The organism is Rhodococcoides corynebacterioides NBRC 14404 (assembly GCF_001894765.1).
GTDB lineage: Bacteria > Actinomycetota > Actinomycetes > Mycobacteriales > Mycobacteriaceae > Rhodococcoides > Rhodococcoides corynebacterioides.
In genome coordinates, this window is the sequence record NZ_BCWV01000003.1 from 1 (window position 1) to 57,671 (window position 57,671).

Consider the following 57,671-nt stretch of genomic DNA (forward strand, 5'->3'; position numbering starts at 1 on the left):
ACGTCCCTGGGCCGCTGGGCCCGTGTTGATCTATAGGCCCACCGTCCTCGTCGCGGGTGCCCATCAGTCGCCGACGGCGGTGGCGCCGTCGGTGGTGGTCTCGATGAGCGCATTCTGTTCGATGTGGTACCACCTCTCGGCGGCGCGGGGCCACCGGCTTTCCAACCCCGCGATTGCTCGCCGCTCGTCCGCTTCGAACCGCGATTGCAAAGCCGGCGCTATCGATGACTGGGCTATGAGCCGAGTCTCGATCCTCCGAGTGCGCCGTGCAATTTCTCCGCCGAACCCAGTTGCGTAATGACGCATGTAACGCCGAAAGCTCGTGATTCCGTGCGGGTTCTTCTCGTACTCCAGGTGCGCGAATTCGTACATGGCAGCCTGCAGGTGCCTGAACATGAACTCAGCCTCGTGAGACTGTGCGTTCGCCCCGTATACATACAAAGAAATATCTCCACCCGCCGGGTCACGCGAGAAGGCGCCCACCATGTGGCGCGCGTGCGCGAGATGCAAGTAGAGCCGAGTCGACGCGAACGCCCGCGCTCCGCGAAGCGATACGACCCTTTCGGTCACGGGCGCCGGAAGTGGTTGGCGCGCAATTCTGCTTTCGAGCCGACGAATGCTGCGGCTCAACAGCACTGAGAGCGCGTCCTCCAACTTCGGTGCGCCGTCCGCGCGGCCCCGTGCGGCATAGGCGTCCAAAAGACGCCCTGCCTCCGTCATGTCAGCGTCCCGTGATCCGGTCGGCGTCAACGCTCGCCCCTCGGTGATCCGCCCCCCAAAAAATGTCACCTCTGCTCGGAAGGATCTTCGACGGGACGACCGGATGCGAAGCGCCACATCGCATGGTCCAGGTCTATGACGTCGACGCCCATCGACGACGCCGCCCCCGAGACAAGCGCGGCCGCCTCGGTCGCCGTCACGGTGCGGCCGAGTGCGTCGCTGACGAACTTCAAAACCATCCGATCCGCCTTGACGCCTGGAATCCCGATCAGCATCAGAGCGTAATTCCAGGTGATTCCGGACGACTGAGCCTCTACGGACGTCCATGCGTTCTTGACTCGCGCATATCGATCACCCCCGTCCCCTCTGTCCGCCACCGCGTCTCGGAGGTCTTCCGCGGTCCGCACACCCACCGCCGTGAGCGCGCGTGCGACCTGCTCGATGACAGTCGCCTTCAATGACGCACCCGCCCGTGTGGACGCCGGCTTCCGGTTTCCGATGGTCGTCGCCCACTGGTCAGCGCCTCCTGCAGGATCGAACGTCTCGAGGAGTTCTTCGGTGCCATCGGTAGCTGCAGCGTCGCCGCGCACGGCGCGATACCGGTCGAGCACGTTCCGCACGCTGGTGTAGTGCGCACCGGTCGACTGAATCGAGTCGATGATGGCCAACGCAAGACCATCTCGGTAACGCAAAGGCCGGAACCAGTGAGCAGGATCGCCCAGGTTCCGACATGCCGCGACCAGCCGACCCTCATCGGTCGATGGCGCGGGCTCGACGTCCTCGAATGTGCCCGACGACGTAGGTACGACGCACCGCACTCGATGCTCCGCGAGGAGCTCGACAAGGTCAGCGCTCGGTCGATCGGGAAGCAGTACAGCCAGTTCGGGATCCTCGATGACGAAACGTCGGTAATCCATCAGTTGACCGAGGGCCATTCTCACGGCCTCACGCGAGGAGGACGCCTTGGCTTCGTAAAGGACGTTGTTCGTTCTGTCGTACAAGTCCGCCAGAAGTGGGGCGTGGCCGGGTCCCGGCACCATTCGGTACCCATTCGGCTCCGCACCACTCTGTCTCAGGAACTCCGCGAGCCGTTCCACCGCTTCGGCTTCCGCACGCGCAGCAGAACCGCCGGCGAAGCCGGTCACATCGTAATGACGCACATGACTCCGTTGAAGCGGAATCGGCCCCGACGGTCGCTCGACGGTGGTCGGTCGGCCACCGAGCCACGGATTGCCGGTCTTGCGCGACAGGTCGGACAGGTGCTGTTCCCACAGCTCGGCGAGGTCGGAGGCCGATGGTTCTTTGACCCTCGTTCCGGAAGCCTGCACCGGGAAGTGCTGCTCGGGCAGTGCCGCGTCGAGGACGTCGGTGGGGATGCGGTCTTCGTCGTCGAGCATCACGTCCCAGAGCAGCTCGACGTAGTACGCCACGCCCTCCCCCGACCAGTGGTGGTCCTCGTAGACACCGTCTTCCATGATGGTGGCACTGCCGATGAGGCCACGATCGTTACCCGTCCGGAGAAGGTAGACACGATCGCCGCGCTCGGGGTCTCCGTAACCTCTGCCGAAACTCCAGCTACCGGGTTCCGCGAAGCCGTTCGCGGTGGCGTCGATGAGCGACTCCCGCTCGTCCCGTGGCATCGTGTCGTCGCTTCCGTTCCACAGAACGAAGAAGCTCTTGGCTTCTGATGTCAACGTAGCGATCCTCTCCTCGTCCTACCGGCCCGTCGGCTGCCGGCCACGGCAGCCGTCAGCCCCACAGGTGCTCGAATTTCGTAAAGGCCAGCTTCTGATCGAAGTTGGTGATGTTGTCGGCCACGTCGAGGATGAGGCAGGTGTCCTTGCCCCCGTTGCGTATACCTCGAAGCCCGCGCCCGACCATCTGCTGGTAGATGTTGGCGCTGTACACCGGTCGGGCCACGATGACGACTCGGGTGGCCGGCGCGTCGAAACCCTGCGACAGCACGCCGTAATTCGTGATCACGCGTACGTCGCCACGTCGGAACTTTTCGATGCTCTGACGTCGGTCGGCTGCGCTGGTACCGGAATCGATGGCAACAGACCGAATTCGGCGCTCGTTGAGACGGGCGGCAAGGACCTTGGCGTGATCGACCGACGTGGCGAACACGAGTACCGGCCAACTCGGGTCCAACGCCGCGATCTCGTTGAGCAGATCCGAGTTCCTCGCCTCGTCACGCGCCAGTCGCTGCTCTGCGCTTCGCGGCAACATCCCGTTCATCTGCTCCGCTTGGCGAAGTTCGTCGGGGTGCAACGACATGCGTGTCCCCTTCATCTGGCGATGTTCGACGCGCGACAGAACCCCCATGTCCTGCAACGCCTCGATCGGATCGTCGCCCAGGAGTCCCTTGTCGAGTCGTCGGTCACCGAAGCGCTGCACCAATCGGCGCGTCAGCTCGGTGTCGTTCCTGAAGGGCGTCGCCGTCAGTCCGATCAGCGGCCTACTCGTCGTTCGGTGGGTCAAGCCGAACAGATCCAGGATTCTCGTGTATTCCTTCGAGATCGCGACGTGCGCTTCATCGACGATGACCAGCGATGCGGCACGCAGCCATTCGTACTCCTCTGCATCCAGGCACGACGCGAGTTTTGCATCGGTCGCGACGACGAGCTGGTTCCGGCCCGCAGTCGGAGTCGCACTGTTGGACGACCAGAGTCGATCGATCACGAGGTCCTCGTCGGCCCCCACCTTCTCCCACACGAACTTCCAGGACTGCACCGCTTGCTCACAGAGTTCAGCGGTCTGCGCTATCCACACGATCGGTCCCCGTGGGGCCCCGTTCTGCCTGACCCAGCGGATGACGCCTTCGGCGGCCACGCGTGTCTTGCCGGCGCCGGTGGGCAGGCTCAGCATCGCTCGTCCCGCGGGGCGCTCCTGCAGCAGGTTGACGAAACGCTCCGCGATGGCTTCCTGGTAGGAGTGCAGAGCGGGGTAGTCGGTCGGGCCCGCGACCGCTATCCGTGCGGGCGGGGCCTTGACTCGAGTCCCACCGAAGGTGTCGGGGAACCCCATTCGGGTGACGAATCGGAGTGCGGCGTGGCTGCCGTCCAGCCGTTGGGGCGCATCGGGAATGACGGATCGAATGACAGCCAGGTATTCGCGCAGCACACGATCGTCGTACGAGTTGTACGCCATCTCTGCTGCGCGTTCTGCGGACACGTCATCCAGCGCCTCCACCCCCTGGTCGTTGAGTCCCGGGGGCAAGCCTCGTAACAGCTCGGTACGGCCGACGAGGCGCGCCAGCTTCGTGGTGATGGAGTCGGCCTGGCGCACGCTGTCGATGCGGCCTCGGACCTCGCGATCGGCCATTTGTCGGTGGTGCTCCGAGATGACGCGCTCACATCCGGAACGTCCGAGGTCGAGACCCAACTCGTAGTCCACGACCATCAATTCCGCGAGCGCATCCAGGCCCTCCGGAACCAGAATCGTCGACCCGTCGCAGGCACTGTGCAGGGCTTCGGCACTCGTGCCGTTCGGTGTGCGAAAGACTTCCTCGATCTGCTGGCATCGCTGGAGCTCGTATCCGCTCACGTGGCCGGCGAAGCGGGCTCGAAGCGACGGATGTGCGGACAGCACGTCCACCGACGGGCCTACCGGGACATGCCGCAGCTCACGTGCGATGACATCAGCTTTCTCGTACATCCCCCATTCGGCGACCATGTAGTCCGCTTGCGTTTGGTCCTCGGGCCGATCGACGAGCAGCGCGGGATGCTTCTCGCGTATCAATTCGTCGTAGTCGCCGCGACTACGCGCGACCGCGACCTCGCGGTCCGGACGCATCTCCCAGACCCCGCCGACACGGCATCGGACGCTGACCGCTGCGTTCACGATGTCGGGCGCCACGCGAATCAACAGCGCATAGGTGCGGCCGACGAACACGTCGTCCTCGCTCAGTTCCAGGGCACGCAGGAGATCGGCCCACATGGCAGCCGGCACATCGTCGACCGCACCCGGGATCTCGAGCCGTACAGCCAACGGGCTGGATATCTGCGCAACGGGCAGATAGTCGGCGAATTCGGCAAGCTGGGGACCCACAACCTCGGCAACCGCTTTGACGCCCTGCGACGTCCGCACCGTGCCGCGGTCTCGGATGAGCCAACAAATCGGCGAGGGAATGTGGACTCTGGTACTGGTCTGATTGCCGACCTGCCGTGTCCACGATCTCGGAACGTCATCCACACTCAACGTCTCGAGGAACCGAGCCCGCCCTTCGGCGCTGAGACGAACGAACAAGTCCAATTTCCCCGCCATCGGTGCTCCGTCGTACTTGAGCGTTCCGAAGTTCACTCTACGGTCCGTGCGAGAAAGCGCAGCGCAGTAGTCCTCGTACATGGCTGTCTGATATTCGATGAACCACTTGTCGTGGAGGGGCTTGCTGCTCTTGTCCGGTCTGTCGGACACGCCGAGCGCCCTGAGCACGGACAAGTCGTCGGAATGGAAAGTGGTGTCGACGGCTGTCCCGGAGTCGCGCGAACCATCGGCAGGAACAACGGGGCCAGGGAGGAGTGCGTTCTCCAACGTCACCCACAGTCCGCGAACTGTCCGCAACCGCAGTGTCGACGCGTATTGCGGCACCGTTCGTTGAATCAACGAGGTCTGCGCGGCCCCGCCGGACGAGCGCAACAGCTCCCAGAACCGTTGCCAGGATTCCGGCGTGTAGTCCTCGAAACCCTGATCGAGAACGCCCTTGAACCGTCCTTCGGCATCGGCCTCTCGAATACCCAGGCTTTCCAACAGTTGGGCGGTGGCCCTGTCGCTGGACAGCAAACCGTGGACGTAGACGAGGTCGTCGGCAAGCCCGTCGTTGGACGATCGCCGATATACCTGGCCGGGCGTCGCCGACACGAAAGCGCCGCCCTCCACCATGACTATCCGGGCTTGTAGTGCCGCGGCCTTCTGCTTGTCGTCCAACGCCCCGCTGGTGAGCAGGTGCGCGAGCAGGCCCAAGGCGGCACACGACGATTCTGCGGATCGGCTGGTCACCAGCGCTTCCAACCACGTCGTCACAGTCTCCGACTCACGGTTCGGACCGGCGTCGAGGACATGGGACAGCTTTCCTCGACGCAGCTTCGTCGAGTCCACGCTCGGGTGAAGCCAGTCGACCGGAGCGTCGTCGCAGTTGGACCACATCTCCAGTGCCGAGTAGGGCAGTCCCTCGGGCCGAATGCGCAACTCGGATGGGCGTCGTAATCGACCACTCTGATCGGGGAGCGACGGAGATTGCGCCATGAGCCTCCAAATGGAGGCGGTGAGTTCGCCGCACGCCCAGTTCGGCGACTCCTTCGCACGGCCGGGGAGGAGTTGTAGATACGCCGCGGGATCGTCGGCGGGAGACAGGTCGGCAAGTGACGCCACCACGAGTTCCGCTGCAACGGAGAGCAGCTCACGGTTCAGATCGCTGCTGTCCAGCAGGTTCTGGCGGTCCTCGTTGGTCTTCCACGCCGCATTCACAACCCCGCTGAGGGTGGTCGGGTACTTGGTCGGAAAATAGGACCAGAACGTGCCCCGTCCGACCGGAACGGTGTAGACGTCACGGCCGGTCGATCTGTCGATCGCGTAACACGGCACCGCCCACGAGACATCAATGGTGGCGCGGTCGTGAAGCTCACCGGCCTGCGCACGGACTCTGTCGGACACCTCGTGTGCACGGACGAACACGCGGTGGGCCTCTTCGAAGGCTCGGTCCCCGGTCCGCGTCTGATGAATGACGACCTCACCGTCGGCGCGCACCTCGCTGCGCATGGTGCGGCGCAGTACCGGCATGAGCCGGCGGTCCTCGAGGACCACGTGCCCGACGTGTGGGGAAAACAGGAGAAAGAGGTGCGGAAACTCTCGATTGGAACTGGACGGGGTAGCCGACCGGTCGATGTCTCCGGCGAGCGAATCCGCCGTATTCTCTCGGAGAGGTAGTCGGACCACGGTGGCTGCCCACTTCGACAGGTCGGACAACACGGCATCAGCGGCGCACTCGCGGGCCCAGTCCAGCGGCCGCGCCAGACGCAACACCGGTGTATCGCCGGCGATGCCCACGGTGGGCTCACCACGTTTCTGTTGTCCGTCCTTCACAGCGCGGTCGATCTCGACACGAGACCACTGCGCGTCGAAACCGAACGAGCCGCTGGTGCTGAAGAATTGGGGTGCGGTGCTGATGGACAGTACCGACTTGATTCCGACACCGAATCGGCCGATCTGCCCCGACCGCTTCTTGGACACGCCCATTCGCAAAATGGTGTCCGCGCCGTCCGCGGTGATCGGCGCCCCTTCGTTGGCGCAATACAAGGCAGTGTCCGTGAGCACTACCTGGATGCGACCACCGGAATGTTCGGGGCCACGTAGCTCATCGGCGGCGTTCTGCACCAACTCGAAGACTTGCCTGTCGCCGTAGCCCCCTTGGTGGATGCGGCGCTCCCCGTTGGCGTCCTCTTCGACGCGACCGGGGTTGTAGGCGTAGGTCCCCAACGCCAACTCCGACAATCGAGCCACGGTGGCGAGCACTTCGCTCGTCGGCGTGTCGGACACGAGGCAACCTCCCGAAATGAAGGAAAGACGACCCCGACACCGTCCACTCCTGGCTTACCTCCATGTCTACTAGTCGACGTGCACGCCGAGGCGCGATTCCGGCAATTCGTATCGAATCCTCATCCGACGAAAAGTATTGCGCCTGTGCCTCGACGTGCGGCACACCGTCACGACGTACTGTCCGGATCCGGCATCGGTACCAGGCTGCTCGGCTCACCCACCCACATGAGCGCAAGTCTGTCGCGCGCACGGGTAGCCGCGACGTAGACGAGTGACCGTTCTCGTTGCACTGCGTCTTCTCGGTCGCCCTCGGGCAATTGCGCGATGACGTAGTCGCGCGGCATCGAGGCGGCGCTGGCGCCGACCAGGATCACGTCCGCGAATTCCATGCCTTTGGCTCGGTACATCGTCATCGTCTGGACACCGGTCGACGCAGCTGTGCCCGCATTGTCGACGAACGTCGCCGTGATGCCGCGTTCTCCGAGAACTCGTGGCAGCGTCGATGCCTCTTTGTTCGCGGGCGTGAGCAATCCGATGGACGACGTCTTCCCGCCACCCCATTCGTCTATCTGTTCGGCGAGCTTGTCGTAGAGGTCCGTCACGCTACTTGCGCGAATCATCGACGGCGACGGGCCCGTTCGGGCGGATCGGTATCCGGTGGCGTTCTCGGGCTCGCCGTCGAGGTCGACGAAGTCGTCTCCGCTCAGGACGGCGAGCGCGTAGTGCAGGTTCTGTTGCGTGGTGCGGTAATTGAGCGTGAGACGGCGCGAGCGACCGACGATGGCGATTCCGACGTTCTTGAGCACGATCTTCTGCCCGTAGATTCGCTGATGCGCGTCCTCGGCGAGGAAGAGATCGTTGGGTCCGGGCTCGACCAGAGCACGCAACAATTGGAACCGCGTCGAGGTCAGATCCTGTGCCTCGTCCACGAGAACGTGATCGGCGACGCTGCGGCCCTCGCTGGTGAGGACTTCGGCGGCGATGGCGGCTTTCTCTTCGAAATCCGCGCTGCCGGCGGCTGCGGCAGCAGCCCGGTAGCTTTCGACGACATCCCACACGGCGTTGCGACGGGCACGATTCAGCGCGACTCCTCGGCCTCCCCGGCGTACTCGGAGGTACTCGTCACGCTCGCGAATGCGCTGGGGTAGCACCACCATGCTGTACTCGGTCTCGAAGAAGGACGGGACGGCCAGGTCCGGCGGGAGCGCGTCCCCGCCCACCGCGATGGCGTTCTTCCACGCGTCGTCGACTCGGCGGCCGAACACCTCCGAAGTCCGCGGACCCAGAACGCGGCCCACCGGTCCGACCTGGTCTGCGGTGCTGTCGAGACTGGACCGATGGCGGTGGAGCAAGCGGGCGGCGATGCTGTCGACGCTGGCCACGAAGACGCCGGGCTCCCCGACATCCGACGCCAGAGCGAGAGTCGGGTCGAGGAGGCGAAGCTGCTCCGTCAGGCTGTCGGCGAGCGTCCGGTTGAACGTCGTCAGCACCACGCGTGCTGTCGGGTTCTGCTTCATCAGATGACGCGCCCGGTGAACGAGAACGACGGTCTTGCCCGTTCCCGCACCCCCGGTCAATCGGAACGATCCTCCGGCTTGGTTCTTCTCCACCCACTTGCGCTGTTCCGGATGCAGGAAGACCCGCCAGGCCGCGAAGTCCGCAGCTTCGATCGCTGCTCGCAGTTCTTCGTTGTCGTCCACGAACGCGAATTGCATTCGGGCGGCCGGATGCTTCAGAGCCGCGATCAGCTGCTCGTCATCTGTTCCCTCGGTGGGCACCTCGTCGCGGAGTGCGTAACGCTCCCGGACGGTGGACAGACCGGTGCCGGTGGCCAGGTCCATGAACGCTTCGCCCTGCCAGGTGGCGGGCGCGGTCTGCGCGTACGCAATGACCTGGTCCTCGTCGCCCACATCCAGTGCGCCGCCGGCGAAGTCCGCATCCATTCCGATGTCGGTGAGATCGTCGAGGGTGAAACCCCGAGCTCGCAGGCTGCGCGGATCCTCACTGGCGGGAGCCTCGCGAACGGCCGCGGGCGGAACCTGATTCGCCACCGCGGCAGGGGCGTGGGAGAGCTCGGCGACGCCGTTGCGGGGATTGATCGTCAAACGACGCGTGCGCGCGATCTCGATCGCCTCGTCATGCGGGTACGCACCGACGAACACGAAAATGCGATCCCGGTCCGGATCGGTGATCTCGAACAGGACGGCTCGCCAGAAACTGTCGACGCGGCCGGTTCGGGCGCGGGAGTCGGCGGACCCGACCATGGGCTCGATGTGTAGGCCCGATCGCTCATGGGACTGCATCAACTTCTGCAGAAAAGCGAAAACCTTTCTCTGCACACTTCCGTCGATGTTGTTGATGTCGCCCAACACGATTTGCGGCACTAGCTTCCCCTGTTCTTGGACGAATCGAGATCGAGTGCAGCGATGGCGGATTCGCGATCGGGCGCACACACGGTCCAGCCGGCAGTCTGCAGACTCTCGCGGTCGGAGTCGGTCAATTCGACATCGCAGACGACCCGCACGGCCGGCCACGACAGCTCGACAGGAAGACCGTCCACCTCTTCGCCGACCACGGGAGCGGGCAGACCCGCATCCGCGAGTCGGACGACGACACCCTTGACTGCGTCGGTCACCTCGTCGAACACGGTCTGCCAGTCCGCGGAAAGACTCACCGCACCGTCCGTACTCCCCGTGGACGGGGCCGCGGCGGGAGTCGGGGCTGCCACGCTCATCGACGCGGACTCCAGATGGCGACGTGTGGTGAGCACGGCCGGTCGCTGCCGGAGCTGGAGGAGGTTCGACCACAGTAGCCATTCGCGCCACGCATCGGCGGCGTTGTCACCCAACGCCTCGTCGGCGTCGTCCAGCACGACCGCGATCTCGCAGTCGTGGAATTCCGACGATGGAACTCGCACGGCGACAGCAACGGTCGACGACCTCCAGACCACCGTGTCGGCGTTCTCCACGTGCGTCGTCGCCCCATCGAGCGCGGCGAGCGCCAGCGATTCCACTGGCGCTCCGCCTGTTCGCACACCGGACGCCGCCAGGACAGGCAGAGCCAGGACGGGGAGGAAGTGAGCGAGGGACTGCCGGGGAACAGCCGTGGGTGCCTGAACCCACGCGACGAGGAGGTCGAGAGCTGTGCCGAAGACGAGGTCGAGCGAACTTTTCGCGAGACCGTCGCCGGCGAAGCCGAGCACGCTCGGGACGTGCTCGCGTCCGAGCGCCGCGCTGTCGACCGGTGTTCCGAGCAGATCCTGGTGGGTCACCGCCACCACCTGGTAGCCGCCGTCGCGCAGGTTGCGGCGCTTCTCGGCATCGTCCGCGAGACGGTTGTGCGCCGGTGTGGCATGCCACCGGCGCCCGTCGGTAAAGATGGCCGTGGGCGGAACGCCCGGGTTGACCGAGGTCAGCAGGAAATCCGGTTTCGAGCCCAGGATGTTCTCCTGGGGCCGCATCGTCCATCGGTTCGTGGGACCGAGCGCGATGCCGAGGACGATGCCGCGATCCGACGGAGCTTGTGTGACGTGTGCCCCCAGCGCCTCGAGACGACGGGTGAACTCGGCCCGAAAGCGTCTCTCCAGTGCGGACTCCGGATCGTCGTCGACAGGCTCGTCGTCCACGATCGTCCAGGTCATCTCTGCCGGCAGATCACCGTCGTCGGTCGGCGTTTCCTGCCCGGTCAGAATCGTCCGCAGGTGCCGCTCGGCGGCACTCCGAGAGGTGTACCGCACCTCGGCCGGCGCGGCAAAGGGGAGAAGGCATTTGTCGCAGGCGAGTTTGCCATCACCTGCACAGGGGCACGTTGCCACCACCCGATAGGCACGAGCCAGTACGTCCCAGATGTTCTCCGGTCTCGCGAGATCGGCGAGGTATCCCGTGCCCCCCGGTACGACATCGTGGACGAGAAGGCTCGGCACCGTGGTCCCCGATGACGTCGGGTCGTGCACGACGACCACCTGAAGGTGGTCGGGGTCGCCGCCGATGCGCTCGCGGAGACCGACCAGAAGCGCGGACGAGAGTGAGGGAATGGCGAACGCGTCACCCCAGGTCACCGACGCGGGAAGACGCAACACCAGCCCCTCCGTGGTCAGCGAGCGTGCCAGGGCGATGGACACGGTCGACTCGGTGGGCGCCTTGCGCAGTGAGCACCATGGCCGATGCTCCTGGGGATGGTTGCGCCGCGTGTCGGTATCGAGCTTTCCGCACTCCGAGCACACTCTGAACATGGTGGCTTCGACGTCGTGACCCGCCAGCTGCCGCGTCGACCCACCCACGCGGCTACCTCCGGTGTTGATCCACCGGATGGTCATGTCGCGGCGGTGGGTGACGCCGAATCCGAGCGACTCGACGAACCACCGTGTGACGAAACGCGTCGGGTCGATGTCCGCGGCAGTCACGATCGTGAACGGAGTCCGTTGCCGCTCGTCTCGCGCGTCGTCGATGACCGCCTCATCCCGGCGAATGACAGCGGACACACTGGTCAATTCGACGACGGACAACGCTTGGCCTGTGTCGGCGAGTGCCGCTGTGCCGCACCGAGGGCACGAGCTCGGCGCGGTGGGACCGCCGGCGGGCTCCGCGACGTAACCGCATGCAGGGCAACACGTCCACGTTCGGACGGCGTCGTTGTCGATACCGAGGTCGACGGCGTCGATGTCGATCGCGTAACCCCCCGCGTAGAACGTCGAACCGGGGGCGAAGTCACGCAGCGCCTGAGCCGACGAGCGCGTCAACTCGAAGTCCGTCTGGCGCCAGTCCGCCGACGTCGGATCGATCCAATGGACGGCGACTGCAAGCGTGACCGAGTCGTCGAGCAAGGTGTAGTTCGGTAGAAGGCCAAACGTCTCGAGCGCGCTGATCCAGTACTGCGACCGCAGAGACGCGAGTTGCTTGGCGACCAATCCGACCGCGACCCGGGCAGTACGATCGGCGGCCTTGTCATCCTCGGTAGCTGCGCTGGACCGAGCCCGCGCCCCGAGTTCGGGGAGGCTCGCCTGAATGGCGGCGCTGCGGTGCACGAGCGTCTCGACGCGGTGCTTCCACTCGGCGGACGCCCGGTGGCACCGCATGGCCAGGTCGCTGGTCCCGGGGCCGTCGACGGGGCGGGGGAACGCCTCGAGGCGCTCCGTCACCTGCGCATCGAGGCCAGAGAAGCCGGCCAGGAACTCCGCCACGTACGCGTCACCGTTCTCCTCGGCATCCGCGATGAGCTGTCCGAGGTACGAGTCGGGGCCGGTCGCGGCGAGCGCCTCCGAAATGCTTCGAGGGTGGACGCGGTCTGAGCGACGCGCCGACCGGTCGGCCACCGACGCCACGAACTGTCGGCGGAGTATTTCCTCCGCGTCGAGGTAGGTCGCCGGCGGCCGGACTGCGCCGTTGATGGTGGTGGTCGGCCTGCTGAACCGAGGCAGCTGATCGCCCCGTCCCGTCACGAACGCCAGAGCCACGGCGTTACCGGTGAGACGCCCGGCACGCCCCACGCGCTGGACGTAGGACGCCACCGATCGCGGGAGTGACGACAACATGACGGCCGAAAGGTCACCGATGTCGATACCCATCTCGAGCGTGGGTGTCGCGACGAGCACATTCGGCGCGTCAGGCTCCGGGTCGCGCGACTTGAACTCCGATTCGTAGGTCAACCGGGTTTCGTCGTCGAGCAACGACGTGTGCTCGCGGGCGACGACACGTCGAACGTCGTTGTCGCGATACATGTCTCGGTAGAAATTGTCGGCGATCGCGTGCGGCTGCATCGTGCCGACACATCGGTCGAGGAAACACGGCCCGTGGGCGAGTTGCTCCGTTGCCGTTCGACCCAGGACGGTGACGTCCCCGCACAGCGAACACACCAACGAGGCCGAGGGCGTCGCAATCGCACTGTCCGACAGAGGAAACACGACGACGGCGCTGGGTGCGAGTGCAAAAGTCCTGTTGCCGCTTTCGGTCGCCGACTCCCCGATCCACCCGTCGCGCGCGAGGCGTTCCATCACCGTCCTGGCCGCCACCGCACCTTCGGCACGCGTCAGTCCGAGGTTCTTCGCGGCCCACTGCGCATGCCATCCTCGCTGAGACGCCACCGGTTCGAGGTCGGAATCCGACTTGCTCAGAGTCCCGATCAAGGGGAAACCGGGGGCGGAGTTTCCGCGGCCGAAGGCGGGCATGCCCTCACTGCGCGGGCGTCCGCCGGTCACCCGCCAACGCGAGCCGTCCTCGAAGCGGAATTTGTCGAACCAGACGTGGGCAATGGCCCCGCGCAGCCGCATGTGCTCGAGCACTCCACGAACCCACCTGACGACTTGCTCGTCCGAGGCGGCATCCCCGAACGCCAGCTGGATGCCGGCCGATTCGGTTGCCGCGCGGCCGACAGTGCGCAACGCGGCCACCGGGACGGCGACTTCGGCCACGGCCGTACCGGTTCGGCTCAGGGTGCGTCCGACGGTCGACCGGAGGCCGAACTCGAGGAACAGGTCGAGTAGAAGCCGTTTCGCCACGCGGGCACGGGAGTCCCCCACCTGGTGGAGCCGCGGCCGGCTCCAGAACGTGGAGAACTCGGGTCGATCCGCCAGATCCGGCGGCAGCAGGCGGTACCGGGCATGCTTGTCGTCTCCGGCGTCGGAGATCATGCTCTGTGAGAGGGATTCGAGATCGATGCCGGACCCTGGGATCGATTGTCGAATGAGTGCCCGCAGCGTGAGCGACCGTGACCGAGCTTGGACGAAGCCGGCCCGGTGCGCGGCGTCCTGGACGCTGTCGGTGAAAACGAGGGCGCGCTTCTCCGCCGAGTCGAGATCGGGGGTACCGAACATCGTCGACAGCGAGACGGACAGCATCGTGGCGATCGCAGAACCGAGAAACCGGATGCCGTCCCTCTGGCCGCACGACGGACAGACGTCACGTACGGAGTTCGTGCCCGCGTCTGCACCGAGGTCGACGAGTACCGGTACGGCCCCACCCTCGGCGATGGTGGTGTCATCGGGTCGCTGAGTGACGATGCGCCGCTCGGCAATCACGAGCCACGCCACCCGTGCGTCACCGGGGGCGTCGGCTGCGGCTTCTGCGTCGACCGATTCGAGCGGGAGGTCTCCCTCCGCCGGAGCATGAATGAGGGCTCGGAAGCGATCGTCGTTCGCGGCCCGACGACGACGGATGGTGGTTTCGTCGCCGTCGAGGTCGGCGCCGGTCGGCGCCAGGACGACGCCCCATCCCGACCGGTTGCACAGCCGGCAGTACACGGCGGGGAGTGTCGGTGGCGCGTCCGATTCGCCGTCGAGCGGGTCGACCGCGACGCCGTCGTCGCTCCACACGAAGGACGGCGCGCCGGCTACGGCTCGGTCGAGTCGGGTGAGTTCGCGGACCCAGAGGTGCACGTCGACGGAGACGGCATCGCGGTTGGGTCCGTCCGCGCGGATGTGGCTGAGGGCCGTGATCACAGCGCCGAGGGCCAAGCGTCGACGGCGACGATCGTTCCCGTCCGGGCCACGGGTGACGGGATCGGCGGGCGACCGGAGCTCGGTCGAGCCCTCGAGGGCAGTGGGCTCGAAGACTCCCGAGTCGACCAGCTCGTCGAGAGCCGTCGCGTTCGTCGTCGAGGCGACGAGTCGTGCTATCAGCGGGTGGGAGCGGACGATGTCGAGTGGTGTTACGTCCGCGCTGGATCCCCCCGGTCCCGACAGGGCGGCGCAGACGCGGGAGGTGACGTCTGCGGGGCCGTCACCCTCGGCGGCCTCGGCAAGCGCGGACACCAAGTCGTCGTCGATGGGTGCTCGGGTCACGGGTGGGTGGTCGGCGGTGACGTCACCCGGTAGTGCCCATTCGTCGATGCCGAGACGGGATTCCGTGACGACACAGTCCGGCCCGAACGCTTCGCCGAAGACGGTCTCGGCGAAGTCCAGCATGGCAGTCGGATCGCCACCATCGCCCAGCGTGGCCGAGGTTGCGACGGGGGTGACTGTGCCCAGCGGGCCCGATCCGGTCGTGACAACAGCATTCGCGCGGTTGGCTCGAAGCGTCATGCCCAGGCGACGCAGCAGCATGGACACGTCGGTGCCCTGCGCGCCGTCGTAGGTGTGGAATTCGTCGAGGACGAGATATTGCAGGCTATCGGCGCTCTGCTTCCACAGTCCCGCGTCCGCGCTGCGGAGCAGAAGTTGGTCGAGCATCTTGTAGTTGGTGAGGAGTATGTCCGGGGCGACGCTACGAATGACCTCACGGTCGGTGATGAGACCGTCCGCCGTGACGATCGTCCGCTTCTCACCGCTCTCGCCCGTGTAGAGGGCGGCGGTCACGCCGGCGAGAGCCGAACTCGACGCGATCAGCCGCGCGAGCCTGCCGGCCTGGTCATTGGCCAGCGCATTCATTGGATACAGAACGATGGCCTTCGTGCCGGTGACGCCTCGCCTCTTGGCGCGCTGCACGTGGTCGAGAATCGGGTACAGAAACGCTTCCGTCTTGCCGGAACCGGTGCCCGTGGTGACGAGTGTCGGTTGTGGCCGCACGTCTCCCCCGTCGGGACCGCGGGAGTTGAGCCGCTCGAACGCGGCGGCCTGGTGCCCGTAGGGCGTGAACCCCTCGTACCACTCCAGGTGATTGCGCCACCCCTCCGCCGCCGGACGGAACGGAAGACGCAGCCGCACATAGGGTCCCCGGAACATTCCGTGCTCCGAGTCCGACAGGAAGTCGTCGAGTGCCCGCCGCGCATCCGGGTCGGACAACGCGAACGTCGTCCCGAGGTAATCGATCAGACTCGCCGAGATCCGATCTGCCTGCGCCAGAGGCAACAACTCCGCCATCAGCGCGCTCCGGTGCCGGTAGTACTCCGCCCCGGCGGAGTCCCGCCGACGATGCCGAAGCGGCGTTCGAATTCGGCGTAGGCCTCGCGCATATCCTTCTCGCGATCCAGGAACTGGAAGGGCAGCTCGTACACGTAAGTATTCCCAGACGCATTCGTCGCCGTCCGCTGGTCGACCGTCAAACGGTCGCCCTTCTTCCGCCACTCGACGAGGACTGACTGAGGCACTAGGCGTCCGTTGGCGTCGTACAGGTAAGTCTTGCGGTCGTAGCCGTAAAGAACCGGGAACTGCGTGCGGTAGATGGTGCACAGCTCGTCGGCGGTGAGGCCGAGGCCCAGCGCCACCAGGGCATCGATTTCGACCTGGGCCTGGCGCCTCGTGACCGCCAGACGGAGGGGAGTCGACGTGGTCCAGGTGCTACTAAGGTCGTCAGGATCAGCGTTGAGTTTCACCAGAACATCACGCTCGAAGCCTGGACGGAAGGCATCCCGCCACAAATCCGCATAGGCGGAAGTGAGGCACTGCAGCCTCAACGAGCGCAGAGCAAGGGCGTTCACGATGTCAGTGTTTTGCACCCAGGGCGTGCGTGAGATTGCTCCGAACGACAGTGTCGCTCTGGGTGCGGCACGCATCGCAAAATCGGCAACCAGGGATGCTAATACTGCTGAGCAAGCGGCCATCACAGTTCGCCCGAGAGACACCCAAATTGCCGAAATCCCGTGGATATGCGCCGCTCCCGGCGGGGTTATCGAGGGGATCGTCGTGCGTTCACCCGTATTGGCCGCCATGTATCGCCACACAATCCGATAACAATCTCGCGCCCGTACGGTACGCAGAACACCGTTCTCGTCGCGAACCTCCCAGGTCGTGTAAGCCGCGTCGTAGCGCGCCCGGTCGCCCGCAGGCTTGTAGGACGTGGCGGGAATCCAGTCGGGCGGCAGGGCCTCCAAATCGACCGGCGACCAATCCTGGTTGTTGCGCATGGTGGGGTTGGGCGTTTTGTACGCGGGGTTGCCAACGTGGATGTGCGGGCCCTGCAGGATGACGTCATCCCACGAATCGGGAACACCCCACCCGGAGTCGAAATAGCCCTTCCTGCGATCGGTGGTCTCGTTCCAACCAGCGGAAAACAGAAGACCCAGGTCGCCTAGCCGAGGTGCTTCGGCCAACTTCGCCAAAACCGTGTTCGCGACGGAGTTCACTGTGTAGACCATGCGGGTTCTTCGCGCCGGGACGGCATCGTCTTCGAGCACGATTTTCCACGAAGCCAGAATCTCGTCGTCGACAGCAATGATGCGGCCTGCATGCGGCCGAAGATCCCAATTTCCGTCGGAATCCTTTAGACCGGGCTCGGCTCCGCTGCCGTCGTGGACCAGGGAGCGTTCGACAGTGTCCGGATGATAGAGCGACGCGGCTGACAGGAAATGCGGATCGCCAGGCGCCCCATATGTGTGTATCCCGTAGGTCACTTGGTCGTGCACCTCATACAAAAAAAGTGCGTTCGTGAATTGCCAGTGCCGCCGGAGCCGCTCGTAAGTGGCCTGACGCAGGGCACCAGCTTTCTCGTCGGTGAAGTGCGACTCAGGATGTACGAGAGTAACCACACCGGTAGCCGCCCGATGCTGCCACGTGCGTTCCATGAAGCATCGGTACAGATCGGAACGGAGCCCAGACAAATGCGGATACTGCCTGGGGTCACCGACGAATGCGGAAACCGCGAGGATCTCGGACGTGCCCGACACAACAAGGTCTCGAATGCGGGACTGTTGCAGAACATTGTCGCGGCGAATCGTATATTCCGCTTGCGTCGATTTTCCAGTCAGCGAAAACCACGGGTCGCCCTCAGACAACAGGGCGTCGACGTCAGTGTCAGGTCGAACCCACGGCGGGTTCCCTACCTGCAAGTCGAAGCCGCCGCGACGGAAGACGGAAGCGAAGTCGAGCTCCCAATGGAAAAACCCTTGCCGTTCAGCGATTCGCTCAGCCACAATGAGCCAGGGGTGGTCCTTCTTGACGTCCTGCGTCGACTTCGCACCCGACAGCGTGCGATCGAATCCCTCTGCGGTCTCCAGGTCGTTCCAGCTGCGGATGTCGAACAGGTCCAATTGACCGTCTCGCATCTCGCGGGCAGTCCGATTGATCGGGCTGCCGAGAAGGTCGGTCAGGGTGGCGATCCACTCCGCCGTCGTGGGCGGTGCAACAACTTCGCCATCGACCATGGCGTCACTATCGACCAGGGGCCAGAACCACAACGCGCACCACGCGTCCATGACGCGCCGGAGCCGTCGATACGCGCCGTCCGGGTCGGCGAGACTGGCCTCGATCTCGGACCTTGTGACCACGGCGTCGCGGTCCGTCGCACGGGGTTCTGCGCCCCACAGATCGAGATTGCGCGCGACCTGCGCCTCTGCTATTTCGAAGCGCCGCGTGGCCAGTAGCCACAACGTTTCCACCCGCGCTGCGAGACCGGCCAGCACCGACACCTGCGCCGCGGTGTGTGCCGGCCGGAGCGATTTTCTCCACTCGGTCACCCGAGCGAGCTGCGTCGGCGCAAGGTCTTTCGCGTCCTTCGCCCCAGTGGTCGATCCCCACCCACTCGTTGGCACGAGGAAGTGGTGGATGCCGTTCTTGGGGGCACTCATCGGGTAGCCCGGTGCGACCTCGTCCAGGCGGACGTCGACCGGGGTAGCGTCCAACCATCCCCGCGCTCGTAGCTCTGCCCCCGGGATGAGCGACCGTCGAGCACCGATCAAGGAGTTTCCCCGTCGCAACCGCAGACCAAACCACGGCGCTTCGAGATCACGCACCATCGTGTCGAGCCACAGCGAAATCTCGGCGAACTCCACGGCCGTCGCGTTGAGGTCGACCCCGTAGACCTGGTGGAGTGCGATCGACGCCTTCACCTTCTGCAACTCGATGGGGTAGCGCTCGGGGTCTATCTTCTCACCGCGTTCCTTCTCACTCCGCGTCAAGTATTCGCGGGCGAGTTGACGTACGGCCTCGATCGCGAACGCACCCGAACCCAGAGCAGGCTCGCACACCGTCAGCCGCAGAATGTCGGCAGCGGAGGTGGTTTCGCCGTCCTGATCGAGGAGCTCGGCGAGAGCCTGCCCCACCGTGAATCGCGTGAGGACCTCCGGCGTGTAGTACGACGCCGACTGCTGACGCTCGCGGCCGGCCAACCGGAAGACGAATGTGCCCGTCTCGTGACGGACGGGCACCGATTCGCCGGTCCTCTCGTCGACAGTGCGTACGTAGTCCGCGGCCGACACTCCCCCGATACGGCGCTCCGGCACCACCCATGTTCCCTTGGACGGGTCACCGTTCTTCGCCACCTCGTAGAGAGGTTCCTCGGCGAGGGTTCCGGTGTAACTCATCAACCCCTCGTACACCGCACCGAGCTGGTTGATGCCGAGTTCTGCGTACGAGATGAACCCGCGGTCTCGGCCTTTCGCTTCCTTGCTGAGCAGCAAGTGTCGCAGGACGCGCTGCATCGCGAGGTTGCTCAACCGCACCTCGTCGATCAGCGCAACGGCCCGTGGCGAGAACAGGTCTGCTTCGAGGCGACGGAACACCAGACCCTCTGCAGCGCTCGGACCCTCGCCGCGACCGTCGTACCCCTGGTCGACCCGCCGGCACAACAGGCCGAGCGAATCGAACAGGTGGGTTCCGCTCTCGGACCGCGGTGTCACCAGGTCGACGAGTAGCAGTTCGCGAAGTCGGTCGAGGCTGTATCCGGCCGAGTAAGTCGGATCGCCCACCGGGAGTACGCCCAGCTCGGGCTTGGCCTCTGCATAGAGCAGAAAGAGGACGCGATAGAGCAGGCGGAGCGACTGACTTCCGAGTTCCCGTGCCTGATCCGACGTCAGTGCCGGGAGTCCGGCGTCGGCCCGACGCTTCACCACGTCGTTGGCAATGATCTCGATGGACAGTCGCACCCCCTCGCGGAGGTCTTTCGACACCCCGACCGTGTGCTTGGCCGACTCGTCGATGACGGACACCCACCACACGTCGCCCTCGGCATTCGGAGCGAGCGTATCCGCGGAGAGACAGGCAAGTGCGCGGTCGGTCTCACCGCCTCGCTTGTCATCGGCGCGCTCGGCAACCAGTCGAAGGTCCACGACGAGATAACGGCCTTCGGGCCAGCGGCCACGTTCGGTCAGCAGCGCCAGTGAGCCCGACAGCACCAAGGCGAACCGGGGTCCGTCGTCGTCGGTGAACAGCCGCGAGAGCACCCGCGCCACGGATTCGAAGGAGTCCGACCCCTCCGGGTCCGGCCGGAACGTCGAGAACAAGGTCTTCTCGTCGCGCGAGAGCAATTGCTCGATGGTCAGATTCGGCGCTGCTTCGATGATCGCCAACGGTGCGGGTCCCATGAGCCCGCGTGAGGTGACCGTCCGCACGGGCCCGGGGTCATCGATCGTCGAGCCGACACGGTCGATCTCGAACCGGCCCGAACCGGCACCGGTGTAACCGAGAACGTCGAGCAGATCAATGTACAAGCCCCTGAGAATCGAGGCATCCGAGTTCTCGCCGAGCTGCAACATGGTGCGCAGCAGCGCACCTCGGTGATCGGAGAACCGCGTACGAGCCGTACCGTGACCCTCCGCACGCTGCGCGTCCCACTCCTTGCGCATGCCGAGGACGCGAGCGTGAAACGACTGCGATGTCGCGTCCGTGGTGAAGTAGTGCTCGCTGACGAACTCCTCGCCGAGGACGAATGCGTCTGTTGCGGAACTCATCAGGCGGGTGTCCCGTCGTCGGAGGGTAGGACGACCAGCAGCGGGCGCACGAGTCGTCTATCCGGATTCATACTGAGCGCCGTTTCCTTCTCACGCGAGACAGCCGTTGTTCGCGCCACGAGGTCGCCGACAGTTCGGACGCCTCGACGCTCCGCCTCCCAGTCGTCCATGCGCATCACCCACTCGTCCACACGCGCTCGTGTGTCGTCCCGGATGGCCTGCGACTGTAGTTCCGCCGCCGCGTCAGCAGCCCTCACTGCCGCGGCCACCACAGGCTGTAGGGACGACACGTCACCAAGATCACCTGCATTGACCTGTGACAGACCGATTGCCGCAACGACGTCCGAGAACGTGGGGTGCGGCGCCGTCATGGCGGCATCGAGCATCGTCGTGTCACCGAAGCCGACCGTGTACCACGACGCTCCCACCACCTGACCTCGGTTGTTGGTCAGCGTGCTCTGCACGACCACGGTCACCCAGGGGACGTCACCGCGGACGGCATAGATGCTCCGTCGACCGAGTTCAGCCAGCACACGGTCGGCGGCCCACTCGAGCACCGGGTGCAACGGCGCGAGGTAATGAGCTTCCGGCCAGTCCGACGTGGACGTACCCGAGCGCGCTGCCAGCAACTCGTCCTCGGCCTTGGCTGCGGTGAGTGCCAACCGGAATTTCTCGTCCACTCGCCGTGCCCGCAGGTAGGACTGTGGCAGCACCCGGAGGCGCTGCGTCAGGTCGGTCGGGGGCACCAGGCTCGCCACGGTCACCGACTGCAGGTCCCAGGACACCCCGTTCGGCGGTGGCTTGCCGGGGGTCGACAACACCTGTTCGAGGGCGGACGACAGGAAGTCCACGTCGCGGTCGAAGAGTCCCGACGTCCCGTCCGTCGCTTCGTCCGGTCGCGTCGCCGAGTCGACGTCGGTCCTCGCGGCACCGGCCGCCAATTGCGCGAGGAGACCATCGATGCCGCCACCCTGCGTGACCGCGTCGACCGTCTTCACTGCGTCCTCGAGTGCGATCTCGCCGGCCAGGACCCGTCGGATCTCGTCCTCCTCGGCTTTCACGTCGTATCGGCCCATGAGGGAGGAAGATTCGCCCAATGCTCGGTGGGCCTCGTGCTCCCGCTCCACCAGACGGGTCAACACCCGCAGGTCGCCCGCGAAATGCGGCGTCGACGGTGTCAGCAGCAGGGTCACGATCTGCGGCCGTTCGCGTTGTCCGAACCGATCGATTCGACCGTTGCGTTGCTCGATGCGAATGAGGCTCCACGGGATGTCGAAGTGCACCAGGTGGTGGCACTGCGAATGAAGATTGACGCCTTCCGACGCGACGTCACCCGTGACGAGCACCCGCACGGGCGACGAGGCCAGCTTGAAGGCCCCCACGATCCGCTGCTGATCGACATCGCTGAGACCGCCGTGGAGCACGGCGACCTGACCGATGTCGTCACCGTTCGACGTCGTCATCGACAAGTCGGCCGCCAGTGCCGCCTGCAACGCATTCAGCGTGGCCACTCGCTCGGCGAACACGACCACTCGTGTGCTCGACGATGCGGATACTCCGATCTCGCGTAAGTGCTTGAGCAGCGCCTGATACTTCGACGAGGTGCGCACCGTGTGGTGCTCGGTCAGCGCGAGAAGGGAATCCAGGGCCGCCGCTTCTCGCGTGGCGGACGGATCGGTGGTGTCGACGTTCCGGCGCCGTTGCCCCACCGACTGCCGGAATGCTTCCGGGGAGGACAGAAACGCCTTGGCGAGCACCCACGGGAACAACCGCGACCGGTTCGACGACGGTGATCCGCCTTCACCCGGCCAGAGCCACACGTCCTCCAGCTCTTGCGCGACAGCGTCTTCCTCCGGAGTCGCCGGCACCGTGATGTTGCGCGGCTTCATGCGCTCTGCCCAATCGGACCCCACCTCGGCAGCGACATCGGGGTGGTGACGATGACGTCGGATCACGAGCTTCTCGACCTGGGCCAGATCCAGTTCACCCGTGGGAGACACCGCGCTCGGGTCCAGCATGCGGACCAATTCCGCGAACGACTCCGCGCGCCCGTTGTGGGGCGTCGCGGACGCGAGGATGAGGGCATCGGTGCGCGACGCCAGCAAGCGAGCCAATCGATTGTTCTGAGCCGCCGTGTTGGTCACGTTGTGCGACTCGTCGATGACCACTGCATCCCAGTCCTGGGAGCGAAGATGTTCCAGGTAGCGATCGCTCTTCAGAGTGTCGATGGAAATGATGACCCGCTTGTAGTACGTGAAGGGATTGCGGGTCGCGGGGAGTATTTGGCGGATGCGCTGAATGCCCGCCGAATCCAGCCGGACGAACGGCAGCGCGAAGCGCGTCCATAGTTCCATCTGCATCTGCTCGAGAACGTGCTTCGGGGTGACCACAAGGATGCGGTCGCCGCGGCCGCGTCGGGCCAGCTCCGAGAGGATCATGCCGATTTCCAGCGTTTTTCCCAGGCCCACAGCGTCGGCCAACAGGATGCGCGGCCTCAGCTTGTCGGGGTTCAGGGCCTGCCGAACAGCTTTGTGCTGGTACGCCAGTGGGCGCGCCACACCACGATGCGCCGTGGTCAACGCGGGCTCCGAGATGGGGACAGGTGTCTTGCGCACCATCGCATCGAGCCACACGCGCGACCGCCGAAACTTCTCCGACGTATCGGCGACCACCGTGACGTCGGTCGGCGCGACCTCCACGATGTCGTCCAGACCCGTCGCGAACCGCGCCGACGTGTCGCGAACCAGTTCACTCAGACCGATGACGTCCACGATGAACCCGTCGGAGGCCGGCTCGACTCTCGTCACCAGCCATTCTTCGTCTCGCACCTCGACGATCGACCCGGGGGCCGCGGTGAAAGGAGTGGTGGAACCGTCAACGCTCGCTGTCACACACCGATCCTGTCATCACGTCGCCGTTCTCGGCGCGGAAGCCCCGCACCCACCCGATCACCGTAACGGCCACGCGCATCCGGGATGACCGTTCGGTACGGTCGATGCACTGCCCCCGCGAACCACCAGGATCACCAATGACCCAGTACTTCACCGTCAGTGGATCGGATGCCGTTCCGCAGCGCTCGACCACCATGCAGGCCGAAGGCTTGCGCGAAGTGGACCACCTCGAGCAGTGGATCGTGGCGCACCCGGAAATCCTGGGCGACGACGTGATGATCGTTTCGACGCAGTTCGCGCGATGGCAATCGGCTGCGGGGGATCTCGCGTCCGAGCGATTGGACATCCTCGGGCTCGATTCGCAGGGCACGCCTGTCGTCGTGGAGCTGAAGCGGGGAGGCGACAAACGGGTGCATCTGCAAGCCCTCACGTATGCAGCCTTGGTGGCGCGATTTACAGCCGAGGACCTCGGAGCGGTCCACGCTGCCTACTTGAGAACGTCGGAATCAGAACCCACACCCGCCGAGGGATATGCACCGTGTCGTGGCTGAACGACCGCTCAGCCGGCCTCGTCACCGTCGAGTGCGTCCAGTACTCGCTCTTCACCAGCGGCGCACCGTCGAACACTCTGTCGGTGGGTTTTTCCCGCATCTGGCCGGTCGACGACTTGGACGACCGGCTGCTGGCGCCCCGCATCGCCGAGGAACGTGAGGCGCGCGAGGACATTGCGGAGCGGAGTCGCGGGCCGCGCGTGGCATCGATCGCCGTTCGGAACTCGCTTATTCCGGTCGGCGCAAAATTGACACTCGATTTGACCGGCTACATCAGCGGCACCGTCGTCTCCGCAGTCGAAGAATGGAAGAGCACGAACCCCGACCTGAGTCACGCCGTCTGGGGAGAAGATCACGCTCGCCCGCTCACGTGGCCGGGCGACCCCGACAAGAGATTCTCCCTGAGCAGACTGGCCAAACACATCATCACGCTGGCCGGTCAACCGGAACCTGTGTCCCTACCCAGCGGGGATGTGTGGGTCTATCAGAGCCGCAGTGTGTCGGCCATCGCGAAGGCCTTCACCGAGGGGACCTAGGACACCCCGATCGCAACCTGGCTCCGTTCGACCGCGTCCAGGTCGACGGCTTCTCGACCGCGGACCACCCAGGGTCGACTTGCTTCGGTGTCGAGAACGGCCGAATCGAGGGAATACCCGAGCGCCCCAGCGAGAAGGTGGGCACCCAAACGCGGCGGTACCGCGTTCCCCACCTGTTGCGCCCACCCGGCCGACGCCCACGGGTAGTTCGCGGGGAACGTTTGCAGAATCCCGGCTTCCCGTTCGGTGAACCTGGACAGGAAGTCGCCGCGCGCGTTCACGATTCGATTACGCGAGACCTTTCCCGTCACCGTGGCTGAAGGTTCGGACGACCTACGCCGTCCGCGGAGCGACGGATCGCCACCGGTGCCGTAGTTGGAGATGACCTCGAACGGCTCCGGTCGCGACAGCACGTCCCCCATCGACACCCACGGTCGCGGATCGCTGCCGGTGGACAGCCGCGCGACACCCCGTCGGTAGCGCTGATGGGTGGGCGTCGGCATCTGCGGCGGCCTGACCCGATTCGCCAGCAGAACTGCTCGTCGACGGGTCTGGGGAACACCGAACTCCTCGGTGCGCAGGACCGCACACTTCACGTGGTAGCCCACTGCGGTGAGGACCGGTTCCATCGCCCGCCACACCGGGAGTGCCGCTTGCACCTGCTCCAACACCACGGCCTCGAACGGGCGCTCTTCACGCAGGGCCTCGAGTATCCAACGCAGCGGTTCGAGCACCAGCCCCGACCGCTCGTCTTCCAGCATCGTCAACGACGCACTGACGTCCTCCTGCTCGGCCATGCGGCCGACCAGAGCCCGGAGCTCGGTCAGGGCAGCCCGCCCGCTACCCGAGCCGGCCACCGTGAAGGTCTGACAAGGGGGGCCACCGGTCAGGATGGTCGCGCCGGGAAACCGTGCCGGACCGTGATCGCGCACGTCCCCTTCGGAGGTATCGAGACCGGCGTTCCGGCGGGTGGCATTGGCGTTGGCGTCCCACTCGATACCGTGTACCGGCAGCCCGAGCCAGGTCGCGGCCACATCCAGTCCGCCGGGGCCGGCGAATAGATCCACCACCGCATGACCCGCACCATCGAATGCTTCGTGGATGGTGTCGGTCATGATGGCGGAGTCTACGACACCGTCGGAGCCCCGCCGGGTGACTCCGACTCGTCCTGACACGGAAACATCAGGCCGGTCCACGGACCGCCGACGCTGCTGCACCGAACACCGATCGCACCCGGTCGTCGAGCTGATCGTCCGACAGGGTGGCGAAGTCGACGAACGCCATCAGTCTCCGCAGCCGCGGGACCGCTTCGCGGAAAACCGCACGTCGGCTGTCGGTCGAACCCAGGTCGAGTGCGACGCGGGCAATGGATCGAGCGAGGGGTGTGACCCCGGCGATGGACCGTCGCTCGGTGATCTGATTGAGGTCGCTTTCCGAGAGGCTTCGCAGAAGCGAGTAGTCATGCCCGGCCTCGGTGACCACCATGAAAGTCGTCGCTTGCCACCACAATCGGGCGAACATGTGCCGGGTCAGGTCCGTGGCGATCCATCGCTCGACGTTCCGGTTCGGGAACCGCCACTGTGTGATGTCCGGCATCGCGACCACCGACAGGAACGACCACACGCCGCGGGTCCCGGCCTCCACTGCCGTGATGTTCATCGTCTTGTGAACGGTCTCCGCAGCAACCCGGTCGAACCGAACCAGATCGGCGGTGTCGACCTCGTACGGGTACCCGAAGTCCTCGGCGTTGGCACGCACCGCCTCCGCCAACTGCCGGACCCCGGTTTCGCCGATGCGTCGACCACCCGTCGCCGCGTACGTCATCTGAGGATGCTTGGTCCGGGCCGCGACAGCCAGCTGTGCAGGCTCGCCCTCCAGCGCGCGGTAAGCCACCGTCGCGGGCGCGAGACCGAGGCGTGGCCACAGCTCCGTCACGACAGCGACCTCCCGAAGCCGATGGCGCGTGTACCGGCGGCGATGGAGCTCCGGAGATCCATGGACGACCGCAGCACAGCGTCGGATGCCCATGCTGCAGGCTCGTCGAGAACACGTGAGGTCAGGGTGCGCGCCGCCGCACCGAACGATTCGGGATCGCACTCTCCCAGCTCGTCCCAGTGTGCCAACGACCACCGCACCATCTCGTCGACCACGCCCTCCTCCATACCCTCGATCAGAGCCAACTGCTCGTCCGAATGGTTCTTGACCCGTTGCACTGCCTTCACCAGCTTGGTGTCGAGAGGGTTCAGCAGGAGAAGCAGCGCGCCCATGGCCGGCTCGTCCGGGGACGCAGGCATCACGAGGTGCCAGCTCGCCCCGGGATCGATCCCGAAGGCTTCGAAGTCCACCACCTCGGTGGGAAACAACGCCTCCGGACCCATCAGTCGGAGCGGCTGCTCATGGCTCCACAGGATCGACCCGGCACGGGAGGCTTCCCCGGCGCGAGGACTGAACCGATCGCGCTCGAGGACCAGCCGACGGGTCAGGACGATCGACGCTCCGGCGAACTGGGGATCGATCTCGATCTCGACGTCGAATTGTCTGTTCACCAGGGGAACCCGCGTGCTGGGTCCGACGAGATACGTATCGGATGCACGCCAACCGAAGTGAAATGCCAGAGGAGAGCCATCGGTCAGATGCGTGTCTGCCCTGATGCGAGCGACGTCGGCCTCGACCGCGCAGCGAAGACGGAGATCTGTGCGGTAATCCCAGTTCTCGACCTCCTCTCCGAGCGACTCCCACGTACCGTCCACGAGCTGCGACCAGTCCGACACCGTCACGGCATCGGCGCCGGGAACGAAATACGGCCGCACATCGGTCATCTCGTCACCCCCCCTTGGCCACCGAGACGGCAAGACGAACGACGGCATCGTGCGGAGGCTGCACCGAGACGACCCACAGACGTTCGTCCCGCGGACTCACTCTCAGATCCTCGCCCCGTCGGAATTCGTTCGTGCCTGAGCTCGTCCAGCCGACCACGACGGGCGCGTCCAACAACCCGTGACTCTCGACCCCGCCGTCGATCACCACGGACGGTTCGGCGGTCACCGTCGTGGTGGTGGACCACGCCGGCATTTCGACGGTCGCCTTCACCAGGGCGACACCATCCTCGACAACCAGTGCGGGACCGTCGACCACCTTCGGCCGCGACATCCGGGAACCGGGCGACCGGCCGGCGCGATGACCTCCCTCACGACCCGACCCGCCGGACGCCGAGCGACCCTCCGCGACGCCACCGACAAGGCCGGCCAATCGACCCGCCAAGGGCGCGAGCGCGGCGTCGTGTTGCGACTCGGGACCGGCCTCCACGGAGATCGGCTTGAGATTGGCGTTCACGAAGCGGGCTGCCAAGCGGATGACACCTAATGCCGTTCCGTGCAGCCCACTGGTGACCCAATCGTCGTGCGTCGGCGGTTCGGCGTCCGCGAAGTACCGGTCCGCCTCGACCGCCGACTTGAACACGGCGCCGTACTGGACCGCCTCGTTCGAGTGTGGTTCCCCGGCAACGTAGTCGACGACGAGGTTCGCTTGCCGCATCCGCGCGCAGTGACGTGCCGACCCGGTGAACGGCGCGGCCAGCGCGAGCAGCGAATGCCGTGACAGCGGAGCCATCGTCTCCACTTTCGCGAATCGTCCGATCTCGGTCGGTTTCGCACGACGCGGAGGAACATCATACTCACCGTCGCGGGACAGTTTGCGAAACGCGTCGACGAACGGTCTCAACTCGATGGTGGACTCCGGCGCGGGAAGTTCGACCGCGAAGCCCTCGAACTTCACCGAGCATCGCAGCCGGTTCTCCACACCGTCCAGCATCTTGGGCCAGAGATTCCACATCATCGTCGACGCCATGTACTCCGCGGCCGCCTGAGGTGTGCGGGGCTCCTCGGACTCTCCCGTCCTCACCGCCCCCAGGTCGGCAGCGATGATGGCCACGGTCGTGCCCGTCTGTCCTTCGGCGAATTTGGGCAAACCGAGAGCATTCGCCATGTCCTCGGCGTCGCGGTCGATCAGCGCCTGCGCGATATCCCCGTCCCGTACTCCCAGCCAGTGACGACCGGTGAAGCGCACGCCCTTGTGCTCGAATCCGTCGCCCATGGCGGCGCCGATCAGTCGGCGTTGCATCTTGCCCCGAAACATACACTGGCTGTCCGCGACGATGACGTGGCACTTGCTCACGTTGTAGAGGATCCCCTTGCCGAAACCGTAGGAGCCTCCGCCGAGGTCGACACCCTTCCGCTCCCCCACGTTCCGTATGAACTTGACGAAATCACCCCGCTCACCGTCGAGCGGAGGCTCATCCGCTCGGAGCGGTCCCCCGAGGCCGGTCGTGCCCCGATCGGAAATGATGAGCACGGTCGGATCGGAGGTCATGGCCTGGGACAATCCCAGGTCGGCACCGTCGGGACCGGGCAGCAGGAAGTTCCGCCAGCCCTCGAGCCTCCTACCGGACAACTGACGGATCTGGACGTTGAACTCGACATCGTGGCCGGGCAGCGCTGCGTCGCAACTGTTCTGCGCCGCCTCGCGAACCAGCACCGTCAGCGGATCGAGCTTGGGCTTTCCCAATTGACGACGAATGCCCTCGGATGCGGTCGATCCCTCGGCAGCAACACGCTGCGACCACCAGGTGGCCCCGGTCGAGACGGTCATCGAACTCACCCGTCGGATCCGGTCAGCGCAGCCAACTCGCCGTCGTCGGATTCGATCTCGGCATCCGTGAGATCGACGCTCACCAAGGTATGGCTGACTTTGCTGTCGTCGTTCGCCGATCCTGGAAACACGAGCGCAAGGCCGATCACGTCGGCAGCCGCGTTCAGTGGATTCCTCGAGTCCTTGTTCGCCTTGTCCGGCTCCGACGTGGGGTCGATGGGATACAGGAGTATCAGCCCCTTCGACTTGACCTCCGCATGTTTGTCACGCGCGTCCATCAGCGCGTTCTCACTCATTTTCCTGGCCACTGATTGGTCGAGGAAATCGACCGCACGATGATCCTTCGACATCAATGTCTTGATGTCGGCGCGTTCGACCCCGTCCATCTTTAGTTGCGATCGCGCTATGCGGCCGAACTCCATTCCGCCGAGCCGCACGGTCCCCCGCTCCGAGCCTGGCTCCGCTGCCATCACGGCGAGGTTCCACGTGTCGAGACTCCCCCGACGGCGTTGCTTGGCAACGTACTTGCCGATCAAGTCTGCATCGAGATCCGGCGAATCGGGATGCACAACATAGCTATTCAGGAAGCTCATCACGTCGTCGGCGTCGACACCCTCGAACAACACAGCCCCCGAGTCGACTGTTCTGGGCTCGATCCCCTTGGTCCTGACTCGGGACAGAAGACCGTCAGCAGCGTCGACGTTGCGCAGCAACCAGTCTTCGTCCTGCGTGCGGAAGTATCGGGTCTGCACCCGCCGCCCGCCGTAGGACGCGTACGCCGGAATGGCGGCACCCAACTTGGCAGTGATCCGCAGGGTGGGATGCGTCCGGATGCGCACACCGAATTCGGTTGGCGTCAGGTCCTCCGACTCGTATCGTTCGATGTCGAGACGAATCTCCCGTTCGACGGTCGCCAGATGCCGGAACCATTGGCGCAGTTCCTCGGTCATCCATATTCTGGGCAGATCCTCGTACCCGAACCGGAAGCCGAACCACCGAGCCATCTGCAACAGGGTGTCGTATGCGCCGGCAGCCCGGACGAAGTAACTGACGGTCAGTCCCTCGAGGGTCAGCCCTCGACTCAGGGTGTTGCCTCCCACCGCGATCGCCACCTGACCGTCCTCGGAATAGTCCAGACGGTCGTCGCTGCGGAAGTTGTCGATGACGACGCGGCATCGACCGAGGACGTCACCGACGAACGGACGAAGATCGTCGAACACCAGCGGTACCAGCCCGAACGTTCCCGCCGTCACCAGCGCAGTTTCCTTGTCCCACTGAGACGCCAGTCGTTCCACGGTGGCGGAATCTCCGGTCTCCCACTTTCTGGCTAGACCGGAAACGAAGGCGCCGAGCGGTCCCCGGAACTGATCGTGGATGTCGGCCTTCACCGACGTGTGGATCAGCATCGTTGCGTGACCCTCGTCGCCGCGGGCACGTCGGGCGGCGGTCGCCAGGACGAACCACGTCAGGGCGTCGTCGAGAGTGGGCGGTATCGACGGGATGAACGCCTTCGCAGCACTCTTGCCCGACGGGCGGACGTCGTCGACATCCTCGTCCGGGATGATTCGGACCATATTGGACCCGTCGAGTTCGACCCCATTCGCCTCGTCGCCTTCGACCACGTCTCTGCCGAAGATTCTCTCGGTACCGAAATAGCCGTCCGGCTCGGGCAGATTGAGGATGAAGTCCTTCGGGTAGAGATCGCCGGCACCGGGGTCGATCAGCACGTTGGCAAACGGTGTCGCCGTGTATCCGATGTAGGTGCTCTTCGGTAGCTTGGCGATGATTCCCCTGATGAGCGGGTTGATAATGCGAGTCTCGACGCTCGCCTGATCCGCCTCGTCGTCGATAACCAGAGTCGGCACATCGCCGAGTGCGCGTTGCTTCACGGCGGGCTGGAGCCACTTGTCCAGGCGCTTCAGCACCGCGGCGTTCTTCTTCACCACGGCCAGGATCACACCGCTGTCGTCGACGTGCAGCAGCGACGTGGACTGCATCGTCGGAGCCTTGAAGTCCCCGTCCGCGTTGGTCAGTTGCTTCCACTTGGAGGGTGTCAGCTGGTGGAGCTGCTCGTCCAAGCGTTCCTGCGTCTGTTTGCGGAGACCATTGTGGATGCCGGAGAGAACGATGACGAACTTGTAGCCGACGTCGGCGGCCTTGGCGATCACCGCGGTGAAGTTCGTGGTCTTGCCCGACTGGACGTACCCGACGACCAGTCCCTTCGAGTCCCAGTCCGTCGCGTTGGGGCGCGGAGTGTAGGCAATCACTTTGTTCGACGACCGGTCCAACGTGGTGACCCGCTTCTCGGGCCAAGCGAGATCCGTGCGGATGTACCGCTCGAGGGCCGGCCAGTACGTGTCGGCGGACGCATTCGGTCCGGCGTACCACGGCTCGCGCGGCCCGTGAATGATGGGTGGTCCCTCGTTGATGACCGTGGCCACCTCGTTGCGGTACTCCTCGACGAAACTTTCGAGCTCGTCGGGCCTCAGCCGACCGGTGAAACTCTTGATGGCGGAGTCGAGCGAGGTCTTTCTCGCCCAGCCCGCGAACACTTCGTAGAACGGGTCCACTGCGCATGTCCTTGTCGTAGCCGGCCCGTCGCCGGACTCGGTCGTAGGCACGGAGGACCGTCGGTGCGCGCCGCTCGACGGCACGATCCGCTGGTCCGGAGGTTCTGCCTCAGACGTTGATTCCGTAGTCCCGCGCGATACCTGCCAGACCCGAGGCGTAGCCCTGTCCGATGGCGCGGAACTTCCACTCGTCGTCGCGACGATAGAGCTCGCCGAACACCATGGCCGTCTCGGTCGACGCGTCCTCACTGAGGTCGAAACGGGCGAGTTCCCGGCCGTCGGATTTGTCCACGACCCGGATGAACGCGTTCACCACCTGGCCGAAATTCTGACGAAGCGCCTCGGCGTCGTGAATGGACACCGGGAACACGATGGAGTCGACGGTGGGCGACAGAGCAGCCAAGTCGACGTCGATGCTCTCGTCGTCGCCGTCACCTTCGCCGGTCCGGTTGTCGCCGGTGTGCTCGATCGCGCCGTCCGGCGATCGAAGATTGTTGTAGAACACGAAGAACTCGTCACTCAGCACGCGACGAGACGAGTCGAGCGCAATCGCGCTGGCATCCAGGTCGTAGGCGCCACCGCTGGTCGTTCGAACGTCCCAGCCCAGCCCAATCGTGACTGCCGTCAGGCTGGGCGCTTCCTTGCTGAGTGAGACATTCCCACCCTTGGCCAGTGTCACTGACATGTCTCGATTCCCATCCTCGTGTCACCCGGTCTCGATTCAATCTAGCCATGACGGCCGTGCAAGTGGGCGGAATGGCCGCGCCGTTCTTCACCGTGGCTGCGTTCGACGATGGGACTCTCGGCGTAGCCCGGACGCAACGCGCGACGCCCTCCACACAGCCTTGTCGGTCGACCATCGTAGAGTCGGAGAGTCCACGAACCGCTCGGTCCGCGGTGAGTTCAGAGCGAGAGGGACAGCACCGCCATGGTCACCGCAATTGCCACGATCAACCTCAAGGGTGGAGTCGGCAAGTCGACGATGACGGCGGCGATGGCCGAGATCATGGCCGGCAGCTTCGAGAAGCGGGTGCTGCTCATCGACCTCGATCCGCAGACGAACCTCACCACCATGATGATCGGCAGTGATCGCTGGCACGAGTTGAACGGCTCGCACCGGACCATCAAGGCGCTGTTCGAGCAGGCCTTGGACTCGCGGGCTCCCGCGTTCGACATCGACAGGGCCATTCAGCGTGACGTCTCGCCGCTCCGAAGCGTCACCGGTATCGATCTCCTTGCCTCGTCTCTCGACATGATCGATATCTCCGAGGAGGTCGCCGCGTGGCAATACGACGAGCCCGACTCGCTGGAACCACTGTCGGTCCTGAAGAACGCCGTCGACCCGGTGGCAGACGACTACGACTACATACTCATCGACTGCCCGCCCAATATGGGCATCGTGACCCGCAACGGTCTGATGGTGGCCGACGCATATGTCATCCCGACCATCCCGGATGTTCTGTCCACCTATGGAATCCCGCAGATCCAGAAACGGGTCGCGGCGTTCGCGGAGAAGTCCGGCCACAGCCTCAAGGCCCTCGGGCTCATCATCACGAAGTATCGGAAGAGCACCAACCTCCACCGCACGACCATTCAACGGCTGCAGAACGCCGCACTGGACTTCGACGCCCAGCGACCGGAAGATCGCAGTACCACCGAGCGTCCCCCGAACGTGATCCCGTTCTGGGTTCCCGACGCCATCGCGATCGCCGGTGCGGCCGACTTCGGCTCGGGTAGTAGCGGCACGCTGGCCAAACGGTACGGCGGGGGCGAGGTCTTCGAAACGTTGGAAGACCTGACCGAACACGTGATGATGAATGCGAAGATCTACATATGAATCAACCCGGACCGGTCTCCGAAGCGCGGGCGCAGTTCGACGCCGGCATCGACCAGTTGGCAGCGGTCGATCCGGACGCCGCGGTCGTCGTCCTCACCATGGCGCGGCTGGCCGCCGACGCCATGCGCGGCGAGAACACCCAGTTCGTCAGTGCCGCTGCGCGAGTGGTCGATTCGGGGCGGACGTCGTCGCCGACGCGCGCTCGGTCCGCGGCGACGCGTACGCGATCGGCCCGCACTCCCGCCGTCCTCGACCCGTTCGACGTCTTTCGGTCGGACGGACGAGATGCCTTGCGGTCCCGGCTGGCCGAGCTTTCGCTCGACCAGCTGCGCGACGTCATCCATCAGTACGGCATGGATCCCGACAAGCGAGCCATGAAGTGGAAAACGGTGTCGAGGCTCCGTGACCGCATCCTCGAAAGCACCGAGGCGACACGCAACAGAGACCGCGCTTTCCACTGATCAGACGTCGAACACCACGTCGCTGAACAGTCCGTCGTTCTCGTGGCCGCCCTCCGGGGTTCCGAAGAGCAAGGCGCGATCGAGGTAACGATTGCCGCATTCGCAGGACGTCTCCGGGACGAGGACGCACGCGTGACACGCCGCGAGGTTCATGGCGTCGACTCCAGCTCCGCGCGATTCGATACACACCGGGTCGGCGGAGCACCACGACAAACGACGCAGCCCTTCGAGGAGAGCGGGGCCCAGTCGGTCCGACTCCGCCTGCGAGGCAACGCCGCCGAGGCTCCCAGCTGAATCGGAACTCGCTGTGTAGACGAGAAAACCGGCCATCTCGTCGTCGACGTACAGCCGCTCGCGCAGCGACGCGGCCGGATAACCGGCGGTCAACGCCATCTGGTCGATGATCACGTGCGCGAAGGTATGCAGCGCCACTGCGATCACACCGGAGACGTCCCCCAGCTGCTGCCACGGAGAGCGGCCCTTGGTCGCAGAGGTGAACAGAGTCCACCGTTCCTGTGCGAAGGACTTCCCCGCCCACCGCTCGAGCTCGTCTCGGTGGAACGTGAGGAAGACCCCTTCACCGATCACCTCGACGGCCGGAAGCCAGTGGACGCGGTCCGGGGTCAACGCGCACAGATTCTCCTCGCCGGTCTCCTCGGACAGTCGAGTGAAACCGTAGAGAGCCCGCACCTCACGCAGACGAGTCACTTTGCGAACGTCGGCGATCACGTGTTCGAGATCGACCGGAACCTCGCGCGCCAGGCAGACGAAGTCGTCGTCCAAGCCGTCCTGCTCCCGACCCTCGACAAGCGCACGATATTCCTGCCTTCGCAGCGCCTCCTCGGTGAGCAGGTCGTCGACCTGCTCACCCCGTCGACGCTCGACCTCGGACTCGATTTGCTGTGCGGTGAATCGAGAATGTCTCGCCAGGCTCGCCAGCAATGCCGGCGTCACGGCCGCCGGGTCCTCCAACGCCGCCCAGTGTCTCGTGACGAACTTCGCCAGCGCCTGCGAATAGGGCGGGATCGAAATAGCGGACCGAACCGCCGGCAACCAGACATTCGACGCACCGCGCTGCACGGCCCGTGGGATTTCGTCGCAGGGCTGCGTCGCGTCGGGCCCCAACCACGGGCGACGACCGCTGCAGGTTCCGAACTCCGCCAGGGCCTTCGGACCCACCGATCCATCCAGGGACCGCGGGTCGACACCACACGTACAGGTGAGCTCGAGGTCGGCCAGCGACGATGTGCGGCCGCCCGCCCTCAGGTGCATCTTCTGGCCCTTGCAGGAGTCCTGACCCTTGTGCAGCCACCTGTAATACGGGAACTCGTCGATGTGGCCGCGGGTGCAGGCGACCACCAATCGAAACGGGCTCAGTTCCGCCTTTTTCTCGCAGGTGCACTGAGTCTTCGCCGGGTCCTTCGACAGTTCTCGTATCGAGTCGATGCGGCGGCAGGACGGGCAGACCTGAGTGATCGGGAAGCGAATGACCGGGACGTCCCTCTTGGTCTTCGAACCCGCCGGCGGGGACTTCAGCTCGGACACGTTGAGACTGCGCGCCAGACGCGGCTCCGAAATCGTGTCGGCATCGCGAGGCTTCCATTCGTGAATCCCGGCGATCATGTAGCTCGTCGTATCGGAAGGGAACAGGCTTCCCACTCCGTAGGTGCTGAGCAGCTGGGTGCGTCGAGCGTTGGCCACGCTCATGTGTGACTCCTCATCTTGATCGGGTAGAGCGCACTTTCGGCGTCCACATCACGCAAGCTCATCAACGTGGGCCACGGTGTCTCGGTCTGCGTGTACTCGATGTCGACGTCCGTCAAGGCCGCGCCGGGCTCGACCAGTAACGCCTCGGTGGGCGCCTTCGTGTCACGGAACTTGAACGCGCTACGGCCGCCGGCTTCGTCCATCCACACCTGCAGCATCGCGTTCAACTGTTCGACGGTGTCCTCGACCTCCTCCGGCGCGGTCGCTTGCACGCGCCGCTCGATGGCGTCGATCAATTCCCGGAGCTTGTGCTCCTCCGCGGGAGCAGCCGCAGCGCCGCCTTCTCCCGACATGGCATCGATCATCAACCGCGCCATGGACACGAAGACACCGTGCAGTCCGCGGTCACGAGCGCGAGCGGCGAACGGGGTTGCGCTCGTGGCCTCGACGGCCCGGTACATCGCCTGGTGGAAGGGAACGAAGTTCTCGAAGTGCGAACGGTCCCTGGATCGTGCGGAGTTGAGAATCGTCACCACCAGCCCCGGGTACTTCCGGCCCACCCGGCTCGTGGCCTGAATGTACTCGGAGCTCGACTGCGGCTGACCCATCACCGTCATCAAACCCAGCCGGTCGATGTCGACACCGACCGAGATCATGTTCGTCGCGAGCACGACGTCATCGGCCGAGCCGGAACCGTACTGCTGCTCCAAGCTTTTGAGACGCCGAGGGATTTCGGCGGACGCAACTCGGCTGGTCAGCTCGTTCGACGGTTGCAGGGTGCGGGCAGTCGATCCCGACCGACGAGCAACCACACCCAGCCGCTCGCGGACGTCACCTTCGACCTGCAGCAAGGCGCTGCCCAGAACACGAAGACTGTTGAAGTATCCCAACAGAGTCCAATAGGGATCCCGAACGGCCGGGTCGGCATCGACGTCCTGGCCCGCCTGCAGGAGGGCTCCGTAGGTTCGGACCATCAGCGTCGCATGACTCGTTCCCGGGCTCATCACACCGACGTACATTCGAGTGCCGGCCATCTCGCGCGGAGCGGGCTCGGCGAAGAACGACTGATCGGGGTCGATGCCGGGCGGCGGGAATTGTCGGGAGTCTCGGTCGAACACACTCTTGATCTGCGAGCTCGACCGTCGAATGGTTGCCGTCGACGCGACGATCTTCGGGCGTGATCGTCGTTCGGTCCCGTCGATCGGCGACGAGCACGCGGCGTCGACAGCGGTCTCGTACAGACCGACCATCGACCCCAACGGACCCGAGATCAAGTGCAGCTCGTCCTGAATGATCAGGTCGGGTGGAATGCCTACACCGTCGCGCGCGAAGAGTTTCCGCACCTCCGGTCGCCAGGCCATCATGGCGAACTTGTCGACAGTTCCGAGGACGAGTTCCGGGCGGTACTCGTAGATGTCCTGATCGACGACGTACACAGGCAGGCCCGAGGAGAACTCGCACGAGGAATTCCCGCACGCAATCCGCAGCCTGGCGCCGGGACCGACCACCAGCGAGTACTTCGTGTGATCGAGCGCTCTGCCGCACCACGGGCACTGCGTCAGCTGAACGGGATTCGACTCGGTGATTTCCGTTCCGGACCGAAGCGCTCGAAGAGCCTTCTTGGCGTCGTCATGCGTGTTGGGCGTTCCCCCACGTCCGACCCAGAGACCGATGGCGAACGGCCTCGAACCGAGTTCACCGCGGTCGGCGCGCACCCGTTCCAACGCGCACATCAACATCGTCGCGCGCTCGAACTGCTGAATGGTCAACAGACGCAGTGTGTATCGCATGATGACCGCCACCCCGATGGCGCCGTCGTCTCGGATACGACGGAGCAGCAAGATGAACGCGACCAGACCGAGATACGCCTCGGTCTTACCGCCGCCGGTGGGGAACCACAGCAGATCCGCCACATCGCGGTCCGAGTGGGCGGGGTCGGCCAGACCAGGCAAATTGAGCAGGACGAAGGCAATCTGGAACGGGTACCACGTCTGGTCCGCGCCATCGTCAACCGGGCCGGTAGCACCCGCCCGCACCCAGACCTGTCGCGCCCGCTGTGCTTGCATCGCGCGGTTGGCCAGCTGAAATGCGGCGAAGACGTCGTTGTCGGTGGACAGGAGACGGATACCGGCCTCGATCCGATCGGCGGCTTCGCGCGCCTGCTCGAAGTGTCGGTCGGCCGTGGGCTTGAGTTCGTAGGCGACATCGGCCCGGTCTGCACTCACCGCCGCATGACGTTCGTCGATCCACGCGCGGTAGGACTCGACCAACAAACCCAGGTTGTGAACGACGGTCGCTGCGTCCTTCCGGCCCAGGGTCGACATCCGCAGATCGATCCCGTCCGCTGGGCCGGGACGCGCCCGCGACACCTCGAATGCCGGCAGCTGCGTCGTCCGGATCCGATCGGTCGCCGCCCGCGGCGAGGCGTCCCAGGTGACCGCACAACCATGACCGATGCCGAATGTTCTCGCGTTGCGATACATCAGGTCGGCACTCTGCAGATCGGGGTCGTCGCCAAGGCGGTTGGGAGCACCACGGTCGAGCAGCGCCGCCGGGGCGGTGCTCACCAAGATTTCGGCTTGAAACCATGCATGCGCGTCACGAAGTTCGCCCTTGCCGGTTCTGGCGGTGTTCCGAAGAATTGCGGAGATCGTGACCGTGCCGTTCCGCGGTGTGCGCGTGAGCGTGTACAGCTGAAGTCCGGGTGCCACGTCTCGCGTCATGGTGCCCACCGTCGCGATCGGGTGGACGACCGTATCGATCTGCGCTGCAGCGCGGGTCCACGATGACGGCTTCGTCCGGCCTCGTCGGCGTCCTGTTGTGTCCTCCGGAGGCTCGTCCACGTCGACGGACGGCACGTACCGGGCTGCGGCGATGTCGATGCTCACGGACTCCACCGAGTTCGCGTCCACGGTGAACGTCAAACCCATCGACGACGGATACCGCATCATCGACTGAGCAACGGGCGTGTCGCCGGCGCTGTCCTCGGAGTCGGACTCGGCGCTGTCCGGCTCGGGTTCTTCCTGGAGCTCGTCTTCCGTCGGCCACAGCACGCCCACCACGTATCGGTCCAATGGCAGCTCGTCCAGGACCTCGTCGTCACCGAGCCCCGGACCGAACAGATCCTTCGTCAGTTGGTCGACCATCTCTGCCCGGAAGGCGTACATCGACTCGAGCTGGTCATTCGTGTTCGTCATGCTCTTCCGTCCCACTTCGAGTCCCATTGCGGACGCACCAACCCCGACAGTCGGGGTGCCAGCCAGATGCCGGATTCACCCAATCCCGCTTCGGCGCAGACCTCGGGCGAACCCGTCACGGACTCCACCGTCATCACGGTCGCCCCGTTCATCACCATCGGAAAAGCGGAGTTTCTGATGCCGAAGAGTTTCCTGACGCTGCGTCCGAACTCCTCGTCGGTGCGGGCGAAGGCCGCGCCCTCGGACTCGTGAACGAGGTAGATCGGAGCGTCACGCGTGCTCCACCCCGTATCCAGAGTCAGCGTCACGGGCGCGCCGGCCAACCGACCCGACGCGAGGAGGGCCTGCGCGGCATGCACCGAGTCGACCTCGTCGGTATAGAACGGAACATCCGTCGTGACGTCGTCGTTGCGGAACTCGATGGCGCGGACGCGCAGTCCGCCTCGGCCGTAAACTCTCTCCATCCACCGCCCGGGCGGCGCATCCTGCTTCTTCATCCGGGCATTCCCGGGCTTCGGACTGCAGCGACGAACTTCGTCGCGAGCTCGACTCAACGCCACGTAATTACGCCGCGCTATCGCGAAGTCGTCCTGGTCCGACTCCCAGTCGGTGTCGAGAAAGAACACGCGGTCGAACTCGAGGCCTTTCGCTCGATGCACGGTCGACACCACGACGTCCTCCGTGTTGTCGGCCAACAGTGCCGTCGGTATTCCGTAACCCCCGATAGCGCGTCGTATGCGAGACATGTCGAGCTCGTCCGGTGACCGGAACACACCTTCCGCGTCTTTCAGGACGCTCCACGCCGTATCCGGATCGGCCACGGACGTCGACCGGAGCGCCGCAACGACCTCGTCGCGACGAGTCACCGCACGCGGCAACAACCGCGCCAGTTCGGATACCCAGGCGCTCGCGCCTTGCTCCTGTGAGGGTCGACGCAGCGTGTGACGAATTCTGAGCGCGGTGAGCATCTGCGATACCCGGAGCGCATCGCCGTTGGTCTTGGTGAGTACGGCGGTTGTCCGCCCGGCGCGGTAGACATCGGCCAGCCATACTTCCGGGTCGACGGGCGTGAGTTCTGCGATGAACGCATCGACGACCGCCCGCGCCTTCGTGCCGTCGTTCATGGTCCGCAGACGGTGACCGAGATCGACAACCGCGAGTGGAACTTCACCGCGTGCACGGAAATTCCGGGTGAGCGACGTGATCCGCGTGTCGTCGAAGCGTTCGAATTCCGTGAGAATCTCCGTGTGGCCGACGCGCTCGGCGTCCGTCAACTGGAAGTCGTACAGTGCCTGGTTCGGGTCGCCGAGAGCGGTGAATCCGACCTCCGATCCCACGCGTTCGATCAGTGCCAGCGCCAGGCGCGCCCGCTTCCCGACGAGGTCTTGGACCTCGTCCAGGATGATGTGGCCGAGTTCGTCGAGCATGGGCAACTCGGTCTCATCGTCCTCGAGCAACCGGGTTGCCTGTTCGATCCGTCTGTCGAACGTCCCCGACGGGTCCAATCCGGCATCGATGATGACACGGCTCGCGAAGGAGTCGAAGGTTCGGATCTCCGCGCCGGCCAGCCCCCGGGTCGCGAGTCGTCTACGCACGGCGGCGACGGCCGCGCGCGAGAAGCTCAAGACCAGAACTTCCGTGGACAGTGAGAACTCGTGCTCGGTCGCGAAAAACTCCAGCCGGGCCGCCACAACCTCGGTCTTACCCTGACCTGCTCCGGCGACGACCACCAACCGGTCGGACGGAGCCGCCTCGGCCACCGATTTCTGACGTGGGTCGAGAGCGAGAGCGCCATCCGGTTCAGCGGGAGCGGTGGGGGCTGCGGCCGAGACGTCCACCACCATGGTGTTGTTCGCAGAAACCGTGTCGTGCGCTGCGTTTCCGACGCCGGCCGCGGCTGGCTCGGCCGCATCCGCGGCCGCGCGGCGACGGTCCCGGAACCGCACCAGGGGATCCACCGCACCGAGTCGCGCACGCATTCGGTCCCTGAACTTGCCGCCGGTCACCGGCGGTAACGAGCCGGAGCCCGTCGACGACAGCGGCGAATCGGAACCGATGTCGGGTGTCTGAATGCCGAGTGACGACATCGCGCGAGCAAGCCGCGCTTCCAGAACACTCAGTGCTTCGCGATCTCCCCGGATGAGCAGATCGCTTGCATCCACGATGTCGGGCCATTGGTCGAGGCGACTGCGCAGAGCTCTCACGTCCCGTAGCGGGTCCTCCTCTGTCGACGGCGGAGCATCCCGCACCAGTAACGCGGGGCTCATCGTCAACGACCATTCGACGTTGTCGTTCCTCCGCGCCCGTAACGCGGAAGCAAGCGCCGGTCGCACATCTGCCAGAACCCGCTGTCGAACGTGCGAGCCGAATGGAAGGTCGTTGCGCTCGAACAAGTTCGGGCGGATAGCCGTTTGCGTGTCCGGTTGGTCGAGGAGCCCACTCACGGATTCTGTGTCGAAGTACAACGACGACGCCAGATCAACCCGAAGCAGAAGACCCCGCTCGTCGGACCTCGGATTTCCCCCATCGACGGGGTCGTCGGTCGCGACCGCCCGCGACGTGCTCGCCTCGACCGACCGAAGCTGTACTCGACGACGAACCACGTGCGAGTCGATTCCCAGTTCCGGCACGTACAGACGCCACGCAGCGAGGTACAGCTCCTTGCTCGATGTCGCCCCGGACTGAAGAAGCTCGTCCAGAGCGTCGAACAGCTCGGCACTCTCGGCGGTTCGACTCTGACGCCTCGCCCAGGAGTTCCACTCCTGCCGGTAGCCGGTGAACAGTCGCTCTACATCGACGCCGTACTCACGACGGTAGAACTCCGCCTCGTGCCGTAGTTCGGAGAGGTCGACAGCCAGAGGTTGCGATCGCCAGTCCATCAGCTCGCCTGCGTCGACGAGGCTGTCCAGCGGCCAGAGCATCTCCGGCGGTACATCGTTCGCGGTGACATCGGGCCGTAGAAACTGCAGCCCCTCGGACGTCGGGGCCACGCCCATCGGGAGTTCCCCGTACGCATCGGCGAGATCGGCGAGGACCGTCGGCTGCGAAGCCGGAGCGTTGACCGCGGACGCGCGAAGCGCCTTGACACTCGACTCCAGCGACCTGAGCACAGCAAGCCCATCCAGCGTGTCCAACGGTCTCCGTTCGTCTGTTCGGGCAGTCGCACCCCGACGCTACCGGGAGGTCGGTCGGTTCACGTCGCAATGATCGACGCGGTCACGTCGTCGGATGGCGCCGGGTTCTTGATCTCGGCAACTCGGGCCCTAATCGTGTCTTTCGCTCCGTCGCTCATCTGCACCGAAATGAAGTCGTTGAGCAGGGCCGGATCGGTGGTCACGCGTGATGCACGTTGCTTGACCCGCCAGGTCTTGGCGTCGCGCGGATCACCGAACGTGACGACTCCGACACCGTTCTCCCCGGCGACGGCGCACACCTCGAATACCTGCGCTTCGGTCGCCGTTTCGAGATGTGGTGGTACGTAGAAGAATACCCACGCGCGCGTTGCGGCGCGGCGGTGAGCCAAGGCCTCGTACACCGCGGCGATGTCGATCGACACGAACGACTTCACTTCGATACTGGAGACGTCCATCGACAGTTGCGGAACGAACTCGAAAGTCGCAAGACCGACGGTGACCAGGTCCGGGCGCGTCCATCGACCACCAGTAAGTCGACCACCTTGCATGGCGGTGTTGTCGACCGCGATGGGAACGAGTCCCAGCGTCTCTTTCCAGTCCTCGACGGGAACGTCGCACAACGGCGCGTACAGGAGCGATTCCTTCACCTTCGCGGATGCGAGCGCCCGGCCTTCGTCGGTCAGTTTCAGCGACCCTCGCCCGCCGGCCACGCTGACTACCAGCTTCTTTGCGGTCAGATTCTTTCGCGACGCGTCGTAGCGGTTATCGCTGAACTTGCACCGCTGCTGCAGCGTCTTGTGACCGACAGCGTCGCCCGCCTTGTGCAACTGGTCGAGAACTTCGTTGTCGTCCACCGTGATTTGCGGAACCCTGGCCATTGTCGAGCCCACCCCCTTTGTCGTCGCTCCGGAGAGCCGGTCCTGTCAGTACCCGCTTGCTCGGTTCACCATGGCGTCGTCACGGGTGCATGTCCAGCCATAGGGTCGGAGTGCCTCGAGAACCTCGTGTTCGTCGGCGGCATCGAGGTGCAGGTACGAGCCGTTGTGCACGCTGTCTTCCACCCGGCCGAACTTCTCACGCACCGACGCCGGCACGTCCCGAAGCATGTCGCGGGCAGGCCACGCCGGCCAGTCGCCATCGGCATGGCCCGGAACGGCATCGAGATCGTAGGCCTCGTCGTCTGCAGGCACATCGGCCTCGCCCGCGTCGAATTGCTCGACGACGCCGGCCCAGGTGTCCGGACTCAGATTCCGCTTTGCATCGCCCCAGGTCGCGAAATCCGACCGCAGAATCGAAAGATGTTCGGCGCGAGCCTTCGGTATGAAGACCAGCGCACCATCGACATCACCGTAGACATAGTCGGTCATGCAACGAGCCTGTCACGGACTGACGGTCGACGGCTGAGATTCGAGCTGATTCGCGGCGCACCCATGCGGCGGCGAGTTCTGCTACGTCGTGCGGCCTCAGATCCCTAGTCGCACAGCCAACTCCGCCCCACCGACGTCGCGGATGTAGTCCGGATCCCCGCACACCACCAACTGGTCTCGCGCCCTCGACAGTCCGACATACAGACGCTCCCGTGACCGATCCCGCCCGCCGGACTCGTTCACCGCGAGCACGACCGCTCGCCGTTCCAAGCCCTTGAACCCGAGAACGTGACCGTAGAACACCTGGTCGTGGTCCCAGAAGCTGTCCCAGTACGCGGCCTGCCCCTCTGCCTGCCGCGAAACCTGCTCGGGGTGCCGAGTACCGGTCGTCAGCAGCGCGACATCCTGCTCTCGCCATCCCGACTCCAACAACACGTCGATCTGGTCGTCCGCGTGGTCCAGCGCCTCCGCCGCCGAGCACGCCACCATCGTCACCGCGGGTCCGTCCCCACCCAGCAGTCGCATGCGCTGTCCGGCAAGCGGACCGAAGCACGTCGCGATCTGCTTGGTGTTCCGGATGTTCTGATCGAGGACAATCGGCACGAGGTCCAACGGCGGAGTGCCGTGCCGGTCGAACACTCGCTGCGCCTCGTCGCTGAAGAGGTAGATGGAGCCGTCCTCTGCACTCCGGAGGGATTCGACCACAGGACTCCACCACGCGTCGGCGAAATCCTGTGCCTCGTCGACGACCACGGCGTCGAATTTGTGGCCCGGGGCGAGAGCGGCGGCCAAGTCGGCCATCTGGGCAGGCAGGTCCTCCTCCCAGAACTTCACGCTCTCGGCGGTCCGGACCGACTCGTCGGGGCCCGTCGCCGCGCCCCACTGCATGCCCAATGCGTGGAATTCACCGACGTACGCGGGTCGTTCCTTGCGCGGCCACGTCCCGGTCAGCCGCTTGAGATATGACGCCAGGCCGTGCGAGTAGCACAGGAGCGCAACGCGCTTCCCGTCCTTCTGCAGGCGGCGGGTCTGCTCGAGCGCGAGAAACGTCTTCCCGCTGCCGGCGCCGCCACGAATCTCGACACGCTTCAGCAGCCTGGTGGCCTGCAGGATGACCGCTTGCTGCGCGGTCAACGTCTCCGCGGCGTCCTCGTTCGCGATGGCTCGCGAGAGGACGTCCTTCTGCGGCAACCCTCGCCCACCGAGCACCGCCAGCAATTGTTCACCGGACCGTGGATCGAGGGTGCCGTCCGACTTGTGTCGCAGGATGGCACGCAGCGAGTGCCCGAGCTGAGACAGCCCGGCCCGATCGACGACGCTCCACCGTGGGCAGTCGGGGAGCGAGAAGTCCTGGTCCAGTTCGGTGTTCGGCAGGACGACAACGTGGGTCCACGGGAATCCCTTGCCCAGCGTCCATCGTGGGTCGTCCTCCACGTAGGTCCGGAGCGCGTACTTCGCATCTCGCACCTGTGCGACAGGGTCGATCGCGTGGTCCGTGCCTTGACGCGTCTGCACCCAGGTCGAGCCGTTGTGCGAGACCTGTCCGCCCTTGACCTCCACACACACGACACCGAGACCGTCGAGGTGGACGACGAAGTCGATCTCGTAGTCCTTGTGGTGGTCGGTGACCGTCGGTTCGACAGAACGATGTCGTGCTCGCCGAGCTGGTCGACGAGCGCTTCGTAAACGATTTTCTCAGCGCCGTTCACGAGCGCGGGGGGACTCTCCGGAACGCGAGGCATAGGACGAGGGTGCCATCTCGTCACATCAGTGATCGGTTTTTCGCTCATGGGATTGTGTTCAACCGCAGCAGAACACATCGAACGGCCCGCGCCCTCATCCGCCGACCTCTACCCCAGGGCCGCTATAGATTCCTTGTGCAAAGCCGGAGAATGGTAACGCCCGTAGGGTGATCGAGAGCCTCGAAGTGCATCGACCAGAACGCCCGACGCAAACCGCCACGGCACGTCGCCCACGCCCCCCAATGGCCAGGTCAGCGAGATGTCGTCACCCGCCGCGGCTACATAACCGTGGGTCGTGAAGCTGACCGAGGGATACTTTTGCGCCAATTCGTCGATCGACAACCCGGAGTCCGCCTCGAGCGCGGAACGTGACACAACCACAGTGACGGTCGGGTTCTCCCCCGCGGGCTTGGTAGCAGCACGAACGTACGCCACCTCCATCGCACCCACATTCACCGTGAATAGCCGCTGCGAACCGGGCCCCGACTTCGTCGACGGCAGGCATGTCACGCCCCAGTTCACTCCGGCGTCCGTGAAGGAGTCCGGGACAGCCGATTCGATGAATTCGCCGAGCCAGCGCAGCACGGTTCCATCCGAATCGAGTCGGAGGAACTTGTCCACTTTCGTCTGCTGTTGGGAACTGTCAACTGCGTCGGCACCGACGTTAGGCACCACGTCAGCGACAGTGTCTTCGAGTCCATCGTCGAGAATGACGTCTGCAGTCGGCCTCTCGACGGCCACCTGCGCCGGAACGGGAGAGATATTGCGATGGTCCGCCGACACGGACACCGCCGCCGCGAGTTGGGGGCAGTGCGAAGGCTTGTAGCCGGACTGCCGCTTCCGCATCACGGCAAGAGCGTGGTGAGCCGCCGCGTCCGCAACGCCGGCTATCTCGAGTGCCGCCGTCATCCTCGATACGTCATCGATCACGATGACCCGTTCATGCACTCCCGCAGACCTGTGCGCACGCGGGCCCAGCTTCACCCCCTGGGCGAGTTTTCGCCAGGTCCTGTCGAGCGTCAACCGGCTCTTCGGTATCCGACTTCCGTCGACGAACAGTCGGATTTCGAGCCGGTCCTCGTCTGGTGGGGACCACACATAGAACGTCTCGAGCATCGCCATGGAGATGCACGTCAGGCGTGCCCGAGAGGAGCCCGGATAGCAGCTGATCGTCCAGAAGGTGCCCTCGGTCCGAACCGGGACGGGAACACAGGCGCGCAGGTAGGCGCCAACTGCATCAATAACCTCATTGCTGCGGGGATGCTGTTGCAAGCGTGCGAACGATGATGCATGAGCAGCCAGGTGGTTGCTGTCGTACGGAGGCGGTGACGACAAATCCGCCGCGTTGACGCCGGCCGGATCTCGCAACCACGCGGATTGCTCCGTCGGAGCCACCACGTCATCGAAGACGCTCTCGCCGGTCAAGGTCATGGCGTGTTCGCGATTGCGCAGGATGAAACTGTTCTTCTGGGCGTCGTGCACCAGCATTCGCTCGACGGTCCGCAGTTCCATCGGGTTGCCGGCCATCTCGCGCACTCGGAAAGCTCGAATGTCACCGTGGAGCCGGGAATGCTGCCCCAGCCGCGCACGCAGGTCGGTGGAGATGCCGATGTACGCCTCGTGATTCTTGGCTTCGAAGATGTACAGGCCACTGGTTTTCGGCGTCAGCTCGTCGAGCCGGTCACGGCTGTACTCCCGCTCGACTCCGAAGCCGTTGTCGGCCGACCACCTCGCCAGGCGCGCGTCTCCACACCACATCGCAAATCCTCCCTCACACCGATCGAGAACATAGCCGGTCTCGGCACCGCAGACCGACCTTACGGTCGATTTGTCGTGATCATGTGGTCGGTCACCGTTGGGCCGGCGTCTCTGTGTCACCGACCCGCCCGACGCCGATCGTCGTCGGAAAACCCTGCGGCCTTGCGCATCCCGTACGTCCGCTTCCGATCCTGGTAACCGGACACCGCAGAGAAGGCCGCGTTCACCCCTTCGGACGACGCGGCATAGGTGAGCGACTTGTCCCTCGTGAAGCCCATCTGCGCCCCGGTTTCGACCGCGTCCATGTTGGCGCCCAGGAACACGAAATCCCACCCGTACTGCGATTCCTGCTGCTCGATCAAAGCGCGCACCTTCTGATGCGACCACTCGCGACTGGAGTTCTCGTGGCCGTCCGTCATGACGAGCACCGTGACCGATCCCGGTCGCCGCTCCTCCGGCAGCGCCGCGAGTGCCGCCCCGACCTCGGTGACGAAGGTGCCCACCGCGTCGTACAGCGCCGTCATCCCCCGCGGCAGCAGTTCGAGCCCGCCCACTTCGTCGATCGGTTTCGACTCGTAGACCATCTCGTATCGGTCGTCGAACTGCGCGAGCGTGACCACCGTCGAGCCGTCGTGTCCGCGCTCGGACTGGATGAAGCTGTCGAAACCGCCGCGGGTGTCGTCGGCGATCGACGCCATCGACCCGGAGCGATCGAGGAGGGCGGCCACGAGGGAGAGGGACGGATCGGTCATGAGGGCTCCTGACACGCGGTGCGATCGAATGCGGGGACTGTAGAGGATGGGTCCGACATCGAATCCCTGGTCACCCGAGAGCGACGGTGACGCCACCCGAGAACAGGGAATCGTGCAGCTCGATCTCCGACGGAGAGACCCCGGTCGGGATGTCGAACACCAGGGTTGCGACCAGCGAGTTCCCCGGATTGATCTGCGAGAAGCCGAGATTCGGATCCTCGGTCACCGTGGCCACGGTGTCGGTCGAGTACTCGCGCCCCTGCGCGTCGAGCAACTTCTGCGACGTGGTGTCGAACAACTGCTGCTCGTTGCCGATATTAGCGACATTCGCCGTGACCAGCACGTACTCACCCTGCGGCGTCTGAGACGTGAATTGGTCCCCCACCGACGTGACACCGCGTTCGACGTTCTGGACCACGAACTCGAACTTGCCGTCCCGTACCGCGGCCCCGATCCCCGGTGCCTGACCGCCCTCCGCGGGCGCCTCGGCGTTCGGCGCAGCCTGAGAGGTCGTGGTGTCGACACCACCGCCCGACCCGCTCTCACCGCCACCGCCGGCCAGGTTGACGACGACGCCGATCACGATGAGCGCGCCGAGGACGGTGAGGATCTTGTGGCGCAGGAACCAATTCTTCTTGGCGGGCGGCTGCTGCGGCTGGGGCTGCGGGTACGGGTTCTGCGGAGGATGAGTCACGGTGGTTCCTTTCGGCACGTCGAGCACCGGTCGATGCTTCTCGACGAGCACACCGCACCCGGCCCGTCCTCCACCTCGTCGAACCGGTCGACCCTTCTCGTCCTTTCGGGCGGATTCCGCGACCGAAGAACGGACGACCGTGTCGGACGATCCCCGTAACGTCGGCGACGTGACCACGACTGCAGCCACGGTTAGGCGTCGCGCCTGGACCATCGGCGCGGTGACGCTCAGCCTGTCCTGCACGATCATGACGGTGGGCTTGGCCGGCATATCCGGAACCCCCGCATGGAACGCGGGGCTGGGGTTCGTCCTCAACGTCGCGGCGGCGGTGGCGCTGGTCTGGCGGCACGACAAGCCCTGGATCGTCCTGGCCATGTCGGTTGCCGGGCCGCTGTTCTTCGCGACCGATGCCACGGCGGCGCTCATCACGTTGTACGCAGTCGGTGCCAGAGCGGCTGGTCGTCGCCTGGTCGGCGCGGCGGTGGCCGTGTACCTGGCGTGCGCAGTCTCGCTGACCTACGACGCGTCCCGACGACGTGACTATTCGGTGCTGACCCTCGGCGTGAAGCAGATCGAGGGTCAGCCCCCTCCGACCTGGTCGCTCCCGTGGTGGCTACCGCTGCTCGTCGCCGCGGTGCTCGTCGCCGTGGTCGTGGGCCTCTCGCAACTCCGCAGAACGAAGTCCGACCTCGACGTTGCGGTTCGGTCGAGGAACGAAGCAACCGCGCAGTCTCGGCGTCTGCACGAAGACATGCTGATTCAGCAGGAGCGTGCGCGCATCGCGCGCGACATGCACGACACGCTCGCAGCCGGCCTCAGCCGGATCTCGCTGCTCGCCGGCGGATTACAAGTCGGAAGTGCGGACGGACCGGAGAAGATCTCGAACACCTCGGCGCTGATCCGTGCCACTGCGCACGACTCCCTGGACGAGCTCAAACGCATCATCGGCGTTCTCCGTGGATCGGAGACCGGTGGCGCCGACGCCGGTCGGCGGAGCCTTGCGGGTATCGGCGACCTGGTCGACGCAGCGCGTTCGGCGGGATGCCGGGTGACCTTGATCCAGGACATCTACCCGGGGACCGTCGGTGACCTGACCAGTCACACCGCGTATCGCATCGTCCAAGAGGCCCTCACCAACAGCCAAAAGCACGCACCCGGTTCGCCGCTGCAGATCACTGTCAGCGGTGCCGACACCGACGGCATCAGCCTGATCGTGCGAAACCCGGCGACGTCCGGGAGTCCAGGGCCGGGATCGCGGAGCGGACTGCTCGGTCTGGCCGAACAAGCGCACACCGCCGGTGGATGGGTGCGGTGGGATGTCCACGGTGGGGAGTTCGTCCTGTCGGCATGGTTGCCCTGGTACTCGTGACCCGGCTCAGTTCGACTCGTCGTCCACGACGGAATCTCTAGATCCAATGGGTCGGCCGTGTCGGTGACGTTCGCTACGGTCGACGCATCATGGGTTCCGAAGCGCCTATTTCCGTTCTCGTTGTCGACGACGACGCCTTCGTGCGGCGAGGAATGACAGACATCTTTGCGGCGACCACGGACATCGTGGTCGTGGGATCGGTGTCCGACGGCGACGAGGTCCCAGCTGCTGTGGCGGCAACGCGCCCGCACGTGGTGCTGATGGACCTGATGATGGGACGTGTCGGTGGGCTCGACGCCACGCGGACATTGATGACGATGCCGGAGCCGCCGAAGGTCGTCGCGATGACGGCGATGGATGTCGACGACCTGGTGGTGGAAGCCGTCAAAGCCGGCGCCCACAGCTTCCTCAGCAAATCCGAGCCGCCCGAGACCTATCACCAATCGGTCCGGGCCGTGGCGGCCGGCAACACCCTCTTCTCCGAGGACTCGTTACGCCGCATCGTTCGGCACTCGCCGTCGCAGCGACCGACGGTCGCTCTGGACTCGCTGACGGATCGCGAGCGGGAAGTGCTGACCGTCATGGCGTCCGGTGCCACGAATGCCGACATCGCGCAGCGGTTGTTCATGTCGGAGACGACGGTCAAGTCCCACCTGGCGGCGGTGAATCACAAGCTCCAGGTGTCCAACCGAGTCGGAGCCGCACTCGTGGCCTTTCGGTGCGGACTGGTCGAGTAGCTCGTGAGCACGTAGTCGTTGGTCCGCGCCACGGCTGCCGACCGCGATCAATCGGGGCCGGCACCTGTCTCGATCCCCGGCGGCACGCTGACGCGACCTCGCTGTTCAGCGACGTCGCCTCGACACGGCACCGAAGCGTCGACACGCGCGCCGACGATTCTCGTCGGAGAACCCCGCGATTCCTGGTGTACCAGCCTCCTGCTTTCGCATCTGATTGTGCGACACAGCGGAGAATGCCGAATCGATACCCGCAGACGACGCGTCGAACGTGAGTGACGTGCATCGGGCGAAGCCCATCTTCGCCCCCGTCTCGACCGCGTCCATGTTGGCGCCCAGAAGGACGAAGTCCCAGCCGAACTTTGCTTCCTGCCGCTCGATGAGTCGGCGCACGTCGTCAAGCGACCATTGACGGCCAGCAACGGCATGCCCGGCCGTCAGAACCACAACGGTGACCGCCCCCGGCCGCGGCCCCCGCAGGCAGTATCGCGTGAAGCGCATCCACCGCAGTGACCCAGTTGCCCAATTCGTCGCACAACGTGGCCGGCCTGGGCGGAGGCCCCAGAAGCCTCGAGAGTCCGCCCCCGCCGAGCGATCCCGCCTCGTAGTCCATCTCGAGGTGACCCGGCCCGTAGTCCGGCTCGTCAGGGTCGTCGAGCTGCGCGAGTTCGACGATGGTCGAGCTCGATCGACGGCGCTCTGCCTGGGCGAAGCGGCTGAAGCCGCCGTACGTGGCATCGACGGTCGACGACGTCGACCCCGAGTGGTGAAGCAGAACAGAGACGAGCGAGTTCGAAAGGCCGGTCATCGTGACTCCTGGGCTGCGGCGCGTCTAGGTGCACGGAACGTAGAGGATTGGTCCGACATCACGGACGGTCGTCGGCTTCGCGCCACGGCGGCACTGTATGAGCGATGCGCAGATGCGGGACCTCGGACCAGGGGTCACCGTATTTGTCGTACGGGTCCCCGGGTTCGGACAGTCGCTCCTCCCCCAGCGCGGTCAGGTTCGCCCTGAACACTTCGGTTCGGCCGGGGACCCCTGTATCCCCGTTCAGATACCCGGCCTCCCCCTGGAACCCGTGCGCAATGCGGTGGAGCGCCTCGTCGACGGACACGTCCCACACCTCGAAACGGCCGTCGTCGGACCAGCCGCCCAGCTCGATCAACCCACGTGTTGCCAGATCTCGAACGACCTCTGCGACGTCGGCCGCAGTCGACACCCGAGGTGTAATTCGCGTGGCGAAGAAGAGAAAATCTCCCAACGACATCCAGTCCTCGGCCAGGGATGATAAGAGGAAATTCTCGAGCCGCAAATGGGTCACTGGGCAGCCCTCAGATTGTCAATTTTTGATACCCGAGCTCGATGTTCGATGCAAACCGGCGTTTCGGGGCAACTCTTCACGGTACCCACGGCGGGAAGTCCCCCTCTGCTCTGTGCGAGCGAATCGATTCCCACGGGTCGCCGTACTTCTCGTAGGGTGACCCCAATTCGTCGAGTCGACGCCGGCCCACTTCAGTGATCTCGCCGCGGAAAACCTCCGTCGTTGCCAGTTCCTCCTCATTGGCCCCGACATACCCGGCCAGCCCGTCGTAACCCTCCGCGATCCGAGCCATGGCCTCCTCCACCGGGACGCACCACGGCTCCCATGTTCCTGTGTCCTTCGACCAACCGCCAGGAATCATCCACTGCTTGCGTATGAAATCCTCGATGATCGCGGCCACGCGCTCGATCGAGCAATCTTGCGGAGTAACTTGTCTCACGGTTCCGACGAATGCGGCGAGGGGCATCCAATCGTCGTCGAGCTCGTACAGCAAGAAGTGCTCCAGACGTTGATCGATCATTCGTCGTCTCCATCCTTGCGATCGCGCGTCTCGAACGACCCCACCGTGCTCCCGTATGTCATCCCGCGGGCTTCCAGCTCCGCGAGTCGCAGTTCCCCCTTTCGGGTCAGGTTGGCTCGGACCACTTCGGTTCCCATCAACGCATTGGCGTCTGCCCCGTCATATCCCACCTCGCCGCGATAGCCCTCGGCAATCCGTCTCATCGCCTCGTCGAGACTGACGTCCCATCTCTCCCAACCGACCTCGTTGTCGGCCAGCGATCCCAGTTCGATCAAACCCGAGTCAGCGAGTTGGCGGATGAGGCCGGCAACATCGACATTCGTCATAGTCGGCCCCAGGAACTTGCGGCCGATCACGTAGAACGTGTGAAAGTCTGCCCAGTCGTCATCCAGGTCGTAGAGCAGACGGAACTCGAGACTCACGTTCATCATCGGATGTGCACCTTGATCCTTTCGGTCGGCGTCTTGATATCGATTGCGGAGCCGCCGGACTTACTTTCGGCGCGCAAGCGTATTTGCGTGCCGTCGGGTAGGACGTAACTCTCCAGAATTTTCTGGTCGGTGCCCGCGTCGACGCGCTTGGCGTCAGAGGTGATGCGGGCTAACACCTCACGCAGGTCGCCTTCATTCGCTACCTGCCGGTTGGGGGACCGGCGACCTGCTTCAGTATCGTCACGCAGCACATCCTTGACACCCTCGGCGTCCACCGGGCCGGCGTCCTCGAAGAACGTGTCCGGAATGGCCTCGCGGATCGTCTCCCACGCATCGACCCCGAACCTGTCGACCAACGCGAATGCGATTGCTCCGGCCGACAGAACCCCCGCCGCGATCATGGCACTCACGGCCGCGTCCACAGCCCACGCGAGACCGATCGCGACCGGCAAGAAGGTCCGCGCACGAGTATCGCCCAAGGTCCGCGACGCATCGTCGATCGATCGAGCGACCGCCTCGTCCGCGGCGATCAAGACCCGCAGCCGTGACGAGACCATCGCGGCGTGCACCTCGAGAGCGTCGGGTGGACCAGCCACCGACCAATCGGAACTGACCGTGCAGCCAGCTGCCTCCGCGGCCAGAACGGCGTCCAGGAGTTGCGTCCGCGCGTGGTCGAGGAGCGCCTCGCCGTCTCTGACCGCGCGTTCGAGCGCACGAGCTCCACGAGAGAGCTGCCGAGCAGCATCGACGTGCCGCTGCAGGCTGCGAACTGCGGCATCACCGGCCTCGCCGCTCCAGGAACCTCGCAGTTGGCCCAGACCGGTGTCGAAGACCGCGCCACGGAACTCCACGGAGAGCGCGACGTCGGCGATCCCGGTCGCGTCGGTCAGCATCGCCGCCGGCTCCCAGGTCGTCACGGCCTCTCTGTCGAGAAGAGCCTCAGAGACCGCCATTCGTGACCCCACCGAGTCGGGCCGCATTCGCTGAGTCCACGGCGTCGTAACCGACCGCGGATGCCGCCACCGACCGGGCCGTCGCTGTGACGCCGGCGGCTAGTGCCTTGATCGCGGACGACAGACGCTTGTCCGCCCTTGCCATCGCCGCTGCGGTGGCCGCGCCCGGCAACGCGACCGCGGCGCGCGCTGCGGGCACCGCGGTGAGTCGTTCCGCCTCGATGAGAACGGTACGACTGACGGCCTGCATGGCCTCGACGTCAACATCGACGAGCATCTCGCCTCACCCCCGAGGGGTAGGACGCAGCACGGCACCCGTCGGTTCCGCCGATCTACGCGAGCGGACATCAGCCCGCGCGCAGCACCTCGCGCAACGTCATCGCCCGCCGCCCCGTCACCCGCTCCACGTCCTCGCTCACCCGGCTCAGCTCCCCCGACGCGATGGCGGTGTACGTCGACACCCACGCGTCGTTCTGCCAGTCCGGCACGTTCCACCGTGCACGCGACGCGTACGCCTCGTCGAGCGTCTCGTCGTGGAACGTCACCGCCCGCCCCCGCACCTCGGCGATCGCGGCGGCCACCTCGGCCATGGACAACGCCTCGGGTCCGGTGAGGTCGTAGGACCTGCCGGCGTGCGACGCGGGGTCGGTCAGCACCACCGCGGCCACCCGTGCCACGTCCGCTCGGGCCACCAGCGAGACCCGACCGTCGCCGGCCGGCCCACGAATCACACCGTCCTCGCCGGCGAAGTGCTCCATCACGTCGGCGTAGAAGTTGTCACGCAGAAACGTATGGTCCATCCCCGACGCTGCGACGTGCTGTTCGGTGTGAAAGTGGTCCCGCGCCAACGTGAACGTCGCGTCCGGGGCCGCGCCGAAGAACGACGTGTACACCACGTGCGTTACCCCTGCCGCGGCCGCGGCGTCGACGAACGTTCGGTGCTCGCCGAGTCGGGTCGCACTCTCCGCCCCGGACACCATGAACAGCACGTCGACACCGCGCAATGCCCGCATCGATGCATCTGCGTCGTCGTACGAACACTGCGCGACAGCGCTGTTCGGTATCACCGGCGCCCGCCCCACGTCACGAACCAGCAATCGAATCGGCGTTCCGGAGTCCGCGAGGAGTGCCGCTACCGCACCCCCGACAGCGCCGGTGGAACCCGTGACAGCAATTGTCGGCGTCATGGGCCGAGCGTACGGCGGCGCAAGCTCAGTAGGTTTGATTCGCGTCCCGCGAGAGCACGAATGCGTTCGAGTTCGCGAGGAGGCACGAGATGCCCTCCTCTCGTGACACGCAGCTGGCGTCACCGACGGTGAGGATTTGGCCGTACTTCAACACGGGCGCGTTCTGCGCGGTGTAGATGCCCTGCGTCGTGCAAAAATGCACCGCACCAGTGGGTTCCACGCGCACGGCGTACTTGTCGTTGTCCGCGTTGCTGCACGTCGGACCGGAGTCCGGCGGCACGCTCGTCACCGCCTGACATCCGACGAACCCGGCAGTCGACCCGTTCGGGAACAGTCCGCACGACACGTTCCCGCTCGGCGAGGTCAGGAAGTACCCCTCCCCCGCCCCACCGGTGTTGCGGAACCCTGCCGGATCGACGGGCACCTCGGCGGAGCCCGGCCGGGCCGGCGTCGTCGCCGCCTCCGTCGCTGTCGACGGCGACGTCGAACCCGACGCTCCGCCGGACGCGGGCACCTCGACGGACGGACTCGACGCGGGAGGGCTCGCCACCGCTGAACTGGACGGGGCGGCCGCTGACGCGGACACCGCTGACGTCGAGTCGCTCTCGGCCCCGTTGCCACATCCCGCGAGCGCGAGGGACGCACCGGCGACAATCACGACACATCGAAACATGCGCATACAAGCCCACTTTCATGGATTCCGCGTCGACCCGGACGGCGGAGCCGTCGTGAATCCATCGTCCCGGCGCTGGACCGCGTTACGGCCGGTCAGCCCAAGACTCGGACCTCGACCGCCGGGGCGGCCACATGATGCAGCGACCCGGTGTTGACGGTGAACACCACTCGGCCCGGCTTGGTGGCGATCTCGAAGAAGTCCCCCGTCGACTCCGACGGTTGGAACGACGATCGCGTGAACGTCACCACGCGTGACGTTGCCGTTCCGCGTTCGCCCGTGTCCAGGTTGTGCCAATTCACCTGCAGCTCAACCGCACACGGCGCAGTGAAGAACGGGAAGAACGTGGTCCCGAACAGCGCTACACCGGGTCGGTAGTCGGGCGTCTGAATGCCGCTGGTCAGCTGGCCGGCGCACTGGATACCGTTGAACTCGCCCAGCGTGTAGGTGTGGCCGGGAATCATGGTGTACGGCCGGTATTCAGTGGCTGCAGCCGTTCCCGCCGATCCCCACACCATCGCGGCGATGGCGGCGACCACGGTTGCCAGTCGTACTGCGCCCGTTCGTTTCCCGTTCATGTTCATCAATCCCACCCAATTCGATGTCCAGTTGGTCTGTTTCGGACGGTAGCAAGATGTCGGCATTGGCGCTCGGGTTACGACGAGACGGTGTCGGCCAAGCGGCCGGCCATCGTCCGCATCGCGTCGACCAGCTCGGGGGGTTCGACGTCGGACAACGCGGCGTCGAACCGCAGCATCGACGCCGCCACCCCGGCCCAGGACCACGCGCCGAGCCGGACGCGGCAGCGGTCGTCGTCCAGGCTCTCGACGGCGCCGTCACCGACGAACGGCGCGACGGCCGACGCGGGCAGGGCGACCGTCGCCTCTCCTGTACACGCCCATTCGCCGGATGTGGTCCCGCGGAAATGGCGACGGACGAATTCCGCTGCGGACCCACCGGGAACGTCGCGCGCCGTGAACATCACGCCGGTGCGCATCTTGGGCCGAACGCGGTCGACGCGGAACAGACGCCAGCCGTCCCGATCGAGATCGAAACCGACCACGTACCAACGCGACCCGGCCCCGACGACGCCGTGCGGTTCCACCCGGCGGGGCGGTCCCATCGAAGAGACAAGGTCGTCGACAACGTAATCGAAGCGCACCAACTCCCGCGCCCGTACCGCCTCGCCCATCACCCGGAGGACCTCTGCATCGACGGACTGGACCGTCGTCGGCATCGAGGCGAACTCGACGGCGTCGATGCGGCGTCGTACCCGGTCGGGCATGACCCGTCGCAACGTGGCCAGGGCGCGCTCGGCGGCGTCACCGACGTCGACACCCATCGCCGGGACCATCTGCAGTGCGACCGTCAAGGCGATCACCTGCTCGTCGTCGAGCAACAGGGGCGGCACCGCGTCGCCCGCGTCGAGTCGGTACCCGCCCTCGGAGCCCCGCACCGCCGACACCGAATAGCCGAGCTCACGGAGCCGGTCGACATCGCGCCGAATGGTGCGCGGGGTGACGCCGAGGCGGTCGGCCAGCACGGTCCCCGACCACTCCCGACGCAGCTGCAGGAGCGAGAGCAAGGCGAGCATTCGCGACGACGGTTCCGACATACGTCCCACTATCGCGCACCACTAGGACAGGATTTGACCTATATCGCTGAGAACGTGGTCTGCAGCGGCCACCTAGGCCGGAACGACGACAGCAAGGACTCACCATGACCATCATCAGCGCGCTGCACGTCAACCTCCGCGGCAACGCCCGCGAGGCGCTCGAGTTCTACCAGTCGGTGTTCGGCGGCGAGCTGACGGCCTTTCCGTACGGCGACACCCCGTCGGGCCAGGGTCCG

General features: G+C 65.3%; 38 protein-coding genes and 1 pseudogene (1 of these 39 running past the window's edge). 7 read left to right on the forward strand and 32 right to left on the reverse strand.

Features of this window, described 5'->3' with window-relative positions; translation table 11 throughout:
• Positions 1–63 precede the first annotated feature (63 nt).
• From RC2_RS05530 to RC2_RS05560, 7 genes are all read right to left on the reverse strand, one after another.
• Complete coding sequence (locus tag RC2_RS05530; protein WP_139277289.1) at positions 64–720, reverse strand: hypothetical protein; 657 nt, start codon at positions 718–720, stop codon at positions 64–66.
• A 65-nt stretch (positions 721–785) separates the two neighbouring features.
• Positions 786–2,414 carry a DUF8548 family protein gene (locus tag RC2_RS19185; RefSeq protein WP_245810987.1) on the reverse strand — a complete coding sequence of 543 codons (1,629 nt, stop codon included), beginning with the start codon at positions 2,412–2,414 and terminating at the stop codon, positions 786–788.
• A gap of 55 nt (positions 2,415–2,469) precedes the next feature.
• Positions 2,470–7,254, reverse strand: coding sequence for a DEAD/DEAH box helicase (locus RC2_RS05540; protein ID WP_068153353.1), 4,785 nt, complete (start codon positions 7,252–7,254; stop codon positions 2,470–2,472).
• 167 nt (positions 7,255–7,421) lie between these two features.
• Positions 7,422–9,518, reverse strand: coding sequence for a UvrD-helicase domain-containing protein (locus tag RC2_RS05545; RefSeq protein WP_245810988.1), 2,097 nt, complete (start codon positions 9,516–9,518; stop codon positions 7,422–7,424).
• A gap of 119 nt (positions 9,519–9,637) precedes the next feature.
• The gene (locus RC2_RS05550) at positions 9,638–16,045 is read right to left on the reverse strand and encodes a DEAD/DEAH box helicase (protein ID WP_072681175.1); all 6,408 of its coding nucleotides are present in this window, start codon (positions 16,043–16,045) and stop codon (positions 9,638–9,640) included.
• Positions 16,045–20,787 carry an Eco57I restriction-modification methylase domain-containing protein gene (locus RC2_RS05555; RefSeq protein WP_068150528.1) on the reverse strand — a complete coding sequence of 1,581 codons (4,743 nt, stop codon included), beginning with the start codon at positions 20,785–20,787 and terminating at the stop codon, positions 16,045–16,047. Before RC2_RS05555 ends, RC2_RS05550 begins: the two co-directional genes overlap by 1 nt.
• On the reverse strand, positions 20,787–23,594 hold the full coding sequence (locus RC2_RS05560; protein ID WP_245810989.1) for a helicase-related protein: 2,808 nt from the start codon (positions 23,592–23,594) through the stop codon (positions 20,787–20,789). Before RC2_RS05560 ends, RC2_RS05555 begins: the two co-directional genes overlap by 1 nt.
• Before the next feature lie 221 nt (positions 23,595–23,815).
• Here RC2_RS05560 and RC2_RS05565 point away from each other — a divergent pair, with 221 nt between their 5' ends.
• Both RC2_RS05565 and RC2_RS05570 read left to right on the forward strand, forming a co-directional pair.
• Complete coding sequence (locus RC2_RS05565) at positions 23,816–24,229, forward strand: PDDEXK family nuclease (protein WP_068150531.1); 414 nt, start codon at positions 23,816–23,818, stop codon at positions 24,227–24,229.
• Positions 24,217–24,765 (forward strand): hypothetical protein, encoded by a 549-nt coding sequence (locus RC2_RS05570; RefSeq protein WP_068150533.1) that lies wholly within the window; start codon positions 24,217–24,219, stop codon positions 24,763–24,765. The genes RC2_RS05565 and RC2_RS05570 overlap by 13 nt, the downstream gene beginning before the upstream one ends.
• On the opposite strand, the gene RC2_RS05575 is transcribed toward RC2_RS05570, so the two are convergent.
• The 6 genes from RC2_RS05575 to RC2_RS05600 form a co-directional block, all read right to left on the reverse strand.
• Positions 24,762–25,880, reverse strand: a complete 1,119-nt coding sequence (locus tag RC2_RS05575) for a DNA cytosine methyltransferase (RefSeq protein WP_068150536.1) — start codon at positions 25,878–25,880, stop codon at positions 24,762–24,764. The two genes, RC2_RS05570 and RC2_RS05575, sit on opposite strands and share 4 nt — an antisense overlap.
• A 67-nt stretch (positions 25,881–25,947) precedes the next feature.
• A complete protein-coding gene (locus RC2_RS05580) occupies positions 25,948–26,700 on the reverse strand; it encodes a DUF6339 family protein (RefSeq protein ID WP_068150538.1) in 753 nt (250 codons plus the stop codon).
• On the reverse strand, positions 26,697–27,584 hold the full coding sequence (locus RC2_RS05585; protein WP_068150541.1) for a hypothetical protein: 888 nt from the start codon (positions 27,582–27,584) through the stop codon (positions 26,697–26,699). Before RC2_RS05585 ends, RC2_RS05580 begins: the two co-directional genes overlap by 4 nt.
• A 4-nt stretch (positions 27,585–27,588) precedes the next feature.
• Positions 27,589–29,412 carry a hypothetical protein gene (locus RC2_RS05590; RefSeq protein WP_139277290.1) on the reverse strand — a complete coding sequence of 608 codons (1,824 nt, stop codon included), beginning with the start codon at positions 29,410–29,412 and terminating at the stop codon, positions 27,589–27,591.
• A 5-nt stretch (positions 29,413–29,417) separates the two neighbouring features.
• Positions 29,418–31,982: a Z1 domain-containing protein gene (locus tag RC2_RS05595; RefSeq protein WP_068150545.1), complete on the reverse strand. Its 2,565-nt coding sequence runs from the start codon at positions 31,980–31,982 to the stop codon at positions 29,418–29,420.
• Between the two features lie 109 nt (positions 31,983–32,091).
• Positions 32,092–32,667, reverse strand: coding sequence for a TerD family protein (locus RC2_RS05600; protein ID WP_068150549.1), 576 nt, complete (start codon positions 32,665–32,667; stop codon positions 32,092–32,094).
• 309 nt (positions 32,668–32,976) lie between these two features.
• Between RC2_RS05600 and RC2_RS05605 the strand changes: the two genes are divergently transcribed.
• A complete protein-coding gene (locus tag RC2_RS05605) occupies positions 32,977–33,819 on the forward strand; it encodes a ParA family protein (protein WP_245810990.1) in 843 nt (280 codons plus the stop codon).
• A complete protein-coding gene (locus RC2_RS05610; protein ID WP_068150555.1) occupies positions 33,816–34,280 on the forward strand; it encodes a hypothetical protein in 465 nt (154 codons plus the stop codon). The genes RC2_RS05605 and RC2_RS05610 overlap by 4 nt, the downstream gene beginning before the upstream one ends.
• On the opposite strand, the gene drmB is transcribed toward RC2_RS05610, so the two are convergent.
• From drmB to RC2_RS05655, 9 genes and pseudogenes are all read right to left on the reverse strand, one after another.
• A complete protein-coding gene (gene drmB, locus RC2_RS05615) occupies positions 34,281–35,987 on the reverse strand; it encodes an MrfA Zn-binding domain-containing protein (RefSeq protein WP_068150557.1) in 1,707 nt (568 codons plus the stop codon). It abuts the gene before it with no gap.
• Positions 35,984–39,184 carry a helicase-related protein gene (locus RC2_RS05620; RefSeq protein WP_068150560.1) on the reverse strand — a complete coding sequence of 1,067 codons (3,201 nt, stop codon included), beginning with the start codon at positions 39,182–39,184 and terminating at the stop codon, positions 35,984–35,986. The genes drmB and RC2_RS05620 overlap by 4 nt, the downstream gene beginning before the upstream one ends.
• Positions 39,181–42,180, reverse strand: a complete 3,000-nt coding sequence (locus RC2_RS18390; protein ID WP_139277291.1) for a UvrD-helicase domain-containing protein — start codon at positions 42,178–42,180, stop codon at positions 39,181–39,183. Before RC2_RS18390 ends, RC2_RS05620 begins: the two co-directional genes overlap by 4 nt.
• A gap of 197 nt (positions 42,181–42,377) precedes the next feature.
• The gene (locus RC2_RS05630; protein WP_068150563.1) at positions 42,378–43,172 is read right to left on the reverse strand and encodes a hypothetical protein; all 795 of its coding nucleotides are present in this window, start codon (positions 43,170–43,172) and stop codon (positions 42,378–42,380) included.
• 69 nt (positions 43,173–43,241) lie between these two features.
• Positions 43,242–43,685 (reverse strand): hypothetical protein, encoded by a 444-nt coding sequence (locus RC2_RS05635; protein ID WP_068150566.1) that lies wholly within the window; start codon positions 43,683–43,685, stop codon positions 43,242–43,244.
• A gap of 96 nt (positions 43,686–43,781) precedes the next feature.
• Positions 43,782–45,427, reverse strand: a pseudogene (locus RC2_RS05640) (nuclease-related domain-containing DEAD/DEAH box helicase).
• Between the two features lie 108 nt (positions 45,428–45,535).
• Positions 45,536–47,185 (reverse strand): GIY-YIG nuclease family protein, encoded by a 1,650-nt coding sequence (locus RC2_RS05645; protein WP_068150569.1) that lies wholly within the window; start codon positions 47,183–47,185, stop codon positions 45,536–45,538.
• Between the two features lie 116 nt (positions 47,186–47,301).
• Positions 47,302–47,937, reverse strand: coding sequence for a vWA domain-containing protein (locus RC2_RS05650; protein WP_245810991.1), 636 nt, complete (start codon positions 47,935–47,937; stop codon positions 47,302–47,304).
• A 70-nt stretch (positions 47,938–48,007) separates the two neighbouring features.
• Positions 48,008–48,631: a DUF4352 domain-containing protein gene (locus tag RC2_RS05655; RefSeq protein ID WP_068150620.1), complete on the reverse strand. Its 624-nt coding sequence runs from the start codon at positions 48,629–48,631 to the stop codon at positions 48,008–48,010.
• Positions 48,632–48,800: 169 nt separating this feature from the next.
• Here RC2_RS05655 and RC2_RS05660 point away from each other — a divergent pair, with 169 nt between their 5' ends.
• Positions 48,801–50,000 (forward strand): sensor histidine kinase, encoded by a 1,200-nt coding sequence (locus RC2_RS05660; protein ID WP_245810992.1) that lies wholly within the window; start codon positions 48,801–48,803, stop codon positions 49,998–50,000.
• Between the two features lie 89 nt (positions 50,001–50,089).
• Positions 50,090–50,737 carry a response regulator transcription factor gene (locus RC2_RS05665; protein ID WP_068150572.1) on the forward strand — a complete coding sequence of 216 codons (648 nt, stop codon included), beginning with the start codon at positions 50,090–50,092 and terminating at the stop codon, positions 50,735–50,737.
• A gap of 105 nt (positions 50,738–50,842) precedes the next feature.
• Here RC2_RS05665 and RC2_RS05670 read toward each other — a convergent pair whose 3' ends face one another.
• From RC2_RS05670 to RC2_RS05715, 10 genes are all read right to left on the reverse strand, one after another.
• Positions 50,843–51,181 carry a hypothetical protein gene (locus RC2_RS05670; protein WP_139277292.1) on the reverse strand — a complete coding sequence of 113 codons (339 nt, stop codon included), beginning with the start codon at positions 51,179–51,181 and terminating at the stop codon, positions 50,843–50,845.
• 419 nt (positions 51,182–51,600) lie between these two features.
• Positions 51,601–52,056 carry a hypothetical protein gene (locus RC2_RS05675; protein WP_068150577.1) on the reverse strand — a complete coding sequence of 152 codons (456 nt, stop codon included), beginning with the start codon at positions 52,054–52,056 and terminating at the stop codon, positions 51,601–51,603.
• A gap of 76 nt (positions 52,057–52,132) precedes the next feature.
• Complete coding sequence (locus RC2_RS05680) at positions 52,133–52,576, reverse strand: hypothetical protein (protein WP_068150580.1); 444 nt, start codon at positions 52,574–52,576, stop codon at positions 52,133–52,135.
• The gene (locus RC2_RS05685; protein ID WP_139277293.1) at positions 52,573–52,998 is read right to left on the reverse strand and encodes a hypothetical protein; all 426 of its coding nucleotides are present in this window, start codon (positions 52,996–52,998) and stop codon (positions 52,573–52,575) included. The genes RC2_RS05680 and RC2_RS05685 overlap by 4 nt, the downstream gene beginning before the upstream one ends.
• A 5-nt stretch (positions 52,999–53,003) precedes the next feature.
• On the reverse strand, positions 53,004–53,924 hold the full coding sequence (locus RC2_RS05690; RefSeq protein WP_139277294.1) for a hypothetical protein: 921 nt from the start codon (positions 53,922–53,924) through the stop codon (positions 53,004–53,006).
• 22 nt (positions 53,925–53,946) lie between these two features.
• The gene (locus RC2_RS05695) at positions 53,947–54,237 is read right to left on the reverse strand and encodes a hypothetical protein (RefSeq protein ID WP_068150587.1); all 291 of its coding nucleotides are present in this window, start codon (positions 54,235–54,237) and stop codon (positions 53,947–53,949) included.
• Between the two features lie 70 nt (positions 54,238–54,307).
• On the reverse strand, positions 54,308–55,147 hold the full coding sequence (locus tag RC2_RS05700; RefSeq protein WP_068150590.1) for an SDR family oxidoreductase: 840 nt from the start codon (positions 55,145–55,147) through the stop codon (positions 54,308–54,310).
• 25 nt (positions 55,148–55,172) lie between these two features.
• The gene (locus tag RC2_RS05705; protein WP_139277295.1) at positions 55,173–55,697 is read right to left on the reverse strand and encodes a hypothetical protein; all 525 of its coding nucleotides are present in this window, start codon (positions 55,695–55,697) and stop codon (positions 55,173–55,175) included.
• A gap of 218 nt (positions 55,698–55,915) precedes the next feature.
• Complete coding sequence (locus tag RC2_RS05710; RefSeq protein WP_139277296.1) at positions 55,916–56,398, reverse strand: hypothetical protein; 483 nt, start codon at positions 56,396–56,398, stop codon at positions 55,916–55,918.
• A 77-nt stretch (positions 56,399–56,475) separates the two neighbouring features.
• Positions 56,476–57,435 carry a helix-turn-helix transcriptional regulator gene (locus RC2_RS05715; RefSeq protein ID WP_068150596.1) on the reverse strand — a complete coding sequence of 320 codons (960 nt, stop codon included), beginning with the start codon at positions 57,433–57,435 and terminating at the stop codon, positions 56,476–56,478.
• Positions 57,436–57,539: 104 nt separating this feature from the next.
• Here RC2_RS05715 and RC2_RS05720 point away from each other — a divergent pair, with 104 nt between their 5' ends.
• On the forward strand, positions 57,540–57,671 hold the 5' portion of the coding sequence (locus tag RC2_RS05720) for a glyoxalase/bleomycin resistance/extradiol dioxygenase family protein (RefSeq protein ID WP_068150599.1). Its footprint extends 285 nt past the window's final position; only the first 132 of its 417 coding nucleotides appear in the window; it begins with the start codon at positions 57,540–57,542; the stop codon falls past the right edge of the window.

What these genes read in the sequence shown, in the direction of transcription:
- RC2_RS05530 (WP_139277289.1), bottom strand. Translation starts at nt 720, where the DNA reads ATGACGGAGGCAGGGCGTCTTTTGGACGCCTATGCCGCACGGGGCCGC.
- RC2_RS05545 (WP_245810988.1), bottom strand. Translation starts at nt 9,518, where the DNA reads ATGGTCGGGTCCGCCGACTCCCGCGCCCGAACCGGCCGCGTCGACAGT.
- RC2_RS05550 (WP_072681175.1), bottom strand. Translation starts at nt 16,045, where the DNA reads ATGGCGGAGTTGTTGCCTCTGGCGCAGGCAGATCGGATCTCGGCGAGT.
- RC2_RS05555 (WP_068150528.1), bottom strand. Translation starts at nt 20,787, where the DNA reads ATGAGTTCCGCAACAGACGCATTCGTCCTCGGCGAGGAGTTCGTCAGC.
- RC2_RS05565 (WP_068150531.1), top strand. Translation starts at nt 23,816, where the DNA reads ATGACCCAGTACTTCACCGTCAGTGGATCGGATGCCGTTCCGCAGCGC.
- RC2_RS05575 (WP_068150536.1), bottom strand. Translation starts at nt 25,880, where the DNA reads ATGACCGACACCATCCACGAAGCATTCGATGGTGCGGGTCATGCGGTG.
- RC2_RS05585 (WP_068150541.1), bottom strand. Translation starts at nt 27,584, where the DNA reads ATGACCGATGTGCGGCCGTATTTCGTTCCCGGCGCCGATGCCGTGACG.
- RC2_RS05590 (WP_139277290.1), bottom strand. Translation starts at nt 29,412, where the DNA reads ATGACCGTCTCGACCGGGGCCACCTGGTGGTCGCAGCGTGTTGCTGCC.
- RC2_RS05600 (WP_068150549.1), bottom strand. Translation starts at nt 32,667, where the DNA reads ATGTCAGTGACACTGGCCAAGGGTGGGAATGTCTCACTCAGCAAGGAA.
- RC2_RS05605 (WP_245810990.1), top strand. Translation starts at nt 32,977, where the DNA reads ATGGCCGAGATCATGGCCGGCAGCTTCGAGAAGCGGGTGCTGCTCATC.
- RC2_RS05610 (WP_068150555.1), top strand. Translation starts at nt 33,816, where the DNA reads ATGAATCAACCCGGACCGGTCTCCGAAGCGCGGGCGCAGTTCGACGCC.
- drmB (WP_068150557.1), bottom strand. Translation starts at nt 35,987, where the DNA reads ATGAGCGTGGCCAACGCTCGACGCACCCAGCTGCTCAGCACCTACGGA.
- RC2_RS05620 (WP_068150560.1), bottom strand. Translation starts at nt 39,184, where the DNA reads ATGACGAACACGAATGACCAGCTCGAGTCGATGTACGCCTTCCGGGCA.
- RC2_RS18390 (WP_139277291.1), bottom strand. Translation starts at nt 42,180, where the DNA reads ATGGGCGTGGCCCCGACGTCCGAGGGGCTGCAGTTTCTACGGCCCGAT.
- RC2_RS05635 (WP_068150566.1), bottom strand. Translation starts at nt 43,685, where the DNA reads ATGACCGACTATGTCTACGGTGATGTCGATGGTGCGCTGGTCTTCATA.
- RC2_RS05645 (WP_068150569.1), bottom strand. Translation starts at nt 47,185, where the DNA reads ATGTGGTGTGGAGACGCGCGCCTGGCGAGGTGGTCGGCCGACAACGGC.
- RC2_RS05650 (WP_245810991.1), bottom strand. Translation starts at nt 47,937, where the DNA reads ATGACCGATCCGTCCCTCTCCCTCGTGGCCGCCCTCCTCGATCGCTCC.
- RC2_RS05665 (WP_068150572.1), top strand. Translation starts at nt 50,090, where the DNA reads ATGGGTTCCGAAGCGCCTATTTCCGTTCTCGTTGTCGACGACGACGCC.
- RC2_RS05680 (WP_068150580.1), bottom strand. Translation starts at nt 52,576, where the DNA reads ATGATCGATCAACGTCTGGAGCACTTCTTGCTGTACGAGCTCGACGAC.
- RC2_RS05695 (WP_068150587.1), bottom strand. Translation starts at nt 54,237, where the DNA reads ATGCTCGTCGATGTTGACGTCGAGGCCATGCAGGCCGTCAGTCGTACC.
- RC2_RS05700 (WP_068150590.1), bottom strand. Translation starts at nt 55,147, where the DNA reads ATGACGCCGACAATTGCTGTCACGGGTTCCACCGGCGCTGTCGGGGGT.
- RC2_RS05710 (WP_139277296.1), bottom strand. Translation starts at nt 56,398, where the DNA reads ATGAACGGGAAACGAACGGGCGCAGTACGACTGGCAACCGTGGTCGCC.
- RC2_RS05715 (WP_068150596.1), bottom strand. Translation starts at nt 57,435, where the DNA reads ATGTCGGAACCGTCGTCGCGAATGCTCGCCTTGCTCTCGCTCCTGCAG.